The organism is Enterobacter cloacae complex sp. CARB60 (assembly GCF_036487345.1).
In the GTDB taxonomy this organism is placed as follows: Bacteria; Pseudomonadota; Gammaproteobacteria; order Enterobacterales; family Enterobacteriaceae; genus Enterobacter; species Enterobacter asburiae_D.
Genome location: NZ_JAZKLC010000002.1, coordinates 2,757,134 through 2,813,370 on the forward strand (window position 1 = coordinate 2,757,134; position 56,237 = coordinate 2,813,370).

Annotated in this window: 58 protein-coding genes and 1 pseudogene (2 of these 59 running past the window's edge); 25 read left to right on the forward strand and 34 right to left on the reverse strand. The window is 56.1% G+C overall.

Annotation, left to right across the window (positions count from 1 at the left end; translation table 11 throughout):
* The 7 genes from chbG to osmE all read right to left on the reverse strand — a co-directional run.
* Positions 1-659: the 5' portion of a chitin disaccharide deacetylase gene (gene chbG / locus V4835_RS14135; protein ID WP_063142896.1), read on the reverse strand. The gene continues 91 nt to the left of window position 1, outside the view; 659 of the gene's 750 nt are visible here — the first part of the coding sequence; its start codon is at positions 657-659; the stop codon falls past the left edge of the window.
* 11 nt (positions 660-670) lie between these two features.
* Positions 671-2,026, reverse strand: coding sequence for a 6-phospho-beta-glucosidase (locus V4835_RS14140; RefSeq protein WP_069302673.1), 1,356 nt, complete (start codon positions 2,024-2,026; stop codon positions 671-673).
* Positions 2,027-2,135: 109 nt separating this feature from the next.
* A complete protein-coding gene (chbR, locus tag V4835_RS14145; RefSeq protein ID WP_072034209.1) occupies positions 2,136-2,978 on the reverse strand; it encodes a transcriptional regulator ChbR in 843 nt (280 codons plus the stop codon).
* A gap of 5 nt (positions 2,979-2,983) precedes the next feature.
* Positions 2,984-3,331 carry a PTS N,N'-diacetylchitobiose transporter subunit IIA gene (gene chbA, locus V4835_RS14150; RefSeq protein WP_063142895.1) on the reverse strand — a complete coding sequence of 116 codons (348 nt, stop codon included), beginning with the start codon at positions 3,329-3,331 and terminating at the stop codon, positions 2,984-2,986.
* 47 nt (positions 3,332-3,378) lie between these two features.
* The gene (gene chbC / locus V4835_RS14155) at positions 3,379-4,737 is read right to left on the reverse strand and encodes a PTS N,N'-diacetylchitobiose transporter subunit IIC (protein WP_063142894.1); all 1,359 of its coding nucleotides are present in this window, start codon (positions 4,735-4,737) and stop codon (positions 3,379-3,381) included.
* A gap of 79 nt (positions 4,738-4,816) precedes the next feature.
* The gene (gene chbB / locus V4835_RS14160; protein WP_008500676.1) at positions 4,817-5,134 is read right to left on the reverse strand and encodes a PTS N,N'-diacetylchitobiose transporter subunit IIB; all 318 of its coding nucleotides are present in this window, start codon (positions 5,132-5,134) and stop codon (positions 4,817-4,819) included.
* Between the two features lie 281 nt (positions 5,135-5,415).
* Positions 5,416-5,760 (reverse strand): osmotically-inducible lipoprotein OsmE, encoded by a 345-nt coding sequence (osmE, locus tag V4835_RS14165; RefSeq protein ID WP_010430142.1) that lies wholly within the window; start codon positions 5,758-5,760, stop codon positions 5,416-5,418.
* A gap of 232 nt (positions 5,761-5,992) precedes the next feature.
* On the opposite strand from osmE, the gene nadE reads away from it, so the two are divergent.
* Both nadE and cho read left to right on the forward strand, forming a co-directional pair.
* The gene (gene nadE / locus V4835_RS14170) at positions 5,993-6,820 is read left to right on the forward strand and encodes an ammonia-dependent NAD(+) synthetase (protein ID WP_063142893.1); all 828 of its coding nucleotides are present in this window, start codon (positions 5,993-5,995) and stop codon (positions 6,818-6,820) included.
* 145 nt (positions 6,821-6,965) lie between these two features.
* The gene (gene cho / locus V4835_RS14175; protein ID WP_331412534.1) at positions 6,966-7,844 is read left to right on the forward strand and encodes an excinuclease Cho; all 879 of its coding nucleotides are present in this window, start codon (positions 6,966-6,968) and stop codon (positions 7,842-7,844) included.
* Here the strand turns inward: cho and ves are convergent.
* The 7 genes from ves to astC form a co-directional block, all read right to left on the reverse strand.
* Positions 7,822-8,379: an environmental stress-induced protein Ves gene (gene ves, locus V4835_RS14180; RefSeq protein WP_331412535.1), complete on the reverse strand. Its 558-nt coding sequence runs from the start codon at positions 8,377-8,379 to the stop codon at positions 7,822-7,824. The two genes, cho and ves, sit on opposite strands and share 23 nt — an antisense overlap.
* Before the next feature lie 297 nt (positions 8,380-8,676).
* The gene (gene spy / locus V4835_RS14185) at positions 8,677-9,171 is read right to left on the reverse strand and encodes an ATP-independent periplasmic protein-refolding chaperone Spy (RefSeq protein WP_063142891.1); all 495 of its coding nucleotides are present in this window, start codon (positions 9,169-9,171) and stop codon (positions 8,677-8,679) included.
* A 338-nt stretch (positions 9,172-9,509) separates the two neighbouring features.
* Positions 9,510-10,475: a succinylglutamate desuccinylase gene (gene astE, locus V4835_RS14190; RefSeq protein WP_331412536.1), complete on the reverse strand. Its 966-nt coding sequence runs from the start codon at positions 10,473-10,475 to the stop codon at positions 9,510-9,512.
* Positions 10,476-10,485: 10 nt separating this feature from the next.
* Positions 10,486-11,811, reverse strand: a complete 1,326-nt coding sequence (gene astB / locus V4835_RS14195; RefSeq protein ID WP_331412537.1) for an N-succinylarginine dihydrolase — start codon at positions 11,809-11,811, stop codon at positions 10,486-10,488.
* Complete coding sequence (gene astD / locus V4835_RS14200; RefSeq protein WP_331412538.1) at positions 11,798-13,285, reverse strand: succinylglutamate-semialdehyde dehydrogenase; 1,488 nt, start codon at positions 13,283-13,285, stop codon at positions 11,798-11,800. The genes astB and astD overlap by 14 nt, the downstream gene beginning before the upstream one ends.
* Positions 13,282-14,316 carry an arginine N-succinyltransferase gene (gene astA, locus V4835_RS14205; RefSeq protein WP_159513922.1) on the reverse strand — a complete coding sequence of 345 codons (1,035 nt, stop codon included), beginning with the start codon at positions 14,314-14,316 and terminating at the stop codon, positions 13,282-13,284. The genes astD and astA overlap by 4 nt, the downstream gene beginning before the upstream one ends.
* Complete coding sequence (gene astC, locus V4835_RS14210) at positions 14,313-15,533, reverse strand: succinylornithine/acetylornithine transaminase (RefSeq protein WP_063142887.1); 1,221 nt, start codon at positions 15,531-15,533, stop codon at positions 14,313-14,315. Before astC ends, astA begins: the two co-directional genes overlap by 4 nt.
* 433 nt (positions 15,534-15,966) lie before the next feature.
* On the opposite strand from astC, the gene xthA reads away from it, so the two are divergent.
* From xthA to V4835_RS14240, 6 genes are all read left to right on the forward strand, one after another.
* Positions 15,967-16,773, forward strand: coding sequence for an exodeoxyribonuclease III (gene xthA / locus V4835_RS14215; protein WP_063142886.1), 807 nt, complete (start codon positions 15,967-15,969; stop codon positions 16,771-16,773).
* Positions 16,774-16,779: 6 nt separating this feature from the next.
* The gene (locus V4835_RS14220) at positions 16,780-17,463 is read left to right on the forward strand and encodes a TVP38/TMEM64 family protein (RefSeq protein ID WP_331412539.1); all 684 of its coding nucleotides are present in this window, start codon (positions 16,780-16,782) and stop codon (positions 17,461-17,463) included.
* A 15-nt stretch (positions 17,464-17,478) separates the two neighbouring features.
* Positions 17,479-18,639 (forward strand): ABC transporter substrate-binding protein, encoded by a 1,161-nt coding sequence (locus V4835_RS14225; protein ID WP_442877326.1) that lies wholly within the window; start codon positions 17,479-17,481, stop codon positions 18,637-18,639.
* Positions 18,612-20,141: a thiamine ABC transporter permease gene (locus V4835_RS14230; RefSeq protein WP_331412541.1), complete on the forward strand. Its 1,530-nt coding sequence runs from the start codon at positions 18,612-18,614 to the stop codon at positions 20,139-20,141. Before V4835_RS14225 ends, V4835_RS14230 begins: the two co-directional genes overlap by 28 nt.
* Positions 20,141-20,761, forward strand: a complete 621-nt coding sequence (locus tag V4835_RS14235; protein WP_331412542.1) for an ATP-binding cassette domain-containing protein — start codon at positions 20,141-20,143, stop codon at positions 20,759-20,761. The genes V4835_RS14230 and V4835_RS14235 overlap by 1 nt, the downstream gene beginning before the upstream one ends.
* A 73-nt stretch (positions 20,762-20,834) precedes the next feature.
* Positions 20,835-22,142 carry a sulfurtransferase gene (locus V4835_RS14240; protein ID WP_331412543.1) on the forward strand — a complete coding sequence of 436 codons (1,308 nt, stop codon included), beginning with the start codon at positions 20,835-20,837 and terminating at the stop codon, positions 22,140-22,142.
* Here V4835_RS14240 and V4835_RS14245 read toward each other — a convergent pair.
* Both V4835_RS14245 and V4835_RS14250 read right to left on the reverse strand, forming a co-directional pair.
* Entirely contained in the window at positions 22,139-22,756 is a 618-nt protein-coding gene (locus V4835_RS14245) for a CDP-alcohol phosphatidyltransferase family protein (protein ID WP_331412544.1), read from the reverse strand. The genes V4835_RS14240 and V4835_RS14245 overlap by 4 nt on opposite strands.
* On the reverse strand, positions 22,749-23,318 hold the full coding sequence (locus tag V4835_RS14250; RefSeq protein ID WP_331412545.1) for a carboxymuconolactone decarboxylase family protein: 570 nt from the start codon (positions 23,316-23,318) through the stop codon (positions 22,749-22,751). The genes V4835_RS14245 and V4835_RS14250 overlap by 8 nt, the downstream gene beginning before the upstream one ends.
* A 75-nt stretch (positions 23,319-23,393) precedes the next feature.
* Between V4835_RS14250 and V4835_RS14255 the strand changes: the two genes are divergently transcribed.
* On the forward strand, positions 23,394-23,810 hold the full coding sequence (locus tag V4835_RS14255) for a pyrimidine (deoxy)nucleoside triphosphate diphosphatase (protein WP_032657918.1): 417 nt from the start codon (positions 23,394-23,396) through the stop codon (positions 23,808-23,810).
* On the opposite strand, the gene V4835_RS14260 is transcribed toward V4835_RS14255, so the two are convergent.
* A complete protein-coding gene (locus tag V4835_RS14260) occupies positions 23,770-24,048 on the reverse strand; it encodes a DUF1496 domain-containing protein (RefSeq protein WP_023335340.1) in 279 nt (92 codons plus the stop codon). The genes V4835_RS14255 and V4835_RS14260 overlap by 41 nt on opposite strands.
* Positions 24,049-24,276: 228 nt before the next feature.
* Between V4835_RS14260 and gdhA the strand changes: the two genes are divergently transcribed.
* A complete protein-coding gene (gene gdhA, locus V4835_RS14265; protein ID WP_331412546.1) occupies positions 24,277-25,620 on the forward strand; it encodes an NADP-specific glutamate dehydrogenase in 1,344 nt (447 codons plus the stop codon).
* Positions 25,621-25,736: 116 nt separating this feature from the next.
* On the opposite strand, the gene V4835_RS14270 is transcribed toward gdhA, so the two are convergent.
* The 3 genes from V4835_RS14270 to V4835_RS14280 all read right to left on the reverse strand — a co-directional run bounded on the left by V4835_RS14270 (position 25,737) and on the right by V4835_RS14280 (position 29,366).
* The gene (locus V4835_RS14270) at positions 25,737-27,650 is read right to left on the reverse strand and encodes a DNA topoisomerase III (RefSeq protein ID WP_331412547.1); all 1,914 of its coding nucleotides are present in this window, start codon (positions 27,648-27,650) and stop codon (positions 25,737-25,739) included.
* A 4-nt stretch (positions 27,651-27,654) separates the two neighbouring features.
* Entirely contained in the window at positions 27,655-28,698 is a 1,044-nt protein-coding gene (gene selD, locus V4835_RS14275; RefSeq protein ID WP_063142877.1) for a selenide, water dikinase SelD, read from the reverse strand.
* A gap of 116 nt (positions 28,699-28,814) precedes the next feature.
* Positions 28,815-29,366, reverse strand: coding sequence for an NAD(P)H nitroreductase (locus V4835_RS14280; protein ID WP_331412548.1), 552 nt, complete (start codon positions 29,364-29,366; stop codon positions 28,815-28,817).
* 167 nt (positions 29,367-29,533) lie between these two features.
* Between V4835_RS14280 and sppA the strand changes: the two genes are divergently transcribed.
* The 4 genes and pseudogenes from sppA (at position 29,534) to V4835_RS14300 (ending at position 34,596) form a co-directional block, all read left to right on the forward strand.
* On the forward strand, positions 29,534-31,390 hold the full coding sequence (gene sppA / locus V4835_RS14285; protein WP_331412549.1) for a signal peptide peptidase SppA: 1,857 nt from the start codon (positions 29,534-29,536) through the stop codon (positions 31,388-31,390).
* A gap of 63 nt (positions 31,391-31,453) precedes the next feature.
* Positions 31,454-32,470, forward strand: coding sequence for an asparaginase (ansA, locus tag V4835_RS14290; RefSeq protein ID WP_063142874.1), 1,017 nt, complete (start codon positions 31,454-31,456; stop codon positions 32,468-32,470).
* Positions 32,471-32,479: 9 nt separating this feature from the next.
* Positions 32,480-33,121, forward strand: coding sequence for a bifunctional nicotinamidase/pyrazinamidase (gene pncA / locus V4835_RS14295; protein ID WP_331412550.1), 642 nt, complete (start codon positions 32,480-32,482; stop codon positions 33,119-33,121).
* 218 nt (positions 33,122-33,339) lie between these two features.
* Positions 33,340-34,596, forward strand: a pseudogene (locus V4835_RS14300) (glycoside hydrolase family 18 protein).
* A gap of 60 nt (positions 34,597-34,656) precedes the next feature.
* On the opposite strand, the gene V4835_RS14305 reads toward V4835_RS14300, so the two are convergent.
* Entirely contained in the window at positions 34,657-34,920 is a 264-nt protein-coding gene (locus tag V4835_RS14305; RefSeq protein WP_442877327.1) for a YeaC family protein, read from the reverse strand.
* Between the two features lie 56 nt (positions 34,921-34,976).
* Positions 34,977-35,390 (reverse strand): peptide-methionine (R)-S-oxide reductase MsrB, encoded by a 414-nt coding sequence (gene msrB, locus V4835_RS14310; RefSeq protein ID WP_024908573.1) that lies wholly within the window; start codon positions 35,388-35,390, stop codon positions 34,977-34,979.
* 341 nt (positions 35,391-35,731) lie between these two features.
* Between msrB and gapA the strand changes: the two genes are divergently transcribed.
* Positions 35,732-36,727, forward strand: a complete 996-nt coding sequence (gene gapA / locus V4835_RS14315) for a glyceraldehyde-3-phosphate dehydrogenase (RefSeq protein ID WP_023311257.1) — start codon at positions 35,732-35,734, stop codon at positions 36,725-36,727.
* A gap of 73 nt (positions 36,728-36,800) precedes the next feature.
* Positions 36,801-37,685, forward strand: a complete 885-nt coding sequence (locus V4835_RS14320) for a D-hexose-6-phosphate mutarotase (RefSeq protein WP_331412552.1) — start codon at positions 36,801-36,803, stop codon at positions 37,683-37,685.
* Between the two features lie 96 nt (positions 37,686-37,781).
* Here the strand turns inward: V4835_RS14320 and V4835_RS14325 are convergent, their stop codons facing one another.
* Positions 37,782-38,528, reverse strand: coding sequence for a MipA/OmpV family protein (locus V4835_RS14325; protein ID WP_024908575.1), 747 nt, complete (start codon positions 38,526-38,528; stop codon positions 37,782-37,784).
* 430 nt (positions 38,529-38,958) lie between these two features.
* Between V4835_RS14325 and yeaG the strand changes: the two genes are divergently transcribed.
* The 3 genes from yeaG to V4835_RS14340 all read left to right on the forward strand — a co-directional run bounded on the left by yeaG (position 38,959) and on the right by V4835_RS14340 (position 42,847).
* On the forward strand, positions 38,959-40,893 hold the full coding sequence (gene yeaG / locus V4835_RS14330; protein ID WP_008500713.1) for a protein kinase YeaG: 1,935 nt from the start codon (positions 38,959-38,961) through the stop codon (positions 40,891-40,893).
* 74 nt (positions 40,894-40,967) lie between these two features.
* Positions 40,968-42,248 carry a YeaH/YhbH family protein gene (locus V4835_RS14335; RefSeq protein ID WP_331412553.1) on the forward strand — a complete coding sequence of 427 codons (1,281 nt, stop codon included), beginning with the start codon at positions 40,968-40,970 and terminating at the stop codon, positions 42,246-42,248.
* Between the two features lie 98 nt (positions 42,249-42,346).
* Entirely contained in the window at positions 42,347-42,847 is a 501-nt protein-coding gene (locus V4835_RS14340; RefSeq protein ID WP_331412554.1) for a YbaK/prolyl-tRNA synthetase associated domain-containing protein, read from the forward strand.
* A 21-nt stretch (positions 42,848-42,868) separates the two neighbouring features.
* On the opposite strand, the gene yoaI is transcribed toward V4835_RS14340, so the two are convergent.
* A complete protein-coding gene (gene yoaI / locus V4835_RS14345) occupies positions 42,869-42,973 on the reverse strand; it encodes a small membrane protein YoaI (RefSeq protein ID WP_010430055.1) in 105 nt (34 codons plus the stop codon).
* Between the two features lie 144 nt (positions 42,974-43,117).
* On the opposite strand from yoaI, the gene V4835_RS14350 reads away from it, so the two are divergent.
* Positions 43,118-43,564, forward strand: coding sequence for a DUF441 domain-containing protein (locus tag V4835_RS14350; protein WP_003857881.1), 447 nt, complete (start codon positions 43,118-43,120; stop codon positions 43,562-43,564).
* On the opposite strand, the gene V4835_RS14355 is transcribed toward V4835_RS14350, so the two are convergent.
* Positions 43,548-44,339, reverse strand: coding sequence for an AraC family transcriptional regulator (locus V4835_RS14355; protein ID WP_063142868.1), 792 nt, complete (start codon positions 44,337-44,339; stop codon positions 43,548-43,550). The genes V4835_RS14350 and V4835_RS14355 overlap by 17 nt on opposite strands.
* 99 nt (positions 44,340-44,438) lie before the next feature.
* Between V4835_RS14355 and V4835_RS14360 the strand changes: the two genes are divergently transcribed.
* Positions 44,439-45,626 (forward strand): CynX/NimT family MFS transporter, encoded by a 1,188-nt coding sequence (locus V4835_RS14360; protein WP_331412555.1) that lies wholly within the window; start codon positions 44,439-44,441, stop codon positions 45,624-45,626.
* Positions 45,627-45,729: 103 nt separating this feature from the next.
* On the opposite strand, the gene V4835_RS14365 is transcribed toward V4835_RS14360, so the two are convergent.
* The gene (locus V4835_RS14365; protein ID WP_331412556.1) at positions 45,730-46,440 is read right to left on the reverse strand and encodes a CTP synthase C-terminal region-related (seleno)protein; all 711 of its coding nucleotides are present in this window, start codon (positions 46,438-46,440) and stop codon (positions 45,730-45,732) included.
* A 101-nt stretch (positions 46,441-46,541) separates the two neighbouring features.
* Between V4835_RS14365 and V4835_RS14370 the strand changes: the two genes are divergently transcribed.
* Positions 46,542-46,886 carry a DUF488 domain-containing protein gene (locus V4835_RS14370; protein ID WP_331412557.1) on the forward strand — a complete coding sequence of 115 codons (345 nt, stop codon included), beginning with the start codon at positions 46,542-46,544 and terminating at the stop codon, positions 46,884-46,886.
* On the opposite strand, the gene V4835_RS14375 is transcribed toward V4835_RS14370, so the two are convergent.
* Together V4835_RS14375 and V4835_RS14380 are read right to left on the reverse strand one after the other, a co-directional pair.
* Positions 46,887-47,192, reverse strand: a complete 306-nt coding sequence (locus V4835_RS14375; RefSeq protein ID WP_331412558.1) for a hypothetical protein — start codon at positions 47,190-47,192, stop codon at positions 46,887-46,889.
* A gap of 80 nt (positions 47,193-47,272) precedes the next feature.
* Positions 47,273-47,527, reverse strand: coding sequence for a putative hemolysin (locus tag V4835_RS14380; protein WP_063142863.1), 255 nt, complete (start codon positions 47,525-47,527; stop codon positions 47,273-47,275).
* Positions 47,528-47,836: 309 nt separating this feature from the next.
* Between V4835_RS14380 and V4835_RS14385 the strand changes: the two genes are divergently transcribed.
* On the forward strand, positions 47,837-48,865 hold the full coding sequence (locus V4835_RS14385) for a sensor domain-containing diguanylate cyclase (protein ID WP_331414132.1): 1,029 nt from the start codon (positions 47,837-47,839) through the stop codon (positions 48,863-48,865).
* A gap of 45 nt (positions 48,866-48,910) precedes the next feature.
* Positions 48,911-49,009, forward strand: coding sequence for a YoaK family small membrane protein (locus V4835_RS14390; protein ID WP_029739841.1), 99 nt, complete (start codon positions 48,911-48,913; stop codon positions 49,007-49,009).
* A 129-nt stretch (positions 49,010-49,138) separates the two neighbouring features.
* Here the strand turns inward: V4835_RS14390 and V4835_RS14395 are convergent, their stop codons facing one another.
* From V4835_RS14395 to V4835_RS14405, 3 genes are all read right to left on the reverse strand, one after another.
* Positions 49,139-49,387: a GlsB/YeaQ/YmgE family stress response membrane protein gene (locus tag V4835_RS14395; RefSeq protein ID WP_006174788.1), complete on the reverse strand. Its 249-nt coding sequence runs from the start codon at positions 49,385-49,387 to the stop codon at positions 49,139-49,141.
* A gap of 285 nt (positions 49,388-49,672) precedes the next feature.
* Complete coding sequence (locus V4835_RS14400) at positions 49,673-51,157, reverse strand: sensor domain-containing diguanylate cyclase (RefSeq protein WP_442877314.1); 1,485 nt, start codon at positions 51,155-51,157, stop codon at positions 49,673-49,675.
* A gap of 113 nt (positions 51,158-51,270) precedes the next feature.
* A complete protein-coding gene (locus tag V4835_RS14405; RefSeq protein WP_331412559.1) occupies positions 51,271-52,821 on the reverse strand; it encodes an EAL domain-containing protein in 1,551 nt (516 codons plus the stop codon).
* A 205-nt stretch (positions 52,822-53,026) separates the two neighbouring features.
* Between V4835_RS14405 and V4835_RS14410 the strand changes: the two genes are divergently transcribed.
* Positions 53,027-54,526 carry an EAL domain-containing protein gene (locus V4835_RS14410; RefSeq protein ID WP_331412560.1) on the forward strand — a complete coding sequence of 500 codons (1,500 nt, stop codon included), beginning with the start codon at positions 53,027-53,029 and terminating at the stop codon, positions 54,524-54,526.
* A gap of 290 nt (positions 54,527-54,816) precedes the next feature.
* On the opposite strand, the gene V4835_RS14415 is transcribed toward V4835_RS14410, so the two are convergent.
* The 3 genes from V4835_RS14415 to icd all read right to left on the reverse strand — a co-directional run.
* A complete protein-coding gene (locus V4835_RS14415) occupies positions 54,817-55,062 on the reverse strand; it encodes a YmjA family protein (RefSeq protein WP_331412561.1) in 246 nt (81 codons plus the stop codon).
* A 74-nt stretch (positions 55,063-55,136) separates the two neighbouring features.
* A complete protein-coding gene (locus V4835_RS14420; protein WP_063142860.1) occupies positions 55,137-55,484 on the reverse strand; it encodes a DUF1304 domain-containing protein in 348 nt (115 codons plus the stop codon).
* A 77-nt stretch (positions 55,485-55,561) separates the two neighbouring features.
* Positions 55,562-56,237 carry the 3' portion of an NADP-dependent isocitrate dehydrogenase gene (icd, locus tag V4835_RS14425; protein ID WP_131634330.1) on the reverse strand. Its footprint extends 575 nt past the window's final position, so 676 of the gene's 1,251 nt are visible here — the last part of the coding sequence; the start codon falls outside the window, past its right edge — the gene reads right to left on this strand; it ends in the stop codon at positions 55,562-55,564.

Genomic DNA, 56,237 nt, shown 5'->3' on the forward strand with positions numbered 1-56,237 from the left:
CGCGGCCAGCAGTAGGCGCTTTTCCGCACGGTGTTATCGACAAAAGCCGGGTGCGCCATCACCTCTACGGACTTTTCACCGCGAGCGGCGGAATCATCCAGCACCTTCAGGAACAGCGCTTCGTCGATCTCGTCACCGTAAAATGCGCTGCTGAAGCCCTCTGTGGTTGTCACGGCGCAGTCCGGCACGCCGCGCGCGTCCCGATCCACGCGCATCGCCACGCCTTTGCGCTGTGCAAACTCCGCGACAATCGGGAAAATCGCCGGGATCATGTGCACGTGGTGATGGCTGTCGATATGCGTCGGCGCCTTACCAAACACATCAACAAAGCGGTTGAACTGACGCTCCAGCTCGCGGGCAATCTCTTCGAGCGGCAGCGCGCCCTGCTCCGCCAGTTCCCAAATCCATTTGCCCAGCTGGCCGTCGCGCGTCAGGCCCGGCATTGGCGAAAGCGGCATCCCGAGCGTCAGCACAAAATGCATGCCGACGCCCAGCTCCGGCACCTCGCGGCTCAGCTGCGCCGCGTGTTCAACCGCCTCACCATTCACCAGCGCCGTGGTAGAGGTCACCACACCCCGGCGACAGGCTTCAATAATGCCGTAGTTCTGGCCTTTCGAGAGGCCAAAATCATCAGCATTAACGATCAGCAGGTTTTCCATTGTGCGTCCTCTTAGTGGTGTTTGAACTTCAGCTTCTCGATCGTGGCGGCAAAGTTCGGCAACCATTTTTCATGCGCCAGAATCATCTCACTGGCCAGCTGCTCCGCATCGCGGTCGGAATGCACCAGCGGGCTGAGGTTCAGCGCCAGAAGCACGTCATTGAGCTCGCCGCTCAGCGCCGCATTGCTTGCCGCCACTTCAAAGCCTTTGATGGTGTGGATCAGACCCATGACCTTATCATCGAAGTGGGTGATGCGTGGATGCGGTTTAGCGCCATCGCGTCCCAGGATGCAGGTCATCTCAACCGCCCAGTCCGCCGGGATATTGTCGATATGGCCGTGGTGCGGCACGTTGACGTAGTGTTCCGCCTGCTTGTCGTTGTAGATGGCGTTAATCACTTCACACGCCGCATCGGAGTAGTAGGCCCCGCCGCGCTGCTCCAGCTCTTTCGGTTTAACGTTCAGGTTCGGATCTTTATACAAATCGAACAGCTGCTTCTCGACTTTCTGAACGATCTGCGCACGCGCGCCGCCCTTATAGTACTCGCCCATTTCGATGGCCAGCATCTCTTTCTGCTTGAAGTAGTAAAGCAGGTACGAGCAAGGCAGCAGGTTCAGCGAGCGGATCAGCCCTTCGCTGAACGGCAGGTCAAAGATGTTTTTCACGGAGGCCGCGGTCAGGCGACCGGAAGCCACGCCGTCGAGCAGTTCGGCAAAGCGCGATTTTCCGTTCACGATAACGTCTTTAATGAACACCATATGGTTCAGGCCGAACAGGTCGATGGAGAGATCGTCGCTGTCGGTCAGCGCCAGCACGTCGCGGATAAACATCTTCATACCGATCGGAATATTACAGACACCGATAAAGCGTTTGAAACCGGTATGACGATAGACCGCCTCGGTCACCATCCCGGCCGGGTTGGTGAAGTTAATCACCCACGCGTTCGGGCAAATCTCCTGCACGTCTTTGACGATGTCGAAAATGACCGGGATGGTACGCAGGCCTTTAAACAGGCCGCCCGCGCCGTTGGTCTCCTGACCGAGATAGCCGTGGCTCAGCGGAATACGCTCGTCCAGCTCGCGCGCTTTCAGCTGGCCCACGCGCAGCTGGGTGGTCACGAAATCCGCATCTTTCAGAGCCAGACGACGGTCCAGGGTTTTATGCACGGTCAGAGGCACGCCCGCTTTCTCCACCATGCGCTTGCACAGGTCGAAAATAATATTCAGCTTTTCCTGACCTTCCTCAACGTCCACCAGCCATAATTCGCTGACCGGTAATTCATGATAACGTTTCAGGAAGCCTTCAAGTAATTCCGGGGTATAGCTGCTGCCGCCACCAATGGTTACGACTTTTAATTTCTTCTGCATAATATCTCCCTTAGCGTATCAGGTTAATCGCCTGCAAGGTATAGCGTACTCTTCCCGCTATTTGGGCAAGCCATTAAAGCAATATTTGTGACGGGTAATCCGCCGAAAGTTAATTAATTACCGTTAAATTTTTCCGGTAACTGTTCGGTGTGAATGAAGTCAATTTCTTAAAGGTCTTAATAAACAGGCTGGGACTGCTGTATCCTGACTCGTACGCAATATCGGTAACAGAGTAGTTGGTAATTTCCAGCTGTTTCTTGGCAAAATTAATGCGGATTTCATTAATAATTTGCACGGGTGTTTTACGATAATAGCGCTGCGTCGCACGGGTCAGATATTCCTGGGATTTCCCCGACAGGGACACCATATTTTCCAGCGCATTTTCGCTGAACTGGCCTTTATCGTGCATCAGCTCAACGGTGCCGCGCAGCCATTGCGGAATATCATCCGTCACCTGCTGCTCTTCACGATGGTGGCGCAGCCGGTTCATCACGTAGAAGGTCACCGTTTCAATAAACTCATCAAATTCATTGTCGCGGAAGTTAAGCGAGGCGATAACCGTTTCAATCCAGGTCATAAACTCGTTTTTGACCCGATAGACCTGGGAGGCCACAAAGCAGAACGGCACCAGCGGCAGATAGTGCTTCTCAAAGAAGCGTCTGCTGACGCCCACGTTCAGAATACGGGTGGCACCAAATTCGTAAAAGCTCTGGTGATAAGACCCCATCGGCAGGAAGACAAAATCCCCTCGCTCAAGCAGGACGCGCTTACCGTTGATCTCCTGGTAGTAGCGGCCGGTCAGAACAATCGTGAATTCGTAGTAGTCATGCTGGTGCAGACCGCTAGCGCTCTCCGTTTTGTTGTAGATAACCACGTGAAAATTTTTGCCGTTAAACAGCTGCTGTTCAAGTGCGGTTTTAATTTCCATCGTGCTGACCTCCTGCTGCGAAATCCGACTCAGTGCATTTTCTCGTGAAGCTCAATGAGCTCCGCCACCAGCTCACGCGCCAGCATCGAGGTCATCAGGTGATCCTGCGCGTGGACCAGCACCAGGCTGACCTTCATCTTCCCTTCGCCCTGGTCGCTTTCAATCAGCTTTGTCTGCACCAGGTGCGCTTCGTTCAGGGCCGTGCGGGACTGTTCCATCATGGTTTTCGCGGCGGCGAAATCCCCCTGCTTGGCCTGCTTCAGCGCGGCATAGGCCAGGCTGCGGGCCTGTCCGGAGTTGATGATAAGCCCCATCACCACTTCTTCGAGATCGTTCTCAACGGCTTCGTCTGCGACAATACTATCCAAATCTAACATTTTTAAGCTCCTTGTGGCTGGCGCGGGCTTCCCCGCGCCGGTCAATCTTAGAATTTCAGTGAGAGGGCAATATCCTCTTCGCTCTCTTCTTCATCAATAATGGTGGCGGCTTTGTTGGCAATCGCCACGAACGGCATGTACAGCAGGGTGGCAATCCCGAGGTTGAATATCGCCAGCAGGAAGGCCGCGACGCTGCCGTTGGTATTGAAGAAGGCGCCCAGACCCGCCGGCATGGTCCACGGTGCAATGTTGGTGACCGGTGGAATGATGCCCAGGTAATACGCCGTCAGGGTAATGGCGGCCAGCAGCGGCTGAATCAGGATGAACGGAATGAACATTACCGGGTTCATGATGATTGGCAGACCGAACAGAATCGGTTCGTTAATCTGGAAGATGCCTGATGGCAGCGCCAGCTTCGCGACCTGACGGTAGTCGGCACGACGAGAGACAATAAAGACCGCGATGATCAGACCCAAGGTCGCCCCGGTACCGCCCAGGAAGATATAGGAGTCAAGCATCGGCTTCGCCCACACATGGAAGGTTTTACCCGCTGCCAGCGCCGCGTCAACGGAGCCGTACTGCTGGTAAAGCGCAACGTTTTCCAGTGCCCAGGGGGTCATAATCCCGCTGTCCAGCGCGGCCAGTGCCAGTGAACCATGCACGCCGAAGAACCACAGCAGAGAGGTGAAAATCACATACGCCCAACCGACCACGCCACCCATCGACGCCAGCGGCGTAGAGATAGAGTCCATGATGATCTGGTGGAAGTTTGTGCCCCAGTGGGAGAGCGCCCAGGCGATAATCCCCATGATGGAGAGAATAATGAAGCCTGGAATCAACGCGGAAAATGAACGGGATACGGAAGCCGGTACGCTATCCGGCAGGCGGATAACCCAGTTGCGACGGATAATAAAGGTGAACATTTCTGCCACCACCAGGCCGATAACAATACCGGAGATGATGTTGGCCCCACCCAGCCAGTTGGCGCCAACGGCATAGGCTTCACCCACGCTGTATGGCGTCACGGTCATAAAAGCGGCAACGGATAATAACCCGGCGGCCAGCGGATCCACTTTACGCTCTTCTGCCAGTGCCATCCCAATAAAGAAAGGCGCCATCAGCGACATAATCCCCAACGTACCGTTATAGACGTTGCCGCCGATGGCTTTAAAACCATTAAGGGTTTCAATAGTGGAAGCGTCTAACCGAATTCCTAATGAATAAAAGAAGGAACCTTCACCAAAGCTCAGAAAAACGTTGTTAATTAAAACGAACATGGCCCCGGCCAGCGTCAACGGCATTAATTTAATAAAGCCGTTTTTGATGGCGTTAACGTGAGGCTGCTTTCCTATTTTAACAGCAAAAGGAAGGAGTACCTTTTCAAGTGAAGCGATGACTTTACTCATAGGAAAATACCCTTAAATGCCGTAACGCATGTTACGGCGTATTGTGTGTGAAATAACTCTTTGACGGGAAAAATAAAAATTAATTAGCAGCTTTTTTAATTGCTGCGACAGCAGCTTTAAGAACACCTAAACCATCAATCTTGCCGTACAGCCCCGAGTCGATCACTTCGACCGGTTTATTCGGTAACAGTCGTTGAATTTCGGGCAACATATAGGCAATTTGCGGCCCCAGTAAAACGACATCGGCTGTCTGGCCTTTTTCGCCCGCCAGCGTCTCTGGAAACGCTTCAATCACCACAGGGACTTCATACTTTTCAGCCTGCGCACGCATCTTTGACACCAGAAGCGACGTAGACATGCCCGCTGAGCAGAACAGGTAGATATGTTTCTTTTCCATCGTGATTTCCCTCTTGTATGACTACCTGCCATCGCGCTATCACTCGACTCGCTGTCCCGGCAGACAGGTAGCTTGCGTACTGTTGTTTATCGTTGGAGTGAGTATACGCAATGGTACAGACAGGGGATAATTCTGGATAGGCTCAAATTGTCTCTCATTGACCTGTCTTGTTGACTCCCTTCACATTTCAGGCAAATAATTCGCGCAAAGAAATAAGATTTGCTGATGCATAAAAAAACCGGCCCATGGGCCGGTTTGTTAACATCCTCAGGCAAGCAGGGTTACTGCGCCTTAGGAGCCTGCGGATCGGTATCATATTCAGCACAGGTCTGATAGCCGGAGTTGATCACATGACCGGTATCATCCAGGGCAACAAAGTAGGTTTCTGCCTTACCATCACGTTGACCCAGGATATAGGTCTGACAGGTCCCCTTCGCATGAATCATGGTTACTTCAGAAGAAGGTTTACCGGCAATCGCAGCCACCTGCGAACGGGTCATCCCTTTTTTAACGTCTTTTACTACGGGCTGCGTAAACTGATCCTTGGTGCGATCGTAAGCCGTACACCCTGCCAGCATAGTCAGTACCGCCGCTGCGCTAAGAATTCCTGCTACGTTCTTGTTCATATTCCGTCCTCTTGTTTATCAGCGTGTTATCTAAGCATGGGATAAAAAGTACTATTGTTCAACTTTGTGAATTGCGCCAGACGAATTTCGGAAAATTCTAATAAAACAACGATAACCTGCTAAAACGGCGCAAATTAGCGCACTCGAAACTGTGATCCTTGTCGTTTCTCGCCCAAAGGGTTAGTTTTAACAGCTAACACATTCTGTTTATGTACTGCATATGGAGGGCGTGATGGCTCTGCAACAAGAGATTATTCAGGCACTGGGCGCGAAGCCTACGGTAGATGCACATGAAGAGATCCGCCGCAGCGTGGATTTTTTAAAATCGTACTTAAAAAAGAACGCTTTCCTGAAGTCCCTGGTGCTGGGCATCAGCGGCGGCCAGGACTCTACCCTGACCGGTAAACTCTGCCAGATGGCGATTTCAGAGCTTCGCGAAGAGACGGGCGATGAGACGCTGCAGTTTATCGCGGTGCGTCTTCCTTATGGCGTACAGGCGGACGAGCAAGATTGCCAGGATGCCATTGCCTTCATTCAGCCTGACCGCGTGCTGACCGTGAATATTAAGGGCTCGGTGCTGGCAAGCGAGCAGGCGCTTCGCGAAGCGGGCATTGAGCTGAGCGATTTTGTTCGCGGCAACGAGAAAGCCCGCGAGCGCATGAAAGCACAGTACAGCATTGCCGGGATGACCAAAGGCGTCGTCGTCGGCACCGACCATGCGGCAGAAGCGATCACCGGTTTCTTCACCAAATACGGCGACGGCGGCACCGACATTAATCCTATCTTCCGTCTCAACAAGCGTCAGGGTAAGCAGCTGCTGGCCGCGCTGGGCTGTCCTGAGCATCTTTATAAGAAAGCGCCGACGGCGGACCTTGAAGACGATCGCCCTTCTCTGCCGGATGAAGCGGCCCTTGGCGTCACCTATGACAACATTGATGATTATCTGGAAGGCAAAAAGCTGGATGAAGGTACCGCGAAAATCATCGAAGGCTGGTATCTGAAAACCGAGCACAAGCGTCATACGCCGATTACGGTGTTTGACGATTTCTGGAAGAAATAGCCAACATTTTTGCCCAGCGGCGCTTCGCTTGCAGGGCCTACGGTTTCGCGCTGTTGTAGGCCGGGTAAGCGCAGCGCCACCCGGCTCTTTTTTAACCAAACCGTCTCTGCTACACTGTATACCTGAACAGTATATGGAGCAGTATGTGAGCAGGCGTCAATCCGCCCCGCGTCTTGAGTTTGAAGCGGCGGCTATCTACGAATATCCCGAGCACCTTCGCCCCTGGCTTGAGGCGCTGCCTAAACAGCCGGGCGTATACATCTTTCACGGTGAAAGCGACACCCTGCCGCTTTATATCGGCAAGAGCGTTAACATTCGCAGCCGGGTGTTATCCCATCTGCGCACGCCGGACGAGGCCGCCATGCTGCGCCAGTCGCGACGCATTACCTGGTTCCAGACGGCGGGAGAAATGGGCGCGCTGCTGCTGGAGGCGCGGTTGATAAAAGAACAACAGCCGCTGTTCAATAAGCGCCTGCGCCGCAACCGTCAGCTCTGCTCTCTGCAGATCGACGATGGCAAGCCGCAGGTCGTCTACGCGCGCGACGTCGATTTTTCTCATGCCCCGAATCTCTATGGGCTGTTCGCCAATAAACGTGCCGCACTCCAGGCGCTGCAAACGCTGGCGGACGAGCTACAGCTTTGCTACAGCCTTTTGGGTCTGGAGGCGACCACACGCGGACGCGCCTGTTTTCGATCCGCGCTGAAGCGCTGCGCCGGTGCATGCTGCGGGAAAGAGAGCGTTGAGGCGCATCACGCCCGGCTCCTCACCGGGCTGGCGACCATCAGTGTGAACTGCTGGCCGTGGGAAAGCGCCGTTGCGCTAAAAGAAGTGGGCGAGGCAATGACCCAGTATCACATCGTCAACAACTGGCTCTGGCTGGGCGCCGTCGACGACATCAACGACGCGGCAACCCTGCTGCGCACGCCCGCCGGATTTGACCACGATGGCTATAAAATTCTCTGTAAACCGGTCCTGGCCGGAAAGTTTGAGATCATTGTGCTCAATGACCCGGCAGCCACGTGATTTCGCTGAACAATAAGGTGCCCTGAGCCTCCAGCAGACGCAGCGTATGGGCCCCCTCCTCCCAGCTGGCGCCCTGATCGGCCGTCAGCAATTTATCCCCCAGCTGCCACGCCCCGCTTAACACAAACACCACGCCCCCGCGCGAGCCAAAGGTGGTAAAGGTGCGGTCAGCAACGCGCACCTTCGCCCGGCAGCAGTCGCGCCGGGTCATGATGTTAAAGTCCATCGCCATCCGCCCATCGGAAAGCAGCGCTTTCACCGGCAAATCGCCGGCAAAACTGTAGGGCTGATGATGCTTCAGGGTATGGAAGAACGCCTGACCCGCATCCAGCGTCACCTCTCCCCCTTCGAGCAAGGTAATCACCCGATCGACACCGGGAAACGAGGAGAATTCGCCGTTGCTGGCGATAGTCGCGATACTGGCTCGCCACTGAAAATCGCGCGTCGCGGGAGGGAAGCAGCAAATCTCACGCGTTTCGCCTGCACCATTGCGCCAGAGGCTGACCGGCATCTTACGGATATCAAAGAACTCCATCACCACTCCTGAATGGCACAACCCGTGCCAGGGCAAGGATATCGCTATCGTTGCTGTCTTGTTTGTTATCGTTGGGTATTCACAGAAACAGTATCGGCAGCAGAACGGACAGGCCTTAGCGGAACGTTAATAAAAATTCTAACGCCATGACTCTACAAACATTCTCTGAAGCGACTACAGGAGGATACCGCGCTGGCGGCGGCAGGCAAGAGGGCAGGAAAGAAAAACCGCCGGTCCTGTCCACAGCGATTGCGCTTTTGTGGACAGGATCCCGGCGGTCTTAAGAGTGTGAACCGATTATTCGGTTGGTGCTGGCATTTTACCTTCCATCGCCGGACGTTCTGTCAGACGCTTCTCAAAATTCGCATTAAATTGTTTTTTCTGTTCCGGGGTCAGAATGTTGTAGATCTTGTTCTGGGTTTCCATGTGAGCCAGCATGCGGGCTTTGTGCTGCTCGGCCATTTTGTCGATCTGCGCTTCGGCTTTCGCCTTATCGAAGCTGTCGCTGGCGATGATGTCATGCATCGCACGGCGCTCTTCAAGCGGAGGACGTTTCATCTGGTCGCGGTCGCTTTTTTTGATGTCGCGGATCTGCTGCTTCTGAGCATCCGTCAGGTTGAGATCCTTAAACATCATCATCTCGTTGTGCATACCCGGACCTTTATGATGCATCATCATTTTGCCTTCAGCAGGCGCGGCAGTCGTAGTGGTCGCAGTATCTGCGGCGAACGCCATGCTGGTAGCGCCCAGAGCCAGGGTAGAAGCAACAAACAGTGCAGTAAACTTACGCATAATTTATTTCCTTTCTTTCAGTTATTCTTCGGCGCTATGCCGTGTTGACGAGATTAACTTTACGGGGTTTATCGTCAATTAGTCAGAGCAACGGTAAAACAATGAAAGTGTAAAAAACAAATTTTCGCCAAATGTGGAGGAAATAAGGATAAAGCGTGGAGAGTTGCAACAAAAAATATTCAATACGATGATTTTAAAGAGATTTAGCAGAAGTATAGCGAAGCGAAGATCAATAATAAAGCAATTCACCAGGAATATTCCGCAAAACAAGCGCAAGGGCTTTAATCGTTAAGAAAAGTTTTTTACTTCCCCCTCCCGGATGATGAGAGGGGAAATGTTCAGGATATTTTTTCCAGCATCAGCCCGGCCCGCAGGCCAAACGCGACGGTGGGGTTAGGGAATAAAACATACTCGGTGGTTTTCTGCACCTCGTAACGTTCCTCGCCATCTTCCGCCAGCAGCGCCCCTTTGCGAAACGGGGTGAAGTTCAGGGTGTGCGCGGCCATGTGGAGCAGGAAGGCATCGCTGCGGCGCGTGATCTGCTGTACGACACGATACCGCTCAACGGGCTGATGCGCGTGCTCGGGCGCCTTTCCTCCCAGCAGCGCCCGAAGGGCGAGATGCGTAGGCGCAAAGCGGGTCAGATCGTTCTGGCCGAACGGTAGCGCTTTTCCCAGCTCCAGCGTGCAGGCCAGCGCAGCGAAACGTTCACAGGTGAAATGGGTAAACGTTCCGCCCGGCGACTGATGAAATACCAGCGCCTCCAGCCCGGCGTCACCCAGCCAGCTCAGGAACGCTTCATCCCACGGCTGACTGCGCTGCGGCAGAACGCCGAAGCGAACGTGGTAGGACGCGCGGATTGCCGTATGCAGATCCAGATGCCAGCGCGCCGGTCCCGCGGCGGCAAAAAACGCGGTCACGACGTTCTCCAGCCACTCTGCCCGCGCCGTTTCATCGCTCTGCGGAAACTGCGACCAGCGCCCGCCGAACATGCGGTTAATGTCGCTCACCAGATACCGTTTGTTTTGCGCCAGCGCAGGTGGGTTGCCGAGCACCACCAGCACGCGGCACGTCAGGGCGATCTCATTGCGGTACAGCGCACGCAGCAGCAGATCAACAATCTCAACGGGTGCGGTTTCATTCCCGTGGATACCCGTTGAAAGCAGCAGCGAGAGATCGCTTTTTACGGTCGGCGTCAGCTCAAGCACCCCGTGCCCCAGCCACCGCCAGCGAAATGAGGGGCCGTCCCCCTCTTTCTGTTCCGGCGTCTCATCGGCCAGGGTCAGCGCCAGTAAATTTTCCATATCCACTCCTTTAGCGCTGGAACGGGTAAACCGATCCCAGCTGCAGGATTGTCGATAACGCGTCCAGCGCCTCGCGTCCTTCACGCAGAAGCTGCGGGTCAACCAGATCCGCCTGCGTCAGACGATCGCGATAGTAGCGATCGACCCAGTCATTCAGCCGCGTAAAGAGCGTATCGTTCATCATGACCGCCGGGTTCACCGCCTGCATTTCGTCCTGGGTCAAGACCACGCGCAGACGTAAACAGGCGGGACCACCGCCGTTGGCCATGCTTTCGCGCAGGTCAAACACGCGCAGTTCGTCAATCGGGTTATCGGCCTTGACCAGCTCCGTCAGGTAGCGCCACACGCCTTTATGATCCCGGGACTCCTGCGGCAGGACCAGCATCATGCTGCCATCGTCACGGCTGAGCAGCTGGCTATTGAACAGATACGTCTCTACCGCGTCCTGCACGCTCACCGCCTCCGTTGGCACCTGGACAGGCGTGAAGCCGCGCACGCGCTCATGCAGCGTGGCGAGCAGCGTCTCCTGATGGGCAAACGCCTGCTCGTGGCAGAACAGCACCTGGCGGTTAGAGACGGCAATCACGTCGTTATGGAACACGCCCTGGTCGATCACATGCGGGTTTTGCTGGGCAAAAATCACCTGGGAAGGATTGACCTGGTTCAGACGGGCAACCGCCTGGCTGGCCGCCAGCGTCTGACGAGCAGGATAGCGGGTTGGCGCGGCGTGGCCCCCCTCTTCTCGCCCGTAGATAAACAGCTGCAGGCCCGGGTCACCATAGTCGCCCCCCAGGCGGTTATGGTTGGCCGCGCCTTCGTCGCCAAACATCGCCACCTGCGGCAGGGCCTGATGCACCTCAAAATGGGCGTCATGGTTGAAAATGGCGCGCAGCACGCGCTCGGTGGTTTCCGCTTCGGTGGCGCGGTGGAATTTGTTGTTCAGGTTCGCCACCGTCAGATGGACTTTGCCATCCAGCGTGTCGGCTGACGGCGCGACGGTCGCCGCGTTTGCCACCCACATAGAGGAGGCAGAGCTTGCCGCGGAGAGCAGGTGCGGCGTCTGCGTACCGGCTTTTTCAACCACCTGCTCATCGCTGCCGGTGAAACCGAGCTGACGTAATACCGCCACGTTCGGGCGTTCCTGCGGCGGGATCACCGCCTGCGGGAAACCGGCATCCGCCAGCGCCTTCATTTTTAGCAGCCCCTGCTTCGCCGCCAGCTTCGGGTTCGAGACCTGAAAACGGTGCTTCGTCGAGGCTTCATTACCAAAAGAGAGACCGGCATAGTGGTGCGTCAGCCCCACCAGCCCGTCAAAGTTAACTTCACGCGCTTTCATGACGATCCCCTCCGGTAAAATCCAGCCCCGGATTAAGCGTCTCCGGCAGCGTCAGCGCAGGGGTTTCCAGGCTCGCCATCGGCCACGCGCAGTAATCGGCGGCATACCACGCGCTGGCGCGATGGTTGCCCGACGCGCCCACGCCGCCGAACGGTGCGGTGCTCGCGGCCCCGGTCAGCGGTTTATTCCAGTTCACAATCCCGGCGCGCGCTTCCAGCAGCAGTTGGTCAAACTTCTCGCGATGGGGTGAAATCAGACCGCTCGACAGGCCGTAGCGGGTGTTGTTCGCCATCGCAATGGCCGCATCGAAATCGTCATAGCGCCAGACGCACAGCAGCGGGCCAAAGACCTCTTCATCCGGCACGTTGTTCGCGCCGCTCATCTCAATAATGCCCGGCGTCAGCAGAGAGGTACCCGGCTGAACCTGCTTCGGCTCCAGCAGGGTTTTCGCGCCGCGCGCGACGTGATCCTGCCAGGCCTTCAGCACGTTCAGCGCGGCCTGTTCGGAAATCAGTCCGCCGATAAACGGCTGCGGGTCGGCATCCCACGCGGCAGGCACCAGACGCGCGCTCACCTCTACCAGACGCTTCAGGAAGGCATCCCCCTGCGCGCCGCGCTTGACCAGCAGACGGCGGGAACAGGTGCAGCGCTGTCCGGCGGTAATAAAGGCAGACTGAATCGTCAGGTGCACCGCGGCGTCGATATCATCAGGGTCTTCCACAATCAGCGGGTTGTTGCCGCCCATCTCCAGCGCCAGAATTTTCTCCGGCTGCCCTGCCAGCTGGCGGTGCAGCTGATAGCCCGTACCGGCGCTGCCGGTGAACAGCAGGCCGTCGATATCGCTCAGCGCGCTCAGCGCCTGGCCGGTTTCGCGCCCGCCCTGCACCAGGTTCAGCACGCCCGGCGGCAGGCCGGCCTGTTCCCACAGCCTAACCACCGCCTCGCCGGTTAATGGCGTGAGCTCGCTCGGTTTGAAAATAACGGTATTGCCCGCCAGCAGCGCGGGCACAATGTGGCCATTCGGCAGATGTCCCGGGAAGTTATACGGGCCAAACACCGCCAGCACGCCGTGCGGCCGGTGGCGCAGCGTGGCGGCGCCGTCCGGCATGTCGGTATGCTGTTCGCCGGTGCGGGCGTGGTACGCCTTGATCGAAATAGCGATTTTGTTGATCATCGCCGTCACTTCGGTTGTCGCTTCCCAGCGCGGTTTACTGGTTTCAGACGCGATGATGCGCGTCAGTTCGGCCTTGTTTGCCTCCAGCAGCCCGGCAAACTTCTCAACGATTTCCTGGCGCACGGCGAAAGGCTGTCTTGCCCACGCCGGAAACGCGCGGCGAGCGGCCTGGCAGGCCTGTTCGACCTGCGCGATACTGGCGTCATGCCCCTTCCAGAGCATCTCTTTTCCAACCGGATTGGTTTTTACGCGCTCTTCACCTTCGCCCGTTACCCAGTCACCGTTAATCCATAATGTCATGCTGTTTTCTCCTCAGGGCAGAGACGCACCAGGCGAACCGTATCGCCGGCGTTACATTTCAGGGCATCCAGTTCTGCAGCCGTCAGCACCAGACGTTCACATTTCGGGTTGGTACGCACCAGCATGGCGCGGAAATTGGCGTAATTTTCGTTCGCCACCAGACAGGCGGGCCAGTCACCCGGCGCGGGCTGGCCTTCAGAGACCTCAACCAGACGGCTTTTGCGGATCGCGCGCACGCGGTCGATATCGCACTCAAGCGTAGGTCCGCCGTCAAAGATGTCGACATAGTTCCGGTAGCGGAACCCCTCTTTCTCCAGCACCGCGCGGGCGGGAGCGGTCTGCGGATGGACTTCGCCAATCACCGCCTGCGCCTCCGGGCTGAGGAAATGGGTATAAATAGGATGCTTCGGCATCAGCTCGGCAATAAAGGCTTTCTGGCCGGTGCCGCAGAGATAGTCCGCCCGGCTGAACTCCATCGAGAAGAAGCGCTCGCCCAGGCTCTCCCAGAACGGCGAATAACCGGTGTCGTCGATCACGCCGCGCATCTCTGCGACCACTTTTTCGTTAAAGCGATCGCGGAAGGCGGCCATAAACATAAAGCGCGATTTGGAGAGCAGGTAGCCGTTGCCCTCTTTGCGCCACGCCGGGTCGAGGAACAGCGTGCAGAGCTCGCTGGCGCCCGTGTGGTCATTACAGAGAAACAGCGTCGGCAGCGCGTTATAAACGTTCAGCTCTTTCGAGGCGTGAACCATGGTGCCGACGCGGTAGTTGTACCACGGGTCGTTAAGCCCGACGGCCACTTCAATGGCGCAGATCCCGGCCACGGTCCCCGTGTCGGTGTCTTCCAGCACGAACACATACCCCTGTTCGCTTTTTGGCAACGTCCCCTGCCAGGTTTGCAGGGCGCGCTCAATGCGCGCCGACAGCGTTTTTTCATCGGCAGGAAGCGAGGTCAGCCCGCCTCCCGTCTTACCGGCAAGCTGCATAAGCCCGGCGATATCGCCGCGCTCAACGGGACGGATGACCATCATGATGACACCCCGGATTTCACTTTTTCACACGCCAGCGCAAAACGGTCCAGACCGGTTTGCACCTCTTCCTCGCTGACGATCAGCGCAGGCGCGAAACGCACCACGTTGGCACCGGCAATCAGCACCATCACGCCCACTTTTGCCGCTTCCTGTGAAATAAGTTTAGCTTTCCCGGCAAACTCGGCGGTGAGTTCGCAGCCGATTAACAGCCCCAGACCGCGAATTTCTTTAAACAGCCCCGTTTTGCTGTTGATGGCATTCAGGCGCTCGACAAACCAGTCGTGACGCTGCTTAACGCCTTTCAGCACCTCAGGCGTGTTAATGATGTCGAGAACCTGACCGGCGACGGCGGTGGCCAGCGGGTTGCCGCCGTAGGTGGTGCCATGGGTGCCCACGGTCATTACGCTGGCGAATTTATCGGTGGTCAGCATCGCCCCAATCGGGAAGCCGCCGCCCAGCGCTTTGGCGGTCGACAGCACGTCCGGCGTCACGCCGTAGTGCATATAGGCATACAGCTCGCCGGTGCGGCCCACGCCGGTCTGCACTTCGTCGAAAATCAGCACCGCGTCGTGGCGATCGCACAGCTCGCGCAGCCCCTGCAGGAAGGCTTTTTGCGCCGGAAGCACGCCGCCCTCGCCCTGCATCGGCTCGACGATCACCGCGCAGGTGGTGTCGTTAATCAGCTCACTGGCGGACTGCAGATCGTTATAGATGCCGTGGCGAATATCCGGCGGCAGCGGTGCGAAATCCTGCGAGTAGGAAGGCTGGCCGCCCGCGCTGACGGTAAAGAGCGTGCGCCCGTGGAAGGCATTTTTAAACGCCACGATGCCGCTCTTGTGGGTACCAAATTTATCGTGCGCATATTTGCGCGCCAGCTTTAGCGCCGCTTCGTTGGCTTCTGCCCCCGAGTTACAGAAAAAGACTTTTTCGGCGAACGTCGCGTCGATCAGTTTTTTGGCCAGGCGCAGCGCGGGCTCGTTGGTAAAACCGTTGCCGGTATGCCAGAACTTCGCCGCCTGCTCATTGAGCGCCTGACGCAGCGCAGGGTGCGCATGACCCAGCGCGTTGACCGCAATCCCACCTGCAAAGTCGATATACTCTTTACCCTGCTGATCCCACAGGCGCGAGCCTTCCCCACGAACCGGAATAAAAGCCGCCGGAGCGTAAACCGGCATCATCCATTCATCGAAATTTTCACGCGTAATTGACAGAGACATAGCGACCTCATCCGGTAAATAAAAAGTTATTTGAATGTTAAATAATTGAGTGTTTGCACTGTGAATGTAGATTGCAGCCTTCGTGCCAGCCAGCGATAAAAATGCATAAACGGGTTGAGGTAACAGAATATCAATAAGTTACAATATGGAGTTATTCACTGTTAGCGCATAAAAAGTGAATATTTTTACGACAAGCGGCGCCTTGCCGCATGAAAATCAGAAAGAGTATGCACAGGCCAAATATAATTCTGGAATTGTGATCGCTCGCGAAATTTATCGGTCATTTACGCCCCGTTTGAGGGCGGGACGCGTCAGAATGGTGCAAATATTGCACCACCGGCATTATCTGTCGCAGTTATTGGTCGAACCCGATAACAGTTGACGCAAATTCTGCTACCATCCATGCACTATTCACCTTGCACTGGCAGCGACTATGAAATTTGTCTCTTTTAATATCAACGGCCTGCGCGCCCGCCCTCATCAGCTTGAAGCTATCGTTGAACAACATCAGCCAGATGTGATCGGTCTCCAGGAGACCAAGGTTCACGACGACATGTTCCCCCTCGAAGAGGTGGCGAAACTCGGTTACAACGTCTTCTATCATGGGCAGAAAGGCCATTACGGCGTTGCGCTGTTGACCAAAGAGACGCCAGTTTCCGTCCGCCGCGGGTTCCCCGGCGATGACGAGGAAGCACAGCGCCGCATCATCATGGCGGAGCTGCCTTCCCCGCTGGGTAACATCACCGTGATTAATGGTTACTTTCCCCAGGGCGAAAGCCGCGACCATCCGACCAAATTCCCGGCCAAAGCCAAGTTTTATCAGGATCTGCAGGACTATCTGACCACCGAACTCAACAAAGACAATCCGGTGCTGATCATGGGTGACGTGAACATCAGCCCGACGGATCTCGATATCGGTATTGGCGAAGAAAACCGCAAACGCTGGCTGCGTACCGGCAAATGCTCCTTCCTGCCAGAAGAGCGCGAGTGGATGGATCGTCTGCTGGGCTGGGGCCTGGTGGATACGTTCCGCAACGCCAACCCGGAAACGCAGGACCGCTTCTCCTGGTTTGACTACCGCTCAAAAGGCTTTGACGACAACCGTGGCCTGCGTATCGACCTTCTGCTGGCCAGTTCGCCGCTGGCAGAGCGCTGCATCGAAACCGGGATCGACTACGAGATCCGCAGCATGGAAAAACCGTCTGACCACGCGCCGGTGTGGGCTAAATTCAAGCTGTAATGACGCGTGAACATTCGAAAAATCGCTTTCCTGTGCGCCCTTCTGGGCGCATTTATTCTGACGTTTGTCATGCTTCCCCCAGGCACGCTCTCCCTGGAAGGGATTAAAACCCACCAGCAGGCATTGCTCTCCCATGTTGACCACGCGCCGCTACGAAGCGCGCTGATCTTTTTTGCGCTCTATGTGGCGGTTTCCGCCCTGTCGATACCCGGAGCGGCGATCCTCACCCTGCTGGGCGGGGCGCTATTTCCCCTGTGGGAAGGCACCGTGCTGGTCTCGTTTGCCTCCACGCTCGGAGCCACGCTTGCGATGCTCGCCAGCCGGTATCTGCTGCGCGACGGGGTCCAGAGGCGGTTTACTCAGCAGATGAAAACGGTGAACGCCGGTATGGCGCATGACGGCGCGGGCTATCTTTTTGCCCTGCGCCTGATGCCGCTGTTCCCCTTTTTCCTGGTGAATTTGCTGATGGGGCTGACCCGCATTGGAGTCTGCCGCTACTGGTGGGTCAGCCAGGTCGCCATGCTGCCCGCGACGGTGGTCTTTCTCAACGCCGGGCGCGAACTGGGGAAAGTGGCGTCGCTGCGCGATATTTTGTCGCCGGGCATGCTCATCGCCTTTACACTACTGGGGTTATTGCCGCTGGCGACGCGCCGGCTGTTTTCCCGTTATCTCCCGTCTGCTAAAAAGTGAGGCATTATGCGCCGCGTGCGTTTTTGCGCGTTTCTGACCGGTCTGCTGCTGGCAGCCCCCCTGTGTGCCGCCGAGGGCTGGCACGCTATCCAACAACAGGCCAAAGGCCAGACCGTCTGGTTTAACGCCTGGGGCGGCGATCCGGCGGTCAACCGCTACCTTGAGTGGGTCAGCGGTGAGATGCAAACGCACTATGCCATTACCCTAAAAATCGTCCCGCTGGCGGATGCCGCCGATGCGGTAAAACGTATTCAGACCGAAGCCGCCGCGGGGCGTAAGACCAACGGCTCGGTCGACCTGCTGTGGGTCAACGGCGAAAACTTCCGCACGTTGAAAGAGGCGAACCTGCTGCAAACCGGGTGGGCGCAGACGTTGCCAAACTGGCGCTATGTCGATACCCGTAAACCCGTCACGGAAGATTTTGCTGTTCCCACAGACGGGGCCGAATCGCCGTGGGGCGGCGCGCAGCTGACCTTTATCGCCCGCAAAGCCAGCATGCCGACGCCGCCGAAGGATCCTCAGGCGCTGCTGGCTTACGCACAGCAGCACCCGGGCAAGGTGAGCTATCCTCGCCCGCCCGATTTTACCGGCACGGCATTTCTTGAGCAGCTGCTTCTGACGCTCACCGATCGCCCTGAGGCTTTACAAAAAGCGCCCGATGAAACGTTTACCCACGTTACGGCGCCGCTCTGGGCCTACCTCGATAAGCTGCACCCGCTGCTGTGGCGAGAAGGGAAAGACTTTCCCCCTTCACCTGCGCGGATGGATGCCCTGCTTGCCAGCGGCAGTCTGAACCTGTCGCTGACCTTTAACCCAGCGCATGCGCAGCAAAAAGTGGCGAGCGGCGAACTGCCTGCCGACAGCTACAGCTTTGGTTTCCATAGCGGGATGCTCGGCAACGTCCATTTTGTGGCTATTCCGGCCAATGCCGGCGCGAGCGCGGGTGCAAAAGTGGTCGCGAATTTCCTGCTGTCGCCGCAGGCGCAAATCCGCAAGGCCGACCCGGCCATCTGGGGAGACCCGAGCGTACTGAATGCGAAAGCGCTGCCCGAAGGTGACGCGAAACAGCTGCTGGCCAATACGCCTCTGGGGCTGCCGCAGGTGCTTGCAGAGCCGCAGTCCGCCTGGGTCAACGCGCTGGAGCAGGAATGGCTGCGTCGTTACGGCACCCGCTGAGCGGGCTTGTCTGGCTGGCGATGGCGGTGATTTATCTGCCGATCCTGCCCGCCAGCGTCATGTTGTTCGCACCGGCGTTTTCCGTGACAAACTGGCAGCGGCTGCTTAACGATCCGCAGCTGCCTCAGGCGACCGTTGCCACGCTGGTCTCAACGCTCATCGCCACGCTGGGGGCGTTGCTGATTGCCCTTTTCCTCGTCTGCCTTTTGTGGCCCGGTCAACGCTGGCGACGCCTCTCTACCCGCCTGCCGTGGCTACTGGCTATCCCCCATGTGGCGTTCGCCACCAGCGCGTTACTGCTGTTTGCGGAGGGCGGTCTGTTTTATCAGATCTGCACCGTCTGTTCGCCGCCGTTTGACCGCTACGGCGCCGGGCTGGGCCTGACGCTCGCGGTCAAAGAGAGCGCGTTTGTACTGTGGGCCATTTACGCCGTACTGCCGGAAAAACGGCTCGCGCAGCAGAAGATCCTCCTGCAAACCTTTGGCTACGGGCGTATTCAGACGCTCAGTTGGCTGATCCTTCCGGCGATCGCCCCTGTCCTCGGCGCGGTGATGCTGGCGGTGCTGGCGTGGTCACTTTCGGTCGTGGATGTGGCGATCGTTCTCGGGCCCGGCAACCCGCCCACCCTGGCCGTGCTGGCCTTTCAGTGGCTAAGTCAGGGTGACGCCGAGCAGCAGGCAAAAGGGACGCTGCTGTGCCTGCTTCTCCTCCTGCTGCTGGCCGCGCTTGCCGCCCTCGGGTACGGCCTCTGGAAAGCATGGCGTCGCACGATCCCGGACCTCGCGGGGACGCGCCCCCGGGCTCAGCGCGTCCTGCCTGAGCGGGCATTCAGCGGGTTACTGCCCGCGTGCGGCATCCTGTGCGCCGCGGTACTGCTGATGCTGGCGCGAGGGGCCGACGTGGGTCCCGTGGGTACCAGCCTCTCCTTCGGCCTGCTTTCAAGCCTGATCGCCCTCATCGTCATTTTTCTCTGGCTGGAATGGGGACCGCAGCGCGGCGCAGTGTGGGTGTGGTTACCGCTTGCCCTTCCGGCGCTGCCGCTCGTCACCGGGCAATACTTTATTGCTTTGCGTCTGGGACTCGACGGGCACTATGCCGCCGTGCTCTGGAGCCATCTGCTGTGGGTGTTGCCGTGGATGCTGCTGGTTCTGCAGCCCGCCTGGCGGCGGATCGATCCCCGACTTATTCTTACCGCCAGAACGCTCGGCTGGCGACGGGCGAAAATATTCTTACTGCTGAAATGCCCCCTGCTGGTGCGCCCTGCGCTGCTGGCCTTTGCCACCGGCTTTTCCGTCAGCATGGCGCAATACATGCCGACGCTCTGGCTTGGCGCGGGGCGTTTCGCCACGCTAACCACCGAAACCGTCGCGCTCAGCAGCGGGGGCAGCATCCCCGTTCTCGCTAGCCGGGCGCTGGGATTGCTGCTGGTCACGGGCACGGTGTTCGGTCTTGCCGCCCTGTTATCCCGGCTCGCGGGCCGCTACCGTCAAGGATTACGTTAATGCTGAAGGTAAACCATCTCACCATCGAACCGCTTTTCCGCGAGGTCAGTTTTTGCGTTCCTCGCGGGGAGATCGTTACCCTGATGGGGCCGTCCGGCAGCGGCAAATCGACCCTTTTTGCCTGGATGGTCGGCGCGCTGTCAGACGATTTTCAGGCGCAAGGCGAACTGTGGCTCGACGCGCGTCGCTGCGACGGTCTTCCCGTTGAATCCCGTGGGCTGGGCATCCTCTTTCAGGACGCGCTGCTGTTTGAACAGTTCAGCGTCGGGCAAAATTTGCTGCTGGCGCTGCCTGAGCGGATCGTCGGACGCGCGCGTCGGGACGCGGTCGAGCAGGCGCTGGATTCCGCCGGGCTGAGCGGTCATTACGCCAGCGATCCGGGCACCCTCTCCGGCGGGGAGCGTGCCCGAGTCAGCCTGCTGCGCGCCCTGCTCGCAGAGCCGCAGGCGCTGCTGCTGGACGAACCGTTCAGCCGCCTCGATAAAACGTTGCGCACGACGTTTCGGACATGGGTATTTGATGCCGTCCGCGCGCGCAATATCCCGGTGGTGCTGGTCACGCACGACGAGGACGATATTCCGCCCGGCGGCGAGCTGATTGAGATCTCTCGCTGGCAATAATGTGCTAACGCAATGTTTTCCGTTTCGGGAGAGACGACAATGCCCCCCTCTTTTACTGACGTCAGGTTATTCGATGAAACGTGTTTCTCAACTGACCGCGCTGGCCCTGCTTTGCGGCCTCGCTTCCTTTTCCTCTCTGGCGGCTGATATGGCCAACGCGATGACGCTGTCTCAGCTTCAGGCGCAGCGCGGCACGCCTGTCGACACCCGTCCCAGCGCGTTTTACAACGGCTGGCCGCAGACCCTCAGCGGCCCCTCCGGGCATGAACCCGCCGCACTCAACCTTGCTGCCGCCTGGCTGGGCGCAATGAGCGACGAGCAGATTGCGAGCTGGGCAAAACAGCATCAGCTTACGCCTGCGACGGCCATCGCCCTGTACGGCGACGAGAACGATAACCTGGCGGTGAAGTCCCGCCTGGAGAAAGCCGGATACCGCCACGTCTCGCTGCTCAGCGACGCGCTGCAGATGCCCGAGCGCCTTCAGCGCCTGCCTCACTTTGAACAGCTGGTTTACCCGCAGTGGATCCACCGCCTCCAGCAGGGTAAACCCGTGACCGCCGCGCCGTCGGGTGACTGGAAAGTGATTGAAGCCGCGTGGGGCGCACCGAAGTTTTACCTGCTGAACCACATTCCCGGCGCGGGCTACATCGACACCAACGAGGTGGAAAGCGAGCCGCTGTGGAATAAAGTCTCCGACGACAAGCTGAAAGCGATGCTGGCGAAGCACGGGATCCGTCACGACACCACCGTCATTTTGTATGGCCGTGACGTTTACGCCGCCGCGCGCGTGGCGCAGATTATGCTGTATGCGGGCGTGAAGGATGTGCGCATTCTCGATGGCGGCTGGAAGGCGTGGTCAGATGCTGGCCTGCCGGTTGAACGCGGCACGCCCGGCAAAGTGGCGCCAGCCCCCGACTTCGGCGCGCCGATCCCCGGCCAGCCGCAGCTGATGGTCGATATGGAACAGGCGCGCGGGATGCTGCACCGTCAGGATGCCTCCCTGGTCAGCATTCGTTCGTGGCCGGAGTTCATCGGCGAAACCAGCGGCTACAGCTACATCAAGCCAAAAGGTGAAATAGCCGGTGCCCGCTGGGGTCATGCGGGCAGCGACGCGACCCATATGGAAGACTTCCATAACCCGGATGGCACCATGCGCAGCGCGGACGATATCGCCGCCCAGTGGAAGCGCTGGAATATTCTGCCGGAACAGCACGTCGCGTTTTACTGCGGCACCGGGTGGCGGGCGTCAGAAACCTTTATGTACGCCCGGGCAATGGGCTGGAAAAACGTCGCCGTCTATGACGGCGGCTGGTACGAATGGAGCAGCAACCCGCAGAACCCGGTCACCACCGGCGCGCGCGGACCGGAGAGTGCGCTCTAAGTGTTGAGTGACTTCAGCGTCACATAGCCGCTCCAGATGCGCGTTGTGGTGGTCAGCCAGCACAGCGCGCCGAATACCCACGCGAATAGCGCAAAGTGTGCCGGGAAGAGGCAGCACAGCACGAACAGCGCGATGGTCTCCGTCCCTTCCGTTAACCCACCGATGTAGTAAAACGACTTGTGCGCATAGCCTGGGTTGTCGATGTCGTGCTTCGCGGCCAGCGCCGCAAACGCCAGAAAGCTGCTGCCGGTACCGATAAACGCAAACAGCAGCCAGGCGGCCGGCAGCGCATTCTCTGCGGGAGCCGCGAGCGCAAAGCCAAACGGCACCAGGGCGTAGAACAGAAAATCGAGCGCGATATCGAGAAATCCCCCCGCATCGGTCAGCCCTCTCCGGCGAGCCAGCGCGCCGTCCAGGCCATCCAGCAGGCGGTTAAGCACGATGGCGACCAGCGCCGCCGGATACCAGCCGAGGGCCAGAAACGGCAGCGCCAGCACGCCGACGGCAAACCCGGTCAGGGTGACTCCGTCGGGCGTGATGCCCGGCTTATCCAGCACGGAAACCAGACGATTCAGAACGGGCTTTACCCGCGGGTGCAGGTGACGGTCAAGCATGGGGAGTCTCGTTAAACGTGGCGCACAGCCCCTGAGCCGGAATATCCAGCGCGGCATTAAAGCGGGCGGAGAGATTCTGAAACGCAATCAGCGCCGTCATCTCGGTGATAGCAGCGTCCGTGAAGTGGCGTTTCAGCGTCGTTCTGATAGCCTCATCCGCCCGGGGCGGCGTGGCGGTTACCGCCTCGGCGTAGGCCAGCGCCGCGCGCTCTTGCTCGGTGAACAAGGCGGAGTCATGCCAGTTGCCCACGGCCTGAACCTTATCCAGCGCGCCGCAGCGCTCGGCCAGCCGCAGACTGTTGGCATCAATACAGAAAGCGCAGTGACAGAGCTGGGACACCCGCGTCATGAGCAGCGAACGAAGCACGGGCGTCAGTCGCGCGTGACGGCGCTCCAGAAAACCGACAAACAGCGCCACCAGCCAGAACAGACGCGGCATGCGCCCCCACCAGCGGGTGGGATTCAGCACCGCGCCAAAATGCTTTTTCTGCATGGCGGCAATCGGTTTAAGGCTGGCCGGAAGGGATTCGAGGGGGGCAACCCAGGCGGTGGTCTCTTTCACCTGATTCTCCTGATTACTGGACTCTGAGAAAGGGCACGATAATATGTCTTTTTTCGCTATCAATTATTGACGACCATGCTGAAAACACTCGATGTCGTTGCCGCCATCATCGAAAAAGACGGTAATATTTTACTGGCGCAGCGCCCTGCCCATGCCGACCAGCCGGGAATGTGGGAATTCGCAGGTGGTAAAGTCGAGGCCGGAGAAACCCAGCCAGAAGCGCTTATCCGCGAGCTGCGTGAAGAGTTGGGCATTGACGCCCTGCCGGGGCAATACGTGGCAAGCCACCAGCGGGAAGTGTCGCAGCGGTTGATCAACCTGCATGCCTGGCACGTTCCTGCTTTTCGCGGCGAGCTCACGGCGCACTACCACAGCGCGCTCGCGTGGTGTACGCCGGAAGAGGCGTTTGGCTACGCCTTAGCCCCCGCGGATATTCCGCTGCTGGAAGCGTTTATTGTTTTACGCGACGCCAGACCAGCGGGTTCGTGCTGATGGCGCGCTCGTCGCGCTGGCACTGCAGCAGAATGCCGTCCGCTTTCACAACGGCCCCTTCCGAGTAGTTCTGATTCTGATAGATACAGCACTGATTGCAGGGCTGCACCGTTTGATTCTGGCCGCTGGAGCTAAACACTTCCGGCGGCACATTCACCTCTACGTCCGGGAGAATGGGGTTGGCCTGCACGCCTGCGGCAAAGATCGCACACAACGCGGTGAGTAGATAACGTTTCATAGACACATCTTCCTGTAGTTCCTTGATAATGACTATAACGGTAAACCAGAGCGGAACCTTTAATTTATCTCTTCATCGCTTTTGGTTATGACGCCCGCGCTCTCATTAATTTCCCTTTCGGCATACATTTCTGCTTGCCTCACAAAGCGGTACGGGTGGTATAGTCAAAAAAACAACACAAATCGCATAAGTAATACACATAAAATACGATAAGAGGTTCTTATATCTATGGATCAGACACGCTCTCTGGAAAGTTTCCTTGCCCATGTTCAGCAGCGCGACCCGCACCAAAGCGAGTTCGCGCAGGCCGTACGAGAAGTTATGACAACCCTGTGGCCCTTCCTTGAACAAAACCCGCGTTATCGCCAGATGTCGCTGCTTGAACGCCTCGTCGAGCCAGAGCGCGTGATCCAGTTCCGCGTGACGTGGGTTGACGATCGCAATCAGGTACAGGTTAACCGCGCGTGGCGCGTACAGTTTAACTCGGCCATTGGCCCGTTTAAGGGCGGGATGCGTTTTCATCCGTCCGTGAACCTGTCGATTCTGAAATTCCTCGGCTTCGAGCAGACCTTTAAAAACGCCCTCACCACGCTCCCGATGGGCGGCGGCAAAGGCGGCAGCGATTTCGACCCGAAAGGCAAAAGCGAAGGCGAAGTGATGCGCTTCTGTCAGGCGCTGATGACCGAACTCTATCGCCACCTTGGTCCTGACACCGACGTGCCTGCCGGTGACATCGGCGTGGGCGGTCGTGAAGTGGGCTTTATGGCCGGGATGATGAAAAAGCTCTCCAACAACAGCGCCTGCGTCTTTACCGGCAAGGGGCTATCGTTTGGCGGGAGTCTGATCCGCCCGGAAGCGACAGGATACGGCCTGGTTTACTTCACCGAGGCCATGCTCAAGCGTCACGGTTTAGGCTTTGAAGGCATGCGCGTCGCGGTGTCCGGCTCCGGTAACGTGGCCCAGTACGCGATTGAGAAAGCGATGCAGTTTGGCGCTCGCGTGGTGACCGCCTCTGACTCCAGCGGCACGGTGGTGGATGAAGCGGGCTTCACGGCAGAGAAACTGGCGCGCCTGAGTGAAATCAAAGCCAGCCGCGACGGTCGCGTGGCGGATTATGCCCGGGAGTTTGGCCTGACCTACCTGGAGGGTAAACAGCCGTGGGGCGTGCCGGTGGATATCGCCCTGCCGTGCGCCACGCAGAACGAGCTGGATGTTGAAGCCGCGCGTACATTGATTAGCAACGGCGTAAAAGCGGTGGCCGAAGGGGCGAATATGCCGACCACCATCGACGCGACGGACCTGTTCCTGGAAGCGGGCGTGCTGTTTGCTCCGGGCAAGGCCGCTAACGCGGGCGGCGTGGCGACCTCCGGCCTCGAGATGGCGCAAAACGCCGCGCGTCTCGGCTGGAAGGCGGAGAAAGTGGATGCGCGCCTGCACCATATCATGCTGGATATCCACCACGCCTGCGTGGAGTACGGCGGCGAGGCATCGCAAACCAACTACGTGCGCGGGGCGAATATTGCCGGATTCGTGAAGGTGGCGGATGCGATGATTGGGCAGGGTGTGATTTAAGCTTTCGCTGCATTCTCGCCCTTGTAGGCCCGGTAAGCGTTAACGCCACCGGGCTTTTTTCAGGCCGCAGAGCTGCTTTTCGCCGGGTGGCGGCTGCGCCTTACCCGGCCTACGGTTTAAGAGGCCGCCGCGCTCTTTTTCTTTTTAAACGGTTTCTTCGCGCCGCCCCCGGGTGCAACCATCCCTCTGAACGTTTTCACCGGCGTGCTGCGCGCCTGATCGATCAGCTGGTAAAGCGTCCCGACCAGCGGCTGCATAAAGTCCTGATAGCGGCACTGCTTCTCGCTGATCTGCGTCAGCACCGATTCCCAGTGTGCGGTCATGTCCGGCCTGGCCGCCAGCTCCGGCAGAGAGTGGATCAGCGCCCGGCCCGGTTCCGTTGAGTGGATGTAGCGTCCCTTTTTCTCCAGGAAGCCGCGCTTAAAGAGCAGTTCGATGATCCCCGCGCGGGTTGCTTCCGTACCCAGACCGTCGGTGGCGCGCAGGATCTTCTTCAGATCTTTATCCTGAACAAAACGGGCGATCCCGGTCATCGCCGACAGCAGCGTCGCATCGGTGAAATGGCGCGGGGGCTGGGTCTGACGTTCAACCACTTCGCCCTTCTCGCATAGCAGTTCGTCATCTTTGGCGACCACAGGCAGCGGCGTGCCGTCGTTCTCTTCGTCGCGCTCTTTATTCCCCAGCAGCGTGCGCCAGCCTGCTTCTGCGAGGAAACGCGCTTTGGCGATAAACTTGCCTTTGGCAATCTCAAGCTCGATCACGCACTTGCGGAATACCGCGTCCGGGCAGAACTGCATCAGGTACTGACGGGCGATCAGGTTATACACCTTCGCTTCGTTATCCGTCAGGTTGACGTTGCTGGCGCGGGCCGTCGGGATAATCGCGTGGTGGGCATCCACCTTTTTGTCATCCCAGCAGCGGTTGTGGGTGTCCGGATTCACGACCGGCTGCGGCAGCAGATCCGGCGCGTGCACGCTAATGGCGTTCATCACCGAGTGGCGTCCGGCAAAGTGCTCCTCCGGCAGATAGCGGCTGTCCGAACGCGGATAGGTGATGAGCTTATGGGTTTCGTAGAGCTTCTGGCAGATATCCAGCACGTTCTGCGCGCTCAAGCCAAACTTTTTGGCCGCCTCAATCTGAAGTGCAGAAAGCGAAAACGGCAGCGGCGCGGGTTCTGATTCCCGTTTATCGTTATAGCTGGTGACGATAGCGGGCTGCCCGGTAATGCGGTTAACCACATGATCCGCCAGCGGACGGTGCAGCAAACGCCCCTCTTCATCCTGATACGATTCGCAGGCATCGCTCGGCTGCCAGACGGCGGTAAAGCGTTCGTCTTTAGGCGTGACGATATGCGCTTTCACTTCAAAGAAATCTTTGGCGACGAAGTTCTCAATCTCTTCATCACGACGCACCACCAGCCCCAGCACCGGCGTCTGGACACGGCCTACGGAGAGCACGCCCTGATAGCCCGCGTTGCGCCCAAGAATGGTGTAAGCGCGGGTCATGTTGATGCCGTACAGCCAGTCGGCGCGGGCGCGGGCTAAAGCCGAGACGCACAGCGGAATAAACTCGCTGTTGGCGCGCAGGCGCGAAATCGCCCGCTCGACGGCCTGCGGGTTGAGGTCGTTGATCAGGCAGCGCTGCACCTGCTGACGCTTTTCCGGCGCCAGCTCCAGGTAGTCCAGCACCTCATCCACCAGCAGCTGTCCTTCCCTGTCCGGGTCACCCGCGTGCACGATTTCAGCGGCGTCATGCAGGAAGCGCTTGATCACGTTGAGCTGTTTGGTGACCGAAGGTCGGGGCTGCAGGCGCCATTTTTCCGGCACGATGGGCAGATCGTTTAAATTCCAGCGGGCGTAGCGGCTGTCATAGACATCCGGCTGCGCCTGCTCAAGCAGGTGACCAATACACCAGGTGACCACCTGCCCGTTACCGCATTCGATAAAGCCGTCACCTTTGCGATGCGGTTTAGGCAGCACGTCGGCGATGGCGCGGGCCAGGCTCGGCTTTTCGGCAATAAACAACCGCATCGAATTAACGGATCTCAATCATCGGTCGGCCACCGCGCGCGGTCACCAGCTCACCGATCGCCGTCAGGGTGATGCCGAACTCGGCGGCAGTCGCCTGTACCTCGGCTTCGGATTCCGGCGTGACGGCCAGAAGCAGGCCGCCGGAGGTTTGCGGATCGCACAGCAGGTTGCGCCACTCCTCAGGCATTTCGCCCATCAGGTGACCGTAGCTGGCGAAGTTACGCTGGGTACCGCCCGGGACCGCGCCCTGAGCAATATACTCCTCCACGCCCGGCAGCTTCGGCACGTCCTGATACCAGACCTGCGCCTGTACGCCCGCGCCCTGACACACTTCAGAGAGGTGCCCCAGCAGACCAAAACCGGTGACGTCGGTCATCGCCTTCACGCCGTCGATATTGGCAAACGCCGCACCGGCGAGGTTCATCTGGCACATCACTTCCGTTGCCAGGCCTTTGTGCTCCGGTTTCAGCAGCGATTTTTTCTCGGCGGTTGTCAGCACGCCAATGCCCAGCGGCTTGGTAAGGAACAGTTTGCAGCCCGGCTGCGCGGTGCTGTTGCGCTTCACGCGTTCGGTCGGCACCACGCCGGTGACGGCCAGGCCAAAGATCGGTTCAGGCGCATCAATAGAGTGACCGCCGGCCAGCGCAATCCCCGCCTGCTGGCAGGCAAAACGACCGCCATCAATCACTTCACGAGCCACTTCCGGCGGGATGGTGTTGATCGGCCAGCCCAGAATGGCAATCGCCATGATCGGCTTACCGCCCATCGCGAAGATATCGCTGATGGCGTTGGTGGCCGCAATGCGACCGAAGTCGAACGGGTTGTCGACAATCGGCATAAAGAAGTCGGTGGTGCTGATAATGCTGGTGCCGTTACCTAAGTCATAAACTGCAGCATCGTCACGCGTTTCGTTGCCGACAAGCAGGTTCGGGTCGACAAACTTCGCCTGTTCACTGTGCAGGATGGTCTCCAGCACTTTCGGGGAAATTTTACAACCGCAACCGGCTCCGTGGCTGTACTGCGTTAAACGAATGGTTTGCTCGCTCATGGACGTCTCCTGTCATCTCAATCGCGCTATGGTAGCGCTCATTCCATAAAGAGGTAAGTATGACTGTCTGAATTCTGCGGCAGATGCTCAGAATCCAGACAGTTTAGCGTGCGTTATCAGAAACGGCTGACGAAAGGCGTGGTGTCCGGCACGCTGATGGTGCTGGAAGCTTTAAGCTGCGGGGTGCCGAGATAGAGGAAGCCGACAATTTTGTCATGCTCGCCGCAGCCAAAACCGTCACGAACCGCCGGGCTTTCGGTCAGCGCACCGGTGCGCCAGATACCGTTAAAGCCCTGCGCGACGGCGGCCATTTGCATCGCCATCACCGCACAGCCTGCGGACATTTCCTGCTCCCAGACCGGCACCTTATGGTCGGCCTGGCATTTGGCCACGACGGTGACGATCATCGGGGCGCGGAACGGGGAATTGCGCGCCTTGTCGATACCTTTCTCATCCTGCCCGGCGGCAACCGCACCCTGCTCCAGCAGCTGGCTGAAGCGATCGCGGCCTTCGCCTTCAATCACAAAGAAGTGCCACGGCTGCAGCGTGCCGTGATCGGGGGCACGCATGCCGGCACGCAGAATGTTCTCCAGCTGCTCGCCTGCCGGGGCAGGTTCGGCCAGACGGGAAGCGCTACGGCGGTTAACAAGCAGTTCGAGTGCGTCCATTGGTTAACTCCTTTCTTGAAATTTACTCACAAAATTAACACGACGGCAGATTTTGTTACAGCCTGGCAGGCGATTCCTGCTGACAAGTGGCGGTTGGGTCATTACGATAACCCAACATTACCGTCCAGTGGCGACGGAAACAGTCATTTTCTGGTTAGGGAGAATACATGCGAACCCTTTGGCGAATCTTTGCCGGTTTCTTTAAATGGACGTGGAGACTGCTCAACTTCGTCCGCAACCTGGTGATGAACATCTTCTTCATCTTCCTGGTTCTGGTTTGCGCGGGCATCTGGATGCATATCAGCAGCGCGAATCAGGCGCAGCATTCAACGCGCGGCGCGCTATTACTCGATATCACCGGCGTTATCGTTGATAAGCCGTCCACCAGCAGCCGCCTGAGCGTGATTGGTCGCCAGCTGTTTGGCGCAACCTCAGATCGTCTGCAGGAAAATTCCCTGTTCGATATCGTCGATACCATCCGCCAGGCCAAAGACGACCGTAACATCACCGGGATCGTGCTGGATCTGAAAGATTTTGCCGGAGGCGATCAGCCTTCTATGCAGTACATCGGTAAAGCGCTGCGCGAATTCCGCGACAGCGGCAAGCCGGTGATTGCCGTGGGCGACAGCTACAGCCAGGGGCAATATTATCTGGCGAGCTTCGCCAATAAAATCTGGCTCTCCCCGCAGGGCACGGTGGATCTGCACGGCTTTGCCACCAACGGCCTGTACTACAAATCTCTGCTCGACAAGCTGAAGGTCACCACCCACGTCTTCCGCGTCGGCACGTATAAATCAGCCGTCGAGCCGTTTATCCGCGACGATATGTCTCCTGCCGCCCGTGAAGCGGACAGCCGCTGGATTGGCGAGCTGTGGCAGAACTATCTGGGCACCGTTGCCGCCAACCGCCAGATTACGCCTGAGCAGGCGTTCCCGGGCGCACAGGGCGTGCTGGAAGGCCTGCGTAAGGTTGACGGTGATACCGCGAAATATGCGCTGGATAACAAACTGGTTGATGCCCTGGGCACCAGCGCCGAGATTGAAAAATCCCTGAGCAAGCAGTTTGGCTGGAGCAAAGAGGATAAAAATTACAGCGCCATCAGCATGTATGATTACTCGGCGAAAAAGCCGGATGACAGAGGTGACAGCGTCGCGGTGGTGTTTGCCAACGGCGCCATCATGGACGGTCAGGAGACTCCGGGGAACGTGGGCGGCGATACAACCGCGTCACAAATCCGCGATGCTCGTCTGGATCCGAAAGTGAAAGCGATCGTCCTGCGGGTGAACAGCCCTGGCGGCAGCGTCAGCGCCTCCGAGGTGATCCGCGCTGAACTGGCCGCGGCGCGCGCCGCCGGCAAGCCGGTCGTCGTATCCATGGGCGGAATGGCCGCCTCCGGGGGTTACTGGATCTCAACGCCAGCCAACTACATCGTGGCCAACCCAAGCACGCTGACCGGTTCGATTGGCATCTTCGGGGTGATCAACACCGTGGAGAACAGCCTGGATTCTCTGGGCGTGCATACCGATGGCGTGGCTACCTCTCCGCTGGCGGATGTGTCGGTGACCAAATCTCTGCCGCCGGAAGTCTCTGAGATGATGCAGCTCAGCATTGAGAACGGCTATAAACGCTTTATCACCCTGGTAGCGGACTCGCGTAAAAAGACGCCAGAGCAGATCGACCAGATCGCCCAGGGCCACGTCTGGACCGGCCAGGATGCGAAGAGCAACGGTCTGGTCGACAGCCTGGGCGACTTCGATGACGCGGTGAAGAAAGCCGCCGAGCTGGCGAAACTCAAGCAGTGGCATATCGAGTATTACCAGGACGAGCCGTCGTTCTTCGATATGGTCATGGACAGCATGTCCGGCTCGGTACGCGCCATGCTGCCGGAGGCGATGCAGGCTTACCTGCCTGCGCCGGTCGCCACGGCAGCGAAAGCGATGAAGGCGGAAAGCGACAAGCTCGCGGCCTTTAACGATCCTCAGAGTCGTTACGCGTTTTGCCTGACCTGCGCTAACGTCCGTTAAAAACCGTCCCCTCTTTCCGCGAAGAGGGGATTTTTTTCTTTTGAAGAACAAGAACTCACTACCATGCAGAAGAAATCGATTTATGTAGCCTACACTGGCGGTACCATCGGTATGCAGCGCTCTGAAAACGGCTATATCCCTGTCTCCGGCCACCTTCAGCGTCAGCTTGCGCTGATGCCAGAATTCCACCGTCCGGAAATGCCTGACTTCACCATCCACGAATACGAGCCGCTGATGGACTCCTCCGACATGACGCCGGAAGACTGGCAGCACATCGCGGATGACATTAAAGCCCATTACGACCAGTACGACGGCTTCGTGATCCTGCACGGCACCGACACCATGGCGTTTACCGCCTCGGCGCTCTCCTTCATGCTGGAGAACCTGAGCAAGCCGGTTATCGTCACCGGGTCGCAAATCCCGCTGGCGGAGCTGCGCTCGGACGGGCAGATCAACCTGCTGAACTCCCTGTACGTGGCGGCGAATTACCCGATCAACGAAGTGTCGCTGTTCTTTAATAACCGTCTCTATCGCGGCAACCGCACCACCAAGGCCCATGCCGACGGTTTTAACGCCTTCGCCTCTCCTAACCTGCAGCCGCTGCTGGAGGCCGGGATTCATATCCGTCGTCTGGGCACGCCGCCTGCGCCGAACACCGCCGGCGAGCTGATTGTGCATCCGATTACTCCGCAACCGATTGGCGTGGTCACTATCTACCCGGGTATCTCTGCCGACGTGGTGCGTAACTTCCTTCGCCAGCCGGTGAAAGCGCTGATTCTGCGCTCCTATGGCGTAGGCAATGCGCCGCAGAACGGCGAATTCCTGAAAGAGCTTCAGGAAGCCAGCGAGCGAGGAATTGTGGTCGTTAACCTGACCCAGTGTATGTCCGGAAAGGTCAACATGGGCGGCTACGCCACCGGTAACGCGCTGGCGCATGCGGGTGTTATCAGCGGCTTCGATATGACCGTTGAGGCAACGCTGACTAAACTTCACTATTTACTGAGTCAGGATCTGGACATTCAGTCCATTCGCAGCGCGATGATGCAAAACCTGCGCGGCGAGCTGACCCCGGACGAATAAGGAGTCCTCATGAAGCAACGCGCCCTGCTACTGGTCGATTTGCAAAATGATTTCTGCGCGGGCGGTGCCCTGGCCGTCGCCGAAGGTGACAGCACCGTTGACGTAGCAAACACGCTGATGGACTGGTGCAAAGCCCGCGGCGAAGCGGTTGTCGCAAGCCAGGACTGGCACCCGGCGAACCACGGCAGCTTTGCCAGCCAGCACGACGTCGAGCCTTTCACTCAGGGAGAACTCGACGGGCTGGCGCAAACCTTCTGGCCGGATCACTGCGTACAGCAGACGGAAGGCGCGGAGCTGCATCCGCTCCTGAATCAGAAAGCCATCGACGCGGTGTTCCATAAAGGTGAAAACCCGGCTATCGACAGCTATAGCGCGTTTTTTGATAACGGGCATCGCCAGAAAACGGCGCTGGACGCGTGGTTACGTCACCATGAAATCACGGAGCTGATTGTGCTGGGCCTGGCAACGGACTACTGCGTGAAGTTTACCGTGCTGGATGCGCTCCAGTTAGGTTATACCGTCAGCGTCATCACCGACGGCTGCCGCGGGGTGAACATTAACCCGCAGGACAGCGCTCAGGCCTTTATGGATATGGCTGCGGAAGGCGCGACGCTGTATACGCTCGAAGACTGGCTGGAGACGCAGGCGTAGCCTTTTAAGCCGGGTGGCGCTGACGCTTACCCGGCCTACCTTTCCCCGTAGGCCGGGTAAGGCGCAGCCGCCACCCGGCAAAACAACCCACTCCGTTCTCCCATAAAGTGAACTCCCTCGCATCCACAGCGAAGCGGCAATGCTATTCTCGTCAGGCTGTTTTTTCGCCACGCCTTTTCTGTGGCGTGGTCGTTTTGTTTAGTCAAAGAGGAACTTGTATGAAACGTTTGCCCTTGCTGGCAGCATTACCCTTGCTTTGCGCGTCAGTTGCCTCCGCCAGTACCCTCATGTCCGTGGGCTACTTTAACGGGGGTGGCGATGTCACCGCCGGACCGGGTGGCGATATCAATAAATTAGACGTTCGCCAGATCACCCACCTGAACTACTCGTTTGGTCTGGTCTATAACGACGAAAAAGACGAAACCAACGCTGCGCTAAAAGATCCGGCAAAGCTGCATCAGATCTGGCTATCGCCAAAAGTCGCCGCCGATCTGGCCCTCATCCCGACCCTGCGTAAGCAAAACCCGAACCTCAAAGTGCTGCTTTCTGTTGGCGGCTGGGGCGCGCGTGGCTTCTCTGGCGCAGCGGCAACCAAAGAGACGCGCGCGGTGTTTATCCGCTCCGCGCAGTAGATTGTCGACAAATACGGCCTGGACGGGATCGATCTCGACTGGGAGTATCCGGTCAACGGCGCCTGGGGGCTGGTCGCAAGCCAGCCTGCCGACCGGGATAACTTCACCGCCCTGCTGAAAGAGATGCGCGCGGCGTTCGTGCATAAAAAGCTGGTGACCATTGCGGTAGGCGCGAATGCGGAAAGTCCGAAAAGCTGGGTGGATATCAAAGCCATCGCGCCCCTGCTCGACTACATCAACCTGATGACCTACGACATGGCATACGGTACGCAGTACTTCAATGCCAACCTGTATGACTCCAGCGCCTGGCCGACGGTGGCTGCCGCAGACAAATACAGCGTGGATTTTGTGGTGAACAACTATCTGGCCGCCGGGCTGAAGCCACAGCAGATGAACCTCGGGATTGGTTTCTATGGCCGCGTGCCGAAACGCGCCGTAGAGCCGGGGATCGACTGGACGAAACCGGATGCGCAAAAAAATCCGGTTACCCAGCCCTACTTCGGACCTCAGGAGATCGGGTTGTTCAAGTCACTCGGCTATGACCTGACCAAAGATACCTACGTGAAATACAACGATATCGTGAAGAAGCTGTTGAACGATCCGCAGAAGCGCTTTACCGAGCACTGGGACGACCAGGCGAAAGTGCCGTGGCTCTCGGTGAAGGGTGCCGATGGCAACGCGCTGTTTGCGATTTCGTATGAGAACCCACGTTCCGTTGCGATCAAAGCGGACTACATCAAAGAGAAAGGTCTCGCCGGAGCGATGTTCTGGGAGTACGGGGCTGATGACAACAATCAGTTAGCGAAGCAGCTGGCGGAGTCGCTCGGGATCCCGCACAAGTAGTAAGACAACCAAGCCCTCTCCCCGTGGGAGAGGGTTGGGTGAAGGCATCAACCCGCACCGTTATTGCATTTTCATCGTCGCAATCGGCTTCGGCGTGATGCCGAAGTCTTCTTTCAGCTCGCGCTTGCTCTTCATCACCATCTGGCCCTGGGTGTCGATAGTCATGTGCTGCGCGTCGGTGTTATTGCGCGCCTGCCACAGCATCACCAGCTGCAGGCTGTTCTCTTTTTGCTCCGTCGTCAGCGCGACGCCATCGGGCCATTTTCCCAGCTCTACGGCGGTCACCAGACGCTGATAAATCTCCGGCGTCATACCGCTAATCATGTCATCAATATTCACAATCGCGCCCTTTTAAAGGAATAATTTGCTGAATCGTTTTTTCAACCCTTCACCTGGTCGCCGTTTTCGTCGTCAGTGAAGCTCATTGAGGCTGAGTTCACGCAAAAACGCTCGCCCGTGGGCTGAGGACCATCCGGGAAGACGTGCCCAAGGTGCGCATCGCAGTTGCCGCAGCGAATTTCCGTGCGCACCATGCCGTGCGACGAGTCGGTCAGGTAGCGGATGGCCTCATCGCTCACCGGCTCGTAGAAACTCGGCCAGCCGCAGCCAGAATCAAATTTCGTTTGTGAATTGAACAGGGGCGCATCACAGACCAGGCAGTGGTAGACGCCGTCTCGCTTGTTGTGCAGCAAACGCCCGGTGAACGGCGGTTCCGTCCCGTGATTCTGCGTCACGTAAAACTGCATTTCTGTGAGGTTTTTTTTCAAATCTTCAGGGTTACGTTGGTTCGACATATGCTTACATCTCGCTGTAGAAACAGACATCTTTTAACCCGGATTCTAACAAAACATTAACACCCTTGCGTGCACTTTTGATCTAAACTTATGTGTCGCGAAAAGGCGGTCAGGCAATTGTGATCATGCTCACATTTTTATCCTGCGGGGACTTTAAAATCCCGGGCGCAGCCCCCATTTGGTTGCAAGCTCAAAGGGAAAGTGAGGCGAGTCAGTCGCACAAACGTTAGTCACAGGATTGATTTGTCGCAATGATTGACACGATTCCGCTTGACGCTGCGTAAGGTTTTTGTAATTTTACAGGCAACCTTTTATTCACTAACAAATAGCTGGTGGAATATATGACTATCAAAGTAGGTATCAACGGTTTTGGCCGTATCGGCCGTATTGTTTTCCGTGCTGCTCAGAAACGTTCTGACATCGAAATCGTTGGTATCAACGATCTCCTGGACGCTGAATACATGGCGTACATGCTGAAGTACGACTCAACTCACGGTCGTTTCGACGGCACCGTTGAAGTGAAAGACGGCCACCTGGTTGTTAATGGCAAAACCATCCGCGTTACTGCTGAAAAAGACCCAGCTAACCTGAAATGGAACGAAATCGGTGTTGACGTTGTTGCTGAAGCAACCGGTATCTTCCTGACCGACGAAACTGCACGTAAACACATTACTGCGGGTGCGAAGAAAGTTGTTCTGACTGGTCCTTCAAAAGACAACACCCCAATGTTCGTTCGTGGTGCAAACTTCGAAACTTACGCTGGCCAGGATATCGTGTCTAACGCATCCTGTACCACCAACTGCCTGGCACCGCTGGCTAAAGTTATCAACGACAACTTCGGCATCATCGAAGGTCTGATGACTACCGTTCACGCGACCACCGCTACTCAGAAAACCGTTGATGGCCCGTCTCACAAAGACTGGCGCGGCGGCCGTGGCGCGGCTCAGAACATCATCCCATCCTCTACCGGTGCTGCTAAAGCTGTAGGTAAAGTACTGCCAGAACTGAATGGCAAACTGACTGGTATGGCGTTCCGCGTTCCAACTCCTAACGTATCCGTTGTTGACCTGACCGTTCGTCTGGAAAAAGCTGCTTCTTATGAAGAAATTAAGAAAGCAATCAAAGCTGCTTCCGAAGGCGCAATGAAAGGCGTTCTGGGCTACACCGAAGACGACGTTGTATCTACCGATTTCAACGGCGAAATCTGCACTTCAGTATTCGATGCTAAAGCAGGTATCGCACTGAACGACAACTTCGTTAAACTGGTATCCTGGTACGACAACGAAACCGGCTACTCTAACAAAGTACTGGACCTGATCGCTCACATCTCCAAATAAGTTGAGATGAGTGCTTGATCCAAAAAGGCGACTTCGGTCGCCTTTTTTTATTTATAAGACAGAGGATTGCTTAATGATTAATAAAATTTTTGCACTTCCGGTAGTCGAACAACTTACCCCTGTGCTTTCCCGCCGTCAGATTGACGGTGCCGACGTTATCGTCGTTGACCATCCGCGCGTCAAAGCGTCCGTGGCGCTGAACGGCGCCCACCTGCTCTCCTGGAAACCGGAAGGCGAAGCCGAAGGGTTGTGGCTGAGCGATGCGACCTCCTTCAAAAAAGGGGCCGCTATTCGCGGTGGCGTGCCGATCTGCTGGCCGTGGTTCGGCCCGTCCGCACAGCCGGGTTTACCGTCTCACGGGTTTGCCCGTAACCAGCAGTGGACGCTGAAAGCGCATAATGAAGATGACAACGGCGCCGTGCTGACCTTTGAGCTGCAGGCTAATGATGAAACTCGCGCCCTCTGGCCGCACGATTTCACCCTGTACGCCCGCTTTAAGCTGGGCAAAACCTGTGAAATCGAACTGGAAGCCCACGGTGAGTTTGAAACCACCGTAGCCCTGCACACCTACTTCAACGTGGGTGACATCAGCGCAGTGAAGGTGAGCGGTCTTGGCGATACCTTTATCGACAAAGTGGATAACGCCAAAGAAGGTAAACTGAGCGACGGCGTACAGACGTTCCCTGACCGTACCGACCGTGTCTACCTGCACCCGGAAGCGTGCAGCGTGATCCACGACGGCGCCCTGAACCGCGGAATTGAAGTGGTTCATCATCATCACAGCGACGTGGTGGGCTGGAACCCGGGTCCGGCGCTGTCCGTCAGCATGGCCGACATGACGGATGAAGGGTATAAAACGTTTGTCTGTGTGGAAACGGCCTGCGTGAGCACGCCGCAAAAAGCGAGCGACGAAAAGCCGTCTCGTTTAGGGCAGACAATTAAGATTGTGAAACGCTAAGGCATTTCACCTCCCCCGCTTCACTGCACCACACTAAAGCAAACGGGGCGCAAGCGCCCCGTTTTAATGCATCAATTGCACGATATTAGTGCGCAATCAGAACTTGTAGCTCACACCGACAGAGAAAATACCTGCCCAGGATTTGTCGACCATCGGGCTATCCTTCACTTCGTCGCTCAGACGCTCGTAACGGCCGGTACCGTACACGCTCCAGTCGCCAAGGAAGTTGTAGCTCGCGGTCAGCTCCAGGTAAGGATCCCAGCCGTCATCGGCACTATAACTTTTCAGACCACTGCGGCGGGACTCGTTTTTAGAGACGCCGTAGTAGTAGTCGTTGTAGTTCTCGCTATTGTATTGCACACCGATACCCGGCGTCAGAGTCAGCCCACCGTTGGTATAGCGGTACAGCCACGCCAGATCCCAGATAAAGCCGTTGCTGTTATCCAGCGTATCACCCGCAAGGGCCGTACGCAGGAAGCCATACTGGGTGTTATGCACGTATGAGAGCCCGGCCATCATCGAGCTTTTGCGCTTGTCGAGCTGGCGAAGCGCGTGGCTGTCGCTGTCACCCGGCTTGAAGTGCGTCGGATCGTAGTAGGCCATGATGGAGAGCTTATCGGCCGTATCGTTCCAGAGATAGTAGCCGCCGCCGAGCCCGCGGAACCACACGTTATCGCCTTCATAGGTGATAACGGGAACAGGGTAAACATCACGGTCATACTGTTTGTACGGGCTGTTAATGACGCCAACACCCGCGCCAACCGTCCACTGACTTTCCGCCTGTGCGGTGTTCACTGCGGTCGCGGCAAGGATGCCCAATGCCAGAAGTTTGAGTTTGGTCACAATCCATTCTTTCCTGTAGTCAAATAATCAGCCGATGAAGTGTAACCGCCAATCCCGTACATCCCAAAATTTTTTGCCTGCTAATCAGTCTGATTAACCCGTTATTTTTAACTTATCAGATGACAGCCCGCTTTCATTTATATGACCGCTGAATGAAAAACGTGCATTTGTCTTATAACGACAGTGGGAATTTTTGGATGAGTTATTGATATGTCATTGAAAGTAGATTTTCTGGACATGCAAGTTTTGCAAATGCCATCTACGCTTTAATTTAAGAAGAGTTTTCCTGAACACCTGCGGTTCTTAGCGTCTGACCTGGCACACAGGTTGCTGCTCTGGCAGTGAGGTGCGAGAGATTCTCTTCCGGGAGCCTCCACTACTCATACGAACGGCTCTTATCCTGTGCTAAAAAACGAAAGGACGGCATGCCATGAATATATTCGATCACTATCGCCAGCGCTATGAAGCTGCCAAGGACGAAGAGTTCACACTGCAGGAGTTTCTTACCATATGTCGGCAAGATCGCAGTGCCTATGCCAATGCGGCAGAACGGCTATTGATGGCTATTGGTGAGCCAAACATGGTTGACACTGCCCTGGAGCCTCGGCTTTCCCGTCTCTTTTCGAATCGGGTGGTCGCCCGATACCCGGCGTTTGAAGAGTTCTATGGTATGGAAGATGCCATTGAACAGATTGTCTCCTATCTGAAGCATGCCGCTCAGGGTCTGGAAGAGAAGAAACAGATTCTCTATTTACTCGGCCCGGTGGGTGGCGGTAAATCCTCGCTGGCTGAACGTCTGAAGTCGCTGATGCAGCGCGTCCCTATCTATGTTCTGAGCGCCAACGGTGAACGCAGCCCGGTGAACGACCATCCGCTGTGCCTGTTCAATCCGCAGGAAGATGCGCAGATTCTGGATAAAGAGTATGGCATCCCGCGCCGCTACCTCGGCACCATTATGTCGCCGTGGGCGGCAAAACGCCTGCACGAGTTTGGTGGCGATATCACCAAATTCCGCGTGGTGAAAGTCTGGCCATCTATCCTTGAACAGATCGCCATCGCCAAAACAGAACCTGGCGATGAGAACAACCAGGATATCTCGGCGCTGGTGGGTAAAGTCGACATCCGCAAGCTGGAAAACTTCGCGCAAAACGATCCGGATGCCTACGGTTACTCAGGCGCGCTGTGCCGCGCGAACCAGGGGATTATGGAATTCGTCGAGATGTTTAAAGCACCGATTAAAGTGCTGCATCCTCTGCTGACGGCGACCCAGGAAGGCAACTACAACGGGACGGAAGGTATCTCCGCCCTGCCGTTTAACGGGATTATTCTCGCTCACTCGAACGAATCTGAATGGGTGACCTTCCGTAATAACAAAAACAATGAGGCCTTCCTTGACCGCGTGTACATCGTCAAGGTGCCTTATTGCCTGCGGATCTCCGAAGAGATCAAAATTTACGAGAAACTGCTTAACCACAGTGAGCTGGTGCATGCCCCCTGCGCGCCCGGGACGCTGGAAACGCTGTCACGCTTCTCCATCCTTTCGCGTCTGAAAGAGCCGGAAAACTCCAGCATCTATTCGAAAATGCGCGTCTATGACGGGGAAAGCCTGAAAGATACCGACCCGAAAGCGAAGTCGTATCAGGAATACCGCGACTATGCCGGGGTTGATGAGGGGATGAACGGTCTGTCCACGCGTTTCGCGTTTAAGATCCTCTCCCGCGTCTTTAACTTCGACCATGCGGAAGTGGCGGCCAACCCGGTTCATCTGTTCTACGTGCTGGAACAGCAAATCGAACGCGAGCAGTTCCCGCAGGAGCAGGCTGAACGCTACCTTGAGTTCCTCAAAGGTTACCTGATCCCGAAATACGCCGAGTTCATTGGCAAAGAGATCCAGACGGCCTACCTGGAATCCTATTCAGAATACGGGCAGAACATTTTCGACCGTTATGTCACCTATGCTGACTTCTGGATCCAGGACCAGGAGTACCGCGACCCGGATACCGGCCAGCTGTTTGACCGTGAATCCCTGAACGCGGAGCTGGAAAAAATCGAGAAGCCTGCCGGGATCAGCAACCCGAAAGACTTCCGTAACGAGATTGTGAACTTCGTCCTGCGCGCCAGAGCGCATAACAACGGGCGCAATCCGAACTGGACCAGCTACGAGAAGCTGCGCACGGTCATTGAGAAGAAGATGTTCTCCAATACCGAAGAGCTGCTGCCGGTGATCTCGTTTAACGCCAAAACCTCAACCGATGAGCAGAAAAAGCACGACGATTTTGTCGACCGTATGATGGAAAAAGGCTACACCCGCAAGCAGGTCCGCCTGCTCTGCGAATGGTATCTGCGCGTGCGTAAATCGTCTTAAAACAAGTGCCCGGTGGCGGTTAGCGCTTGCCGGGCCTACAAAATGCAAGTTGGCAAATGCAGTACGGGGGGTATATGACCTGGTTTATTGACCGGCGTCTTAACGGCAAAAACAAGAGCACGGTGAACCGCCAGCGCTTCTTGCGTCGTTATAAAGCGCAAATTAAACAGTCTATCTCCGAGGCCATCAACAAACGCTCGGTGACCGACGTCGACAGCGGCGAATCTGTCTCCATCCCCACCGATGACATCAGCGAACCGATGTTTCATCAGGGGCGAGGCGGCCTGCGCCATCGCGTACACCCAGGTAATGACCACTTCGTTCAGAACGACAGAATTGAGCGTCCTCAGGGCGGCGGTGGTTCAGGAAGCGGTCAGGGACAGGCCAGCCAGGACGGTGAAGGCCAGGACGAATTTGTCTTCCAGATTTCGAAAGATGAATATCTCGACCTGCTGTTTGAAGACCTGGCGCTGCCGAATCTGAAGAAAAATCAGCATCGTCAGCTTAATGAATATAAAACCCATCGCGCGGGCTATACCGCCAACGGCGTGCCCGCCAATATCAGCGTCGTTCGTTCGTTGCAGAATTCGCTGGCGCGACGCACGGCGATGACGGCAGGCAAACGTCGCGAGCTGCGCGAGCTGGAGAGCAGCCTGAAGGTCGTGGAAAACACGGAACCGGCGCAACTGCTGGAAGAGGAGCGCCTGCGTAAAGAGATTGCGGAACTGAGGGCGAAGATCGAACGGGTACCGTTTATCGACACCTTTGATCTGCGCTACAAGAACTACGAAAAACGCCCTGAGCCCTCCAGCCAGGCGGTGATGTTCTGTCTGATGGACGTTTCAGGCTCGATGGACCAGGCCACCAAGGATATGGCGAAGCGTTTTTATATTCTGCTCTACCTGTTCCTGAGCAGAACCTATAAGAACGTGGAGGTGGTCTATATCCGCCACCACACTCAGGCGAAAGAGGTGGATGAACATGAGTTCTTCTACTCGCAGGAGACCGGCGGGACCATCGTATCAAGCGCCCTGAAGCTGATGGATGAAGTGGTGAAAGAGCGTTACGACCCGTCGCAGTGGAATATTTATGCCGCGCAGGCGTCGGATGGTGATAACTGGGCCGACGACTCACCGCTGTGTCACGAGATTCTGGCGAAGAAAATTCTGCCGGTGGTGCGTTACTACAGCTATATCGAAATCACCCGTCGCGCTCACCAGACCCTGTGGCGGGAGTATGAACATCTGCAATCGATGTTCGATAATTTTGCCATGCAGCATATCCGTGACCAGGATGATATTTATCCGGTGTTCAGAGAGCTGTTCCACAAGCAATCTTCAACCAGCAACGCATAATCCAACAGCCAGCGAACCCGCTGGCTGTTTTCTTTCGACCCCGCTCATCCCGTGCTAATGTAGAACGCTGCATACTGGATTATCACCGGGAAATCGTTATGACTGACGACGTTATTGGGGCAGGAACCCACCAGCAACTGATTACCTTACTTACCGAGCAGGGCGCGCGGTTTCGCGTTATGGAGCACGAGGCGGTCGGGAAATGTGAAGCGGTAAGTGAAATTCGCGGGACCGATCTGCGCCAGGGCGCAAAAGCCCTGGTCTGCAAGGTGAAGGGAAACGGTGTAAAAAAACACGTTCTGGCGATCCTCGCCGCCGATCTGCAGGCTGATCTGAGCCAGCTTGCCAGCCATTTTGGCGGGCTGAAGGCCTCCCTCGCCAGCCCGGCCGAGGTCGATAACCTGACCGCCTGCGTTTTCGGCGCTATCCCGCCCTTTAGCTTCCATCCTGATTTGGCACTGGTTGCCGATCCGCTGCTGTTCGAGCGTTTTGACGAAATCGCGTTTAACGCCGGCCTGCTGGAGAAATCCGTGATTATGGATACCCAGGATTACCTGCGCATCGCCCGTCCTGAGCTTGTGAACTTCCATAAAGCGTAACCGCTATGGCTGGCGACCCTGTCAGCCTTTTCTTTCCAGGAACAGCACGGAGGCGACGAGAATAACGGCAATAGCGAAAAACGATGAGGAGATAATCAGCGTTTCAACAAACATGTGATCGTTCATGATGGCGACCCCTTTTGCGATATCTCCCTCCGTTTTAATCCGCGTAAATGACAAGGTTATGACAACAATAAAATCTTTTTAAAAGTGCCCTGCGTCGCGTTTGCGCGTACTGTAAGCAGGTTAATTATTTGGCAAGGATTCCCTATGTTTGACCCTACTCTGCTCATACTTCTGGCACTCGCCGCGCTCGGCTTTGTCAGCCATAACACCACCGTCGCCATCTCGATTCTGGTGCTGATTATTGTTCGCGTGACCCCGTTAAATACCTTTTTCCCGTGGATAGAAAAGCAAGGCCTCACCATCGGGATCATCATTTTAACCATCGGGGTAATGGCGCCCATCGCCAGCGGTACGCTTCCCGCGTCAACCCTGCTGCACTCGTTTGTAAACTGGAAATCGCTGGTAGCAATCGCGGTGGGGGTTTTTGTTTCGTGGCTGGGCGGACGCGGCGTTACGCTGATGAGCAGCCAGCCCTCGCTGGTGGCGGGCCTGCTGGTGGGCACCGTTCTGGGCGTGGCGCTGTTCCGCGGCGTTCCGGTGGGGCCGCTGATTGCGGCAGGCCTTGTCTCTCTGTTTATCGGGAAGTCGTAGTCAGGCTGGCCATATAACGCGCCGGCGTCTGGCCCAATCCCTTCCTGAACATGGTGATAAACGCGGTGGTAGAGTCATATCCCAGTGACTGTGCCACCTGCTGTACCGATTTCCCACTAATCAAATGCTGTAACGCCACGATCAGCTGCAGCTGGTGACGCCAGCGGCGAAAGCTTAAACCGGTCTCTTTCACCACCAGCCGCGCCAGGCTGCGTTCGCTCATGGCGAAGTGGCTCGCCCACTGCGCCAGCGTCTGCCAGGCGGCAGGCTCTTCCGCCATTTTCTCGCTCATCAGCCGAATTTTAGGATGGGGTGAGACGGGCAGCTGCAAATGCTCCTGACGCTGGAGCGGCAGCTCGTCAAACAGGACGTCAACCAGGCGCGATGTGGCCGCAAGAGGAAGTTGTTCACGCGATTTTTCCGCCAGGGATAAAATCAGCTCCCGTACCAGGGGAGAGATTTTCAGGGTGCAGCAGCGGTCGGGCAAGCTTGCTGCCCCCGGTTCAATGAACAAAAAGCAGAGCTGCGCGCCCGGCGTGGCCCTGTTGCTGTGCGGCATTTGGCCGGGGATCCAGACGGCGTACTGGGGCGGAACCATCAGCATGGCATTTTCCACTTCGCAGGTGATCGCGCCGCCGAGGGCCAGAATCAGCTGTCCCTTACGGTGATGATGTCGTGGAATATATTGTTCTTCCGCCACCACGCGGATGCGAAACGCGACGGCCGCATCGTGCTGGCTATCGGGATCATAGCCTTCCAGTCCCAGACCAATCATCAGTTTGTCCGATTTTAGCGATAAACTGTCATTTTAGCCTGATTTCAACCGCGGAGAAAATCGGTATTGTGTGCCCTCGCTTGAACGAATGAGAACATAATGACTACTGCTATTCGCACCTCAGGAAAACACGGCGCGCTGTTGATTGCAGGCATCCTGATGATTGCCACTACGCTTCGCGTCACCTTTACCGGCGCAGCCCCGCTGCTCGACACTATTCGTCTTGATTATGACTTAAGCACGGCGCAAACCGGTCTGCTGACCACCCTGCCCCTGCTGGCTTTCGCCCTCGTCTCGCCGCTCGCCGCAGGCGTTGCCCGACGTATCGGCATGGAGCGCAGCCTTTTTGTCGCCCTGCTGCTGATTTGCGCCGGAATTGCGGTTCGCTCGCTGCCTTCCGCCGCGCTGCTTTTCACCGGAACCGCGGTCATTGGCTGCGGTATCGCGCTCGGGAACGTGCTGTTACCCGGATTAATTAAACGTGACTTTCCCGGCCAGGTGGCGAAACTCACCGGAGCCTATTCCCTGACGATGGGCGTGTCGGCGGCGTTCGGCTCGGCGATGATTGTTCCCCTTGCGCAGGGTAATGCGGGCTGGCATGGCGCGCTGCTGATGCTGATGGCATTTCCGCTGGTCGCGCTGCTGCTCTGGCTGCCCCAGTGGCGTCAGAAACACGTTGCAACGGTAACGGGCGCTGGCGCGCTGCATAATCGCGCCATCTGGCGCTCGGCCCTCGCCTGGCAGGTGACGCTCTTTTTGGGGATTAACTCGCTGATTTACTACGTCATCATCGGCTGGCTGCCGGCGATATTGCTGAGCCACGGCTACAGCGAAGCGCAGGCCGGTTCGGTGCATGGTCTTTTACAGCTGGCCACGGCCGTGCCGGGACTTGCCGTGCCGCTGGTCCTCCACCGTCTGAAAGATCAGCGGGCCATTGCAGGCGCGGTGGCGCTGCTGTGCGCGGTAAGCGCGGCGGGGCTATGGTTTATGCCTGACATGGCGGTGATGTGGACGCTGGTGTTTGGCTTTGGCACAGGGGCAACGATGATCCTCGGCCTGACGTTTATCGGCCTGCGCGCCAGCTCCGCGCACCAGGCCGCGGCGCTGTCCGGCATGGCGCAGTCGATTGGCTATCTGCTTGCCGCCTGCGGCCCTCCGCTGATGGGGAAAATTCACGATAGCGCGGGAGACTGGCGGATCCCGCTACTGGGCTGCGCCCTGGCCGCTGTGATAATGGCTGTTTGCGGCGTGCTTGCCGGGCGAGACCGGGAGATCGCGCCCCGTTAAACAGTAAGGCAGACCATCGGGCCTGCCTTTTCTTACCCGTGCGCCGCGCGCAGAATTGTAGGCCGGGCAAGCGCAGCGCCACCCGGCAAGAAAAGCGACGACGTTATGAATCGCGCGCCGCGCGCAGCATCGCCTGCACCAGCACGACCGGGCGTCCTTCCAGCGCAGCACGCTCATGCTGGAATAAGGTGATCACGAAGAACGGGTGCGTAACCAGCTCTGCGGCGCGAATTTCCCCCTGTTCGTCCCAGCCCGTAACGTGCATATCACCGCTTTCCAGCGCCTCTGCAAACTCTGGCGACACGCCATAGTTACAGTGATACCCCTCTTCAATTTCCGGCTTGCCGTACGCCTTCGCGATCAGCGTATTTTTACGCAGCTCAATGGCATCGGTTTTCTCCACCAGCGAGCAGGCCAGCGGCGCAATCACCATGGTGCCTTCGCTATCCGTCTCAGCATGTGCCGCATCCGCCCAGCCCAACACATTGCGGGCATACTCAATCAGCGCATGCTGGAATCCACCGCAGGTGCCAAGGAACGGAATGCTGTTTTCACGGGCGTAGCGCGCGGCGATAAAAGCGGCCTCGGTATTTTTATAGGGGCTGGCGGGAACCAGCCAGATGGCATCGTAGCCCACCAGATCTTCAGGGCTTGTCAGCTCCGTGGTGGCAAGCCAGTCGTAATCGGCGGTGAGGTCAAGGACTGCGGCGGCGTCGTCAATGGCCAGCGGGATCGCCTGATGCGCAATAACATGGGGATTGTAATCGCCAACCAGCGCAATGCGCAGCGTCGTTTTAACCGGGAGGTGTTCCATGAAAGGTTCCTTATGCCAGAGTATTATCAGATAACATAAGGAACCTCAGACTACCGATCTTCTGCAATTATCACAATACCTTAAATTGGGAGGGTGGAATCATGATTCAGTGCAAACGCGTATACGAACAGGCAGGTCAGGACGACGGCTATCGAGTGCTGGTGGACAAGCTGTGGCCGCGCGGGGTGAAGAAAACGGACCTCGCGTATGATGAATGGTGTAAAGTGCTCACGCCCTCGAATGAACTTCGCAAGGCCTTTCATAGCGAAACCATTGATTTCGCCGCCTTCAGTCAGGCCTATCGGGAAGAGCTGGCGCAGCACGCTGACGAGGGAATGCGTCTGGCGACGCTGGCGAACAGGCAGACCGTCACCCTGCTCTTTGCTGCCAAAGACACGAAGCAAAATCACGCCCTGGTATTAGCCGACTGGCTGCGCCATCTGTGATCAGCCGATCGCTATCTCATCGAGGATTTGCGGCGCTTCATCGGGGGTGAGCGGCATCAGATGTTCGGCGCGGACAAACGCAAAACCGTGCTGATTGTCAAAGGCGTAAACATCACCCGTCACCAGCCAAAGCGCGCGTTCGGCGGTTGCGGGGAGTTGCGTCATCACGCCGTTGACCGGGTTAACGAAACGCAGGCCAGGCTGGCACAGGCCAAACAGCTCAACAGATTTACCAATATTGCGACGGCCTGACGCCGTGCGGGCACCCACGATCATCGCCATGCTGCCCGGTTTAAGCTGGAACATACTTCTCTCACGATAACGGTAGCCAGGAACTGGCTAAGAATAATCCTAAAGAGAAGTGTATCGCAGGCAGTATACGTCTGTCACCTGGTGGGTTGCGGACGATCGCGACGGTAGAGCGTCCATTCATCAATCACTTCACCCCCCGGGAGTTTGCACTCCGTGCGTACGCCCTGCGGGCTTTGAACCGGGATCTGTTCCCCGCCCTTCTCCAGGCAGTATACGGAGGCTGGGTTCGCCATACCGACAGCGTGCGGCGGTTTTGGGGCATCGGGTGGGGTCGTTTTTGCGGTGCAGGCCACCAGGGGAAGCACTACCGCCAGAAGCAGAAATCTCATCTCATTAATCCTTGTCACATCATTACAGTCTAAGGGTAACGGGTCACCGCCGCTTTCTCCATGATTTCTCCATTTTAACTGCACTTTTCAACACTATAGTGAGGCGTGTTCTCGATATGACCAGAGAACATCATTCCGTAATCAAGATGTCTTTGCCCCGGTCTCAACAACGGGGCCTTTTTTCTCTCCTGCTGCCCTCTCCCTGCATATATTAAATTTTCTGTATTCATGTTTTACTATGCCTGAAGTCTAAAAACTCAGCATAACATGCAGATGCAGACGTCTTCTGCCTGGGAGTCATTCTACGTCATGTCGGATATTATCCTTGCCCGTGTTTCAGAAACCCTCGCCACTGAGCAATCCCTTGAAAGTCTCGTTCGTCAGCTGCTGGAGATGCTGGAGATCGTGACGGATATGGAGTCGACTTACCTCACCAAGGTAGATATCGAAGCCCGACTGCAGCATATCCTCTACGCCCGCAACAGCAAGCAGATGACAATCCCGGAGGGACTGAGCGTTCCGTGGGATGAAACCCTGTGCAAGCGCGCGCTGGACAGCGACACCGTATTCAGCAACGACGTTCCCGAACGCTGGCCGGAGTGCGAGGCGGCGAAAGCGCTCGGCATTACGACCTACATGAGTATTCCTGTTCATCTTGCGGATGGTTCGCTCTACGGAACGCTCTGCGCCACCAGCACGGCCAGAAAGCCGCTGAGCGAGCGCGGTGAACAGGTGCTGAAGTTATTCGCCGGGCTGATTGCCCAGTCCATTCAGAAAGAGTCGCTGGTGACCCAGCTTCGCGAAGCCAATGCGGCCCTCATCGCGCACTCCTACACGGATGCCCTTACCGGTTTACCCAACCGTCGCGCCATTTTTGAAGATTTGACTACCCTGTTTTCTCTGGCGCGCCACCTTAAGCGTAACACCGTCATCGCGTTCATCGATCTGGATGATTTCAAGCTGATTAACGATCGTTACGGCCACGAGGCGGGCGACCAGTTTCTGATTGAAGTGGGCAAGCGTTTGACGGAAGAAAAACGGCAGGACGATATCATTGGCCGGTTGGGCGGCGATGAGTTTCTGGTGGCGTCATTGAGCACATCCCACAGCGAAAGAGATAACGCGCAGGTCACCCTGCTCAAAACGCGTCTCAGCGCCTGTATTGCCGGTGAATACTGGCTGGGTAGCGTCAACCTTATCTATCCCGGAGCCAGCCTCGGCGTTATCGAAGTGGATCCTCAGATAACCGATCCGGACAGCGCATTACGCGACGCGGATATCGCGATGTATCAGGATAAGAAAGGAAAAAGCAAAACTCGCTTTCTCACTATGGATTAACCCCGTACACTCTACGGCGTTATAGAAACCGAAACAGGTGATGGTATGAGAATAGGGATCCTCTTCCCGGTCGTTATTTTTATAACGGCGGTGATTTTTTTAGCGTGGTTCTTTGTCGGTGGTTACGCGGCACCGGGGGCATAAATGAGAAAAACGACCCTCATTATGCTGATCGTTGCCCTCGCGGCGTTTGCCGGCACGCAGCTTGGCTGGTGGTAAACCCGCCACGTAAAAAAGGCCGCCATCCGGCAGCCTTTTTTAACGCGTTAAGGATCAGCTTTTGATTTTTCTGTAGATAAACAGCACAACCAGCGCACCGATCACCGCGACGGCGAAGCTGCCGAAGTTAAAGCCATCGACTTTACCAAAACCGAACAGCGTACTGATCCAGCCGCCCACTACCGCGCCGATAATACCCAGTATTACGGTGACGATAAACCCACCGCCATCTTTGCCCGGCATGATCCACTTCGCCAGAATACCCGCAATAAGCCCAAAGATAATCCAGGATAAAATTCCCATAACTTTCCTCTCTGTATGGTTTTTGTCATTAAATCAACGACACAAAAAAGAATAGCACAGGATTTCAGAAAGGAAATTTGTGATAGGCATCACAATGCGAGAGTGCGCAATTATTCATCAACAAAAAGAGCGTGCCACATAAACTGTGGGGTTGCATCTTTTATTGAGAAAGATTATCTTTCTCAACACTGAATAGTTGAGCGAAACACTCAGGTATTCAGTACGACATTGCTCACATTGCTTCCAGTATTTCTTGCCCACTTTTAAGTGGGCTTTTTTTTCTGTTCATACCCCAACAAACGCGTACCGGTTACGTCCTGCGCGTTTTGCCTGGTAGAGCGCCTGGTCAGCGGCAATAATGATATTCTGCTGGCTGCCCGCAATGTCGACGGCACGCGCGGTAGAAATTCCGACGCTTACCGTTACCCGCCCGAAGGGGCTAAAAGCATGCGCGATTTGCAGAGAAAACACGTTGCGTATAATCGTCTGCGCCAGTCGAAGCGACTCCTGGATATCCGTATCAGGCAATATCAGCGCAAACTCCTCTCCGCCGTATCGCGCCACAATCTGATTATCACGGGTAAGGCTCTCCCTGAGACTGCTACCCAGCAGCGCCAGACACCGGTCCCCTTCCGGATGGCCGTAGTTATCGTTGTATTTTTTGAAGAAGTCCACGTCCACAATCAGTATCGAAATCGGTGCATCATGCGCGGCACAAAGCGCGATTTCCGAGAGGATTTTTTCATCAAAAATGCGACGGTTATAAAGCCCGGTTAGCGCATCCTCAGAAGCGATAATCTTCAGCGCCTTGTTATCTCTGGTTTTTCTGGATAAGTCGGAATACAGGAAGTATGACGCGACGATGAGTATCGCCGTGAAAACGAAAATGAGTACCGCCAGCTGAATGGCCTGCTTGCGCCACGCTGAGAGGGCTTCATCAATGCTGACGGCCACGGTGGTGACCAGTCCGTAGCGTTCGTTTTTCTCATAGGCATAAATGCGTTCGATTTTATCAAACCGCGAAATGGAACTGGCTATCCCGGTATTTTGTACCCTGAGGTATTTCCTGAAGAGCGGTGAATCAGAAACAATCGTGCCGATATAGGTATTTTTAAAAGGATAACGGACCAACAGCACGCCTGACTCTGTTGTTAAGCCAATGACGCCCAAGTGACCAATATTAATCTGCCCGTAGAGCGCGAGAAAATTCTCGATACCCAGCGTCACCACCACCACACCGTTAAATGCCCCGGTGTGGGTTTCAAGGCGCCGACTAATGGTGATGACCCATTTACCATTGGTTCTGCTGACTACGGGCTCGCCAATAAAAATCTGCTGATTTTTATTTTCCTTGTGATAGATAAAAAATGACCTGTCCGATCCTTTGCGTGGGCCCGTAAACGTTTCGTGCAATGCGGTAAAGATATCGCCCCTGGCATCGTAAACAACCACATTATTAATCTGGGTAAGGAGATTATCCTGATTATTTATCATTCGCTGAATATGGCTCGCCTGCTGTGGGGTCATGCCATAAATTTCGATTATGTCGGAAACGGTAGTAATTAACATTTCACTCTGGCGCATGATCCCCTCGGTATAGACATCAAGGGTATGGCTCAGGTTAGCGACGCTGGTATTAATTTGCTGGATTGACTGCTGCCTGGACGTGGCAATTTGGACGGCAAGCGACAGCGAGATGATCAATGAGACAATGATGACGGTAATGGTTGTTGTGTAAAAAGTATTTTTCACATGCACGAGCTTTTCCACCTTATCACGCCTGACATCCCTGGCTGACAACTCTAGTCACTGTAACAAAGCTCATGATAAGAGGAAAATGAATTGCACTTAAGCATACAACAGAAGCTCGTCTTAATTTCGTTTTACAAACTTACCTTCTCCCGGGGCTTAGATAAAATGACTTTAATAAAATCGATATACGAGACGGGCTTACCAAAATAATAACCCTGCAGCAGGGTAATCTCATTACGATTGAGATACTCCAGCTGCGCTTTCGTTTCTACGCCTTCAGCCACAATGCGTAATGAGAGTTTTTTTGCCAGGTCAATGACGCAGTCCAGCAGGATCGTTGAGTCCTTTTCATCTGAAACCCGGTTCACAAAGCTTTTATCAATTTTAATATAATCAATGGCAAGCGCATTAAGGCATGACAGCCCGGAATAGCCTGTACCAAAATCATCCAGTGCAATGACAAAACCGGCGTTATGCAGCATGTTAAGGTTTTCCACCAGATGAGGATTATCGATCAACGGTTCACGCTCGGTCACCTCGAGAACCAGTTTGACTTCTTTACCCTGAAACCCTTTCCCGAAGACGCGACAGTCACCGATGAAGGAAGGCGCATTGATGTGTCTGGCGCTGATGTTCACCCCGATATGAAACCCGTCCGGTAGCTTAGGCAAAAGCGGCTTAAGCTGTGTAACGACTTTCGCCATCAAGCCTTTGGTTAGCGGAATAATCAAACCGCTGCGTTCGGCAATCGGAATAAAGACATCCGGTGGGATAAAGCCTGATTTTGGATGCTTCCATCTTGCCAGGACTTCAACGCCATACAGCCCGCCGGTATCGCCGTTCACGATCGGCTGGTAATACGGCACGATCTCCCCCTGCAAAATGGCCTTACGTAAATCGTCCTCAAAAGAGGTGCTTTTCCCCTTGTAACGGCGGATCAAAATGCCCACCGCCACCGATAGCGCAAGAATAAGCAGTATCAGGCTCCATCCCTGTTGCAGTAGCCGCGTCAGGCTAAAAAAGGCAGGAGGTTGCCAGGCCAGGCTAAAGGGGAATTGCGTTGACGCCGTAATCGCCCCCGCCCAGGAGGCGGCTTTCCAGCCGGTAACATCCCCCTTGCGTCCAAGCATGCTTTCACCAACAACCAGCCCCAGATCTACGCTGTTTGATGCGCTCGCGATGACGTCCCGCAAGTGTGCATCACTCACGCTGACGATGACGCGCCCTGCCGCGACAGGCGTCTGGAAAATAAGCACCGGAATGCCGTTCACCAGCCGATTGCCGGGTAACAGCATCAGTTTTTCGACAGGTAGCGTCTCCGGATGAATAATCAACACGCCATTCCCGGGAAGGGAAGTACAGATGATTTTACCCTGCTGCTGGATCATGATGGCGCGCAGATGCGGTTTTAGCGCGGCCTCTGTCCCCAGCGCCAGCTGTCCGCTACTGGTACACCCTTCAGCCGCAACATGCTTCGCCGTGTTGGCCGCACTGACGGCTTCAGCCAGAATATTTTCTATTTTTTGGGTGCTTGCCGTGGCGGTATGACTAATATTAAGCTTAGCCATCTGCCATAGCTGCCAGTTAATAATCAGAATGCCGCTCAGAAAAAGAAACAAGGCACTGAGAATAGGGATCATCACGTTGCGCACGATGTTTTCCTTAATAGAAAAAGCAAGCATGGATGTTCTGGGAGTAGAGCCTGTGCTAACCCGGTATTGCTTATAACAATGAAAATAGCTTAGCTGAGAATTGTCTTAAAAAACTGATGCTTTCGTATGAGTTCACCTGCCCGAATTTACTCACCTGACGTGACTATCAGGGTTGTGCCTTGCCCTGGCTGTGTTAAGATTTGTGTAATCAGGGAGCGGACAGGATAACCGGGAAATGAAAAAGCTCATTGCCGTTGCGATCGTTTCAACGCTTCTGGTCATTCTGTCTCTTTATGCGGTCAATGCTGTTATCGTGGGGCAGCAGAAGAGCAAACAGCGTGAGATATCCCATACCCTATTACATTATTCAGAAGACCTGTCCCAAAGCGTGGCGATGGCCCTTAAAAGCATCAGTACGCAGGGATGTGATAAAACCAGCCTTGATAGCTACAGGCAAATAACGCTGAATAACTATTATTTCGACGATATCGGTTTTATCGAGAAGGGAAAAATAGTCTGTACTGCCTTTTGGGGTAAACTTGCAACGCCCGTTGCGCTTCCTGCAGAGCTGCATAAAACGCCGAGAGGCTTTCTCCTGGCGCAGTTTTCCAGAAAAGATTTTTTCACGGGCAATGCGGCAATTTATAATAATCTTATTATCTTCACCACCCGCTATGCTTACGATAAATTCACCCCGGTTACGGCAAGCTATTCTCTGAGTACCACGACCAAAGACTTCGGCAGAGTCTTTTTTTCAACCGTCCCTGAGTTAACGCAGCAGAGCTGGCTGCATTCGAAGCTGTTTACCCTGACACTGACGCAGTGCAGCGCCCTCTGGGACCTGTGCGTCATCGTGAAGCATCACGACGCTGGGCTGGCCTCGTTACCCCCGTTTATCTTTTCGTTTCTCGCCGTCATTCTCTATTTTATCTGGGTCGCGATAACGTTATTTATCTTCCGCATCTATGAAGACCGTTTTTCTCTGGAACGCACGCTGATCAAAGCCGTCATCACCAATACCATCAGCGTTAACTACCAGCCCATTATCCGCATTCACGATCAAAAAATCGTGGGCGTCGAAGTTCTTTCGAGATGGCGCGATCAAAAGCACGGGGACGTCTCTCCGGAGCTGTTTATCCCATTAATTAAGAAGATTGGTCTTTATAAAAAATATTATAATAATATTATCGAGAAATCCCTTTCTGAGATTGCCCCACTGGCGATTAAACACCAGCTGATCGTCTCCATTAACGTTGGGCGGACGGAAATTGAAGACGGGCAGTTCATTAGCATTTTGCGGCGTGAGTGTTTAGCCAATCACCTTCCCCTTTCCCTGATGAAGGTCGAACTTTCCGAGAAAGCCGTTTCCACGGCAGATATCCTCGAGGGGTTTTGTCAGGAGCTCAAATCACTCGGTGTTAAAATATCAATAGATGATTTTGGCGTGCAAAATTCAAACCTCGCTCGCCTGTCGCTGCTTGAATATGATGTGATCAAAATCGATAAGTCGCTGGTGGACGGCATTAGCGAGCATTATAAGCAAAACATCTTTGCTATCTTCAGCGATGCCCTCGCGAGATTGAATAAGACCCTCGTTTTCGAGGGCGTGGAAAATGAAATTCAATATCGCTTTATTGCGAGCAGATATCCCGATGCGCTGATTCAGGGATGGTATTTTTCTAAAGCACTCACCCGCAGCGAGCTGGCGAAGCGACTCACCGGGGTCGCACCGTAACCAGAAGCCTTGCATATCCATTTTTTTCCAGCCGGGCATTTCCATTTTTTACGCAAAAACATATAGTCGTCACAATCAGACGGTAAATTACCCTGAAGCACACTCATATTTTGGTTAAAAACGTGAAATTATCCTTACTATTCCCAGTGGTACTCTTTTGTCTGACCGTTATTTTAGCGCTGTTTATCGACGCCCCCGCTTCACATATTCTGCGGAAAAAATGCATGTGGTCCGATAGCGTGATGCTGAGCTGTATCGCAAAGCATCAGCATAACGGTTTTTGAAGCAGACTATTCATTTCCCCACTGATTGAGGAAATTCGCAATATCATCAATGCGACCCGCAAGGATCCCGGCCTCAGCGGCCATCTCCTGCTGAGCCTCCTCGCTGATCTCCTCATTATTCGATAAACGGATGAGCAGCAGCTGGAAATAATGCGCCAGCGCGTCGCGCTCCGACTCCGCGACGGGCTCAGCGGTTTCCGTCGCATACTCATCGGCAATGTCATAATATTTCAGTGGGATATCGTTGTTCATAACTGTCTCGTCGCTAACCTGTAAGGGTAAAGCCATGATTATATCGGACGCCTTACCTCAACCAAAGCATTGCTTCAGATGAGTAGCGCAAGCAGCGCTGCGAGCGCGGGCACGGCCTGTACATACAAAATTTTTCGGCTGGCGGTGGCTGCGCCAAAGAGCCCGGCAATTAACACGCAGGTCAGGAAGAAGATGGCCACCTGAATACCCTTTTCGCCGAGCCACAGGCTCCAGAGCAGACCTGCAGCCAGAAAACCGTTATACAGCCCCTGATTCGCGGCCAGCACGCGGGTGTCGCGCGCAAAGTCGGGACGCAGATTAAAGGCCTTATGCCCTGTTTTGGTATTCCACAGGAACATTTCCAGCACAAGAATGTAGAGATGGATGAGTGCAACGACAGCGATAAGGACAGTGGCTAACATCGTGTTGTCTCCCGCAGGCAGAGGCAAAAAAAACGGGAACCCTCAGGCCCCCGCTCTTGTTTAACCCAGATTCTGGATTACATGTTCGCGATAATCGCGTCGCCAAACTCTGAACATTTCAGCAGCTTAGCGCCTTCCATCAGACGTTCGAAATCGTAAGTTACGGTTTTCGCGTTGATCGCGCCTTCCATACCTTTAACGATCAGGTCTGCGGCTTCGAACCACTCCATATGGCGCAGCATCATCTCTGCGGACAGGATGATAGAGCCTGGGTTCACTTTGTCCTGACCGGCGTATTTTGGTGCAGTGCCGTGGGTCGCTTCGAACAGGGCGCACTCGTCACCGATGTTCGCGCCAGGGGCGATACCGATACCGCCAACCTGAGCGGCCAGGGCGTCAGAGATGTAGTCACCGTTCAGGTTCATACAGGCGATTACGTCGTATTCAGCAGGACGCAGCAGGATCTGCTGCAGGAACGCATCGGCGATCACATCTTTAATGACGATCTCTTTGCCGGTGTTCGGGTTCTTGATCTTCTGCCATGGGCCGCCGTCGATCAGCTCGCCGCCGAACTCTTCGGTCGCCAACTGGTAGCCCCAGTCTTTGAACGCGCCTTCGGTGAACTTCATGATGTTGCCTTTGTGAACCAGGGTCACAGAGTCACGGTCGTTGGTGATTGCATATTCGATGGCTGCACGCACCAGACGTTTAGTACCGTCTTCAGAGCACGGCTTGATGCCGATACCGCAATGT

Coding starts and splice junctions, on each gene's coding strand:
- astD (WP_331412538.1), bottom strand. CDS start 13,285: ATGACATTATGGATTAACGGTGACTGGGTAACGGGCGAAGGTGAAGAG.
- xthA (WP_063142886.1), top strand. CDS start 15,967: ATGAAATTTGTCTCTTTTAATATCAACGGCCTGCGCGCCCGCCCTCAT.
- V4835_RS14405 (WP_331412559.1), bottom strand. CDS start 52,821: ATGCTTGCTTTTTCTATTAAGGAAAACATCGTGCGCAACGTGATGATC.
- ansA (WP_063142874.1), top strand. CDS start 31,454: ATGCAGAAGAAATCGATTTATGTAGCCTACACTGGCGGTACCATCGGT.
- nadE (WP_063142893.1), top strand. CDS start 5,993: ATGGCTCTGCAACAAGAGATTATTCAGGCACTGGGCGCGAAGCCTACG.
- ves (WP_331412535.1), bottom strand. CDS start 8,379: ATGGAGTTCTTTGATATCCGTAAGATGCCGGTCAGCCTCTGGCGCAAT.
- msrB (WP_024908573.1), bottom strand. CDS start 35,390: ATGTCGAACCAACGTAACCCTGAAGATTTGAAAAAAAACCTCACAGAA.
- chbA (WP_063142895.1), bottom strand. CDS start 3,331: ATGTTAGATTTGGATAGTATTGTCGCAGACGAAGCCGTTGAGAACGAT.
- astA (WP_159513922.1), bottom strand. CDS start 14,316: ATGATGGTCATCCGTCCCGTTGAGCGCGGCGATATCGCCGGGCTTATG.
- V4835_RS14340 (WP_331412554.1), top strand. CDS start 42,347: ATGACTGACGACGTTATTGGGGCAGGAACCCACCAGCAACTGATTACC.
- astE (WP_331412536.1), bottom strand. CDS start 10,475: ATGGAAAATTTACTGGCGCTGACCCTGGCCGATGAGACGCCGGAACAG.
- V4835_RS14375 (WP_331412558.1), bottom strand. CDS start 47,192: ATGTTCCAGCTTAAACCGGGCAGCATGGCGATGATCGTGGGTGCCCGC.
- astB (WP_331412537.1), bottom strand. CDS start 11,811: ATGAAAGCGCGTGAAGTTAACTTTGACGGGCTGGTGGGGCTGACGCAC.
- V4835_RS14395 (WP_006174788.1), bottom strand. CDS start 49,387: ATGGGAATTTTATCCTGGATTATCTTTGGGCTTATTGCGGGTATTCTG.
- V4835_RS14415 (WP_331412561.1), bottom strand. CDS start 55,062: ATGAACAACGATATCCCACTGAAATATTATGACATTGCCGATGAGTAT.
- V4835_RS14390 (WP_029739841.1), top strand. CDS start 48,911: ATGAGAATAGGGATCCTCTTCCCGGTCGTTATTTTTATAACGGCGGTG.
- V4835_RS14305 (WP_442877327.1), bottom strand. CDS start 34,920: ATGATTAGCGGTATGACGCCGGAGATTTATCAGCGTCTGGTGACCGCC.
- V4835_RS14280 (WP_331412548.1), bottom strand. CDS start 29,366: ATGGACGCACTCGAACTGCTTGTTAACCGCCGTAGCGCTTCCCGTCTG.
- V4835_RS14245 (WP_331412544.1), bottom strand. CDS start 22,756: ATGCTTGACCGTCACCTGCACCCGCGGGTAAAGCCCGTTCTGAATCGT.
- sppA (WP_331412549.1), top strand. CDS start 29,534: ATGCGAACCCTTTGGCGAATCTTTGCCGGTTTCTTTAAATGGACGTGG.
- osmE (WP_010430142.1), bottom strand. CDS start 5,760: ATGAACAAGAACGTAGCAGGAATTCTTAGCGCAGCGGCGGTACTGACT.
- chbB (WP_008500676.1), bottom strand. CDS start 5,134: ATGGAAAAGAAACATATCTACCTGTTCTGCTCAGCGGGCATGTCTACG.
- chbC (WP_063142894.1), bottom strand. CDS start 4,737: ATGAGTAAAGTCATCGCTTCACTTGAAAAGGTACTCCTTCCTTTTGCT.
- V4835_RS14140 (WP_069302673.1), bottom strand. CDS start 2,026: ATGCAGAAGAAATTAAAAGTCGTAACCATTGGTGGCGGCAGCAGCTAT.
- spy (WP_063142891.1), bottom strand. CDS start 9,171: ATGCGTAAGTTTACTGCACTGTTTGTTGCTTCTACCCTGGCTCTGGGC.
- gapA (WP_023311257.1), top strand. CDS start 35,732: ATGACTATCAAAGTAGGTATCAACGGTTTTGGCCGTATCGGCCGTATT.
- V4835_RS14320 (WP_331412552.1), top strand. CDS start 36,801: ATGATTAATAAAATTTTTGCACTTCCGGTAGTCGAACAACTTACCCCT.
- V4835_RS14255 (WP_032657918.1), top strand. CDS start 23,394: ATGCTGAAAACACTCGATGTCGTTGCCGCCATCATCGAAAAAGACGGT.
- gdhA (WP_331412546.1), top strand. CDS start 24,277: ATGGATCAGACACGCTCTCTGGAAAGTTTCCTTGCCCATGTTCAGCAG.
- V4835_RS14360 (WP_331412555.1), top strand. CDS start 44,439: ATGACTACTGCTATTCGCACCTCAGGAAAACACGGCGCGCTGTTGATT.
- V4835_RS14260 (WP_023335340.1), bottom strand. CDS start 24,048: ATGAAACGTTATCTACTCACCGCGTTGTGTGCGATCTTTGCCGCAGGC.
- V4835_RS14240 (WP_331412543.1), top strand. CDS start 20,835: ATGAAACGTGTTTCTCAACTGACCGCGCTGGCCCTGCTTTGCGGCCTC.
- pncA (WP_331412550.1), top strand. CDS start 32,480: ATGAAGCAACGCGCCCTGCTACTGGTCGATTTGCAAAATGATTTCTGC.
- V4835_RS14335 (WP_331412553.1), top strand. CDS start 40,968: ATGACCTGGTTTATTGACCGGCGTCTTAACGGCAAAAACAAGAGCACG.
- V4835_RS14385 (WP_331414132.1), top strand. CDS start 47,837: ATGTCGGATATTATCCTTGCCCGTGTTTCAGAAACCCTCGCCACTGAG.
- V4835_RS14355 (WP_063142868.1), bottom strand. CDS start 44,339: ATGATTGGTCTGGGACTGGAAGGCTATGATCCCGATAGCCAGCACGAT.
- astC (WP_063142887.1), bottom strand. CDS start 15,533: ATGTCTCTGTCAATTACGCGTGAAAATTTCGATGAATGGATGATGCCG.
- selD (WP_063142877.1), bottom strand. CDS start 28,698: ATGAGCGAGCAAACCATTCGTTTAACGCAGTACAGCCACGGAGCCGGT.
- yoaI (WP_010430055.1), bottom strand. CDS start 42,973: ATGAACGATCACATGTTTGTTGAAACGCTGATTATCTCCTCATCGTTT.
- V4835_RS14230 (WP_331412541.1), top strand. CDS start 18,612: ATGGCTGCGTCGTTACGGCACCCGCTGAGCGGGCTTGTCTGGCTGGCG.
- V4835_RS14380 (WP_063142863.1), bottom strand. CDS start 47,527: ATGAGATTTCTGCTTCTGGCGGTAGTGCTTCCCCTGGTGGCCTGCACC.
- V4835_RS14410 (WP_331412560.1), top strand. CDS start 53,027: ATGAAAAAGCTCATTGCCGTTGCGATCGTTTCAACGCTTCTGGTCATT.
- V4835_RS14370 (WP_331412557.1), top strand. CDS start 46,542: ATGATTCAGTGCAAACGCGTATACGAACAGGCAGGTCAGGACGACGGC.
- yeaG (WP_008500713.1), top strand. CDS start 38,959: ATGAATATATTCGATCACTATCGCCAGCGCTATGAAGCTGCCAAGGAC.
- V4835_RS14420 (WP_063142860.1), bottom strand. CDS start 55,484: ATGTTAGCCACTGTCCTTATCGCTGTCGTTGCACTCATCCATCTCTAC.
- V4835_RS14235 (WP_331412542.1), top strand. CDS start 20,141: ATGCTGAAGGTAAACCATCTCACCATCGAACCGCTTTTCCGCGAGGTC.
- V4835_RS14270 (WP_331412547.1), bottom strand. CDS start 27,650: ATGCGGTTGTTTATTGCCGAAAAGCCGAGCCTGGCCCGCGCCATCGCC.
- V4835_RS14350 (WP_003857881.1), top strand. CDS start 43,118: ATGTTTGACCCTACTCTGCTCATACTTCTGGCACTCGCCGCGCTCGGC.
- V4835_RS14365 (WP_331412556.1), bottom strand. CDS start 46,440: ATGGAACACCTCCCGGTTAAAACGACGCTGCGCATTGCGCTGGTTGGC.